Here is a 57,671-nt window from a genome sequence, read left to right as displayed (position 1 = left end):
ACTTTTCACGCGCTCATCAATGTGAATCAATCGGGCTTTACCGCCTTGCACACCGGGCTTCGGCGTGGTCGTCCAGTTTTCCCGCTTGATCCATTTATTCACCGTTTGCCGACTGTAACCCGTCTCTGCAGCCAGCTCTTCGGGGGTAAGCCATTCCTTTTTCACGATGCAGTCCCTGATTAATACATTAGCAGGACATATTACAGCAAAACGTAACGGGTGAAAGTAACTGAAGCTGAAATTGCCTTTTGTCTCTCGACAAAAGGCAAAACATCATTACTGAGGATTACTGGCGGGTTCAGCGGCAGGGCGGAATGCAAGGAAATAGGCCAGACCAACGAACACGGCACCACCCACGGCATTGCCTGAGAAGACGGCAATAAAATTAGGGAAGTACTCTGCCCAGCTCATCTGACCGGCAAAAATGGCGGCCGGAATAATAAACATGTTAGCGACAACGTGCTGGAAGCCAATGGCCACAAATGCCATCACCGGGAACCACATGCCGAAGATCTTGCCGACCACATCTTTACTGGCAAAGGCCAGCCATACCGCCAGGCAAACCAGCCAGTTACAGCCGATGCCGGAAATAAAGGCGTGCAGGAAATCAGCGTGGACTTTTGCAGAAGCGATAGCAACGGTCTTCTTCAGGTAATCGCCCTCGGTCATACCCAGCATGTGACCAAAGAACCAGGCGACAGCCACGCTGCCGAGAAAGTTAGCCAGGGTAACCCAGAACCAGTTGCGCGCCACGCTCATAAAGCTGATGCGACGGGCGAACCAGGCCACCGGTAAGGTCATCATATTACCGGTCAGCAGTTCACCACCCGCCAGCACGGTCATGATGATCCCCACCGGGAAGACTGCGGCACCTAACAGGCCACCAAAAGAGCCCCATTCAGCGGGAAGGGTGTTGATCACGTGAAGATCCAGCAGGAAGCCGGTCGCAATAAATGCGCCCGCCATAAAGCCGAGAATCAGAAGGATGCTGACAGGTGCACGGCTTTTAGCCACGCCTGACTGGATCGCCAGTTGTGCGATTTCTTTAGGTGTATGCAGCGACATAGTATCTCAGTAGTTTTTTTATGATTAATGGGACGATAACGCCTGGTGGACGCGTGGTGCGCGGGAGAGGGTCCCGGGTACCACTAAATTAGCGGGCTAAGTTTTGCATGCGAAAAAGCCGAAGACAAGAAAATTCCTATAACATATTTAACCGTGAATTAACCTGACGGCAGACTGAATAACAGTTAAAAAACGGTCCTGTGTGAACAGACACGATTTTCCCCTGCAGCATGCTGCTGAAACTTCGCAGGTTGCCGCCTTTTTCAGCGATCAAACAGAGAATGTCATTTTGCCGTTGACACCCCGGAGGGGGTTTCATATTATGCCGTCCGTCGCTTAACGCGACAGTTTTTCGGTTCGGGGCTATAGCTCAGCTGGGAGAGCGCCTGCATGGCATGCAGGAGGTCAGCGGTTCGATCCCGCTTAGCTCCACCAAACTTCTTCCCAAAAGTTTGGCACTGAAAAACGATTCCAGATGTGGGGGTATAGCTCAGCTGGGAGAGCGCTTGCATGGCATGCAAGAGGTCAGCGGTTCGATCCCGCTTATCTCCACCATTTTCTGACACTCCGTTGTCAAAATCCTTTCTGATTAATCTCTTATTCGCCAGTTGCTGCGAATCCCAACGCTATTGCTTTGCCATTCACGCTGCTGCGCACGCTTAATTGCGTTATTAACCGGCATAACCTGTCATGACATCCGATGCTGTTTGCAGGACGTTGTGCCGCCTCTCGTGCACGATCTGAATGCAGATGTGACATGTGCAATGAAAGAGGTAACGCGGGAAAGGGGAATCAGCGGGAAGCAGAGCAAGGATAGAGCAGAAAGAGAAGGGCGAGACCTGCTCGCCCTTTGATGCTTAGAGTAGAGCGCAGAACCGTGCTTAGAACGCCAGAACCAGACCGGCGATAGCAGCGGAAAGCACGCTGACCAGCGTAGAGCCGTACAGCAGCTTCAGACCAAAGCGGGAAACCACGTTGCCCTGTTCTTCGTTCAGACCTTTAATCGCACCGGCCACGATGCCGATAGAAGAGAAGTTGGCGAACGAGACCAGGAACACAGAAAGAATACCTTCTGAATGTGGCGACAGCTGACCCGCGATTTTCTGCAGATCCATCATGGCAACAAACTCATTCGACACCAGCTTGGTCGCCATAATACTGCCGACCTGCAACGCTTCGCCAGCAGGCACGCCCATCACCCAGGCAAACGGATAGAAGACAAAGCCGAGAACGCCCTGGAAGGAGATGCCGAAGATCAGATCAAACAGCGCATTCAGACCTGAAATCAGCGCGATAAAACCAATCAGCATGGCGGCAACGATAATCGCGACGCGGAAACCGGCCAGGATATACTCGCCCAGCATCTCAAAGAAGCTCTGGCCTTTGTGCAGATCCTGCAACTGCAGATCTTCTTCGTTCTCAACGCGATAAGGGTTGATCAGCGACAGCACGATAAAGGTGCTGAACATGTTGAGCACCAGCGCGGCGACCACATACTTCGGCTGCAGCATGGTCATGTAGGCGCCGACGATCGACATCGATACGGTCGACATCGCGGTCGCGGCCATGGTGTACATGCGGCGCTGTGACATTTGGCCCAGGATATCTTTATAGGCGATGAAGTTTTCTGATTGTCCCAGTATCAGAGAACTTACGGCGTTGAAAGATTCCAGTTTTCCCATGCCATTCACTTTCGACAGTACGGTACCAATACCGCGAATCACCCATGGCAGGATACGGAAATGCTGCAGAATACCGATCAGCGCAGAGATAAAGACGATAGGGCACAATACGTTAAGGAAGAAGAAGGCCAGACCTTTGTCGCTCATGTTGCCAAAGACGAAGTTAGTACCCTCAGCGGCATACTTCAGCAGATGGTCAAAGAAGCCCGCGAATCCTTTGACGAAACCGAGTCCCGCTTCTGAGTTCAGGAAGAACCAGGCGAGCACAATTTCAATCACCAGTAGCTGTATAATGTAGCGAATGCGAATGCTTTTACGATCGTGACTAACCAGCAAGGCGAGTATCCCGACCACCACCAGTGCTAAAAGAAATTGCAAAATATGGGACATGGTTGCTCCAAATTTGAGGAGGGTTGTATTTTGTTGCGTATTCTATGTAACGCGTTACTTAAAAACGAGATCTGAACCACAATATAAGTATTCGCTATCGTTATATTTTCCAGAAAAGTTCCAGAGATCACGTCCTGTTTACAAATACTTCACTTCAGATAACCACATAATTATTGTCTGAATTTTACACCGGGCGTAAAGTGACACTATTGCTCACATTTTTAGCAATCACATCCTTTACTGTAATGTATAGCAATGGCTATACTTTATAGCAGCATCTATTACACCGATAACAACAAACGAATTTCACTTGCACCTGCTAACCCCTAAGCTGCCGGGGCAGGCAAATGTTCAGACAGGGTACCGGATATGTTTGAAAGTCGTACCGCCGAGCGCGCCGCTCGCGGAGTCAGAAAAGTCAAACTCGCACTACTGGGGCCCGCTTTTATCGCCGCTATCGGCTATATCGATCCGGGCAACTTTGCGACCAACATTCAGGCGGGCGCTGCTTACGGCTACAAATTGCTGTGGGTGGTGGTATGGGCCAACATCATGGCCATGCTTATTCAGCTGATGTCAGCCAAGCTGGGTATCGCTACCGGCAAAAACCTCGCTGAACACATCCGCGATCGTTTTCCCCGGCCTGCCGTCTGGTTTTACTGGGTGCAGGCGGAAATTATCGCCATGGCCACTGACCTGGCGGAATTTATCGGTGCCGCGCTGGGGTTCAAACTGCTGCTCGGCATTTCTTTGATGCAGGGCGCGGTGCTGACCGGCATCGCCACGTTCCTGATATTAATGTTACAGAGCCGGGGGCAAAAGCCGCTGGAGCTGGTGATTGGCGGACTGCTGCTGTTTGTGGCGGCGGCCTATATCGTCGAACTCTTCTTCTCTCAGCCCAGTGTCAAAGAGCTGGTGATCGGTATGGCGCTGCCCGCGTTACCAACGTCGGATGCCGTATTCCTGGCGGCGGGTGTGCTGGGTGCGACCATTATGCCGCACGTGATTTACCTGCACTCCGCGCTGACGCAGGGCAAAAGTGAGGACAGCAAAGGTCAGCGGTACTCCTCAACTAAACTGGATGTGGCGATTGCCATGACCATCGCCGGATTTGTTAACCTGGCAATGATGGCGACTGCCGCAGCGGCGTTTCACTTCAGCGGCCACAGTAAAATCGCTGAACTCGATCAGGCCTATCTGACGCTGCAACCGCTGTTAGGTCAGGCGGCGGCGACGGTGTTTGGTCTGAGCCTGGTGGCCGCCGGATTATCTTCAACGGTGGTCGGTACGCTGGCGGGGCAGGTGGTGATGCAGGGCTTTATCCACTTCCATATTCCCCTGTGGGTGCGCCGAACCGTCACCATGCTGCCCTCCTTTATTGTCATCTGGGCAGGCTGGGACCCGACAAGGGTGCTGGTGATGAGTCAGGTGCTGCTGAGTTTCGGTATTGCGCTGGCGTTGATTCCGCTGCTCTCCTTTACCGGCAACCGCGAGCTGATGGGCGATGATATGGTTAACTCGCGTCTGATGCAGAATACCGGGCGACTGATCGTGCTGCTGGTGATTACGCTGAATCTTTACCTGCTGGTGGGTGAAGCGCTGGGGCTGTAGCGGTTATGGTAAACAAGAAAACGCCCGGCTATGCCGGGCATTTTCTTGTTGGCAACGTCTGGCCAGGTTCGCAGTGATACCGAGCCAGCGCAGGAAACACGGTCAGATCGGAAAGACGCAAAATCCGTCATCCATGACATGCTCGGCCCGCGCGATTACGCACCTCATCCTTGAGGTGCGCCCGTAGCCGGGCCAACGCGTTGCGTTGTTCAAAAACGCTCCCGGCGTTTTTGTCCATGGCGCGGGACGCTTTCCTCTTCTGACCGTGTTCCCTGCGCGTTGAGTTTATGCGTTGCGGCCAGAATCACACTGATTGAAGTCTTTGTGTTGTCTGAAACGCCCGGTTCTGCCGGGCGTTTTTATTAATGGCGATCGTGTCCGTGATGGTCTGGACCGCGATGGTCAGGACCACGACGGTCATGACGATCCCAGCCACGATCACGATCGCGGCGGTACTGATGTTCCCAGCGACGCTCACGGTCGCGCTCATGCCAGCGGCGTTCGCGCTCCCACTGCTGCTGACGACGCCACTCTTCGTGTCGCCACCAGCGGCGTTCGTTGTAAGAATAGCGGTCGTTCCACCAGCGCGGTTCACGCCAGCGGCCACCATCCCAGTAATAGCCACGGCGATCGCGATCGCCAAGATTCAGGGTGACGCCGGGGGCCAGAGTAATAGAGGCACTGGAGGCCTGGGCTGTGTGGTGTGCCAGCGGCGACAACAGGGCCAGCAGGGCAGCAAAAATAAGGGCTCTTTTCATTTTCTTCTCCTCATCAACAGTCTGACGCTGTTGCGGCGCAGCGATTATGCCTGCGTATTGCTGTTGTTACCGCATCATTGTGTCGGAAGATTGTGAGGAAATTGGGGAGAGAAAGGGGTTTGAGACTATTCTGGCGCAGAAAACGCCCGGCGTCAGCCGGGCGCTAAAACCGTTACAGTAGTGCCGCGTCAATCGCAGCTAACTCGCTGTCGCTGAACTGACGGCGAGCGAGCATCGCCACCGCGTCATCGATCTGGGCTGTTTTGCTGGCTCCGATCAGTACTGAAGTCACACGCTCATCGCGCAGCACCCACGCCAGCGCCATCTGCGCCAGCTTCTGTTCGCGCTGCTGCGCAATAGCATTAAGCTTGCGGACCTTCTCCATCTTCTCATCCGTCAGCTGGTTCTCATTCAGGAACTTGCTGCCGCTGGCCGCGCGCGAATCTTCCGGAATGCCCTGCAGATAGCGATCGGTGAGCACGCCGCCTGCCAGCGGAGAGAAGGCGATACAGCCGACGCCCGCATCGCCCAGCGTCTGAATCAATCCTTGCTCAGGTGTGCGTTCAAACATCGAATAGCGCGGCTGGTGAATCAGACAAGGGGTGCCTAGATCGCGCAGGATAGCTATCGCTTCGGCGGCGAGATCGGCCGGATAGTTTGAAAGGGCAGCGTAAAGCGCTTTGCCCTGGCGCACCACATGATCCAGCGCGCGCATCGTCTCTTCCAGCGGGGTTTCCGGATCGGGACGGTGATGATAGAAAATATCCACATACTCCAGCCCCATTCGCTTCAGGCTCTGATCCAGACTGGCGACCAGATATTTACGCGAACCCCAATCCCCATAAGGCCCCTGCCACATGGTATAGCCCGCTTTAGTGGAGATGATCAGCTCATCACGATGGGCACGAAAATCTTCCCGCAGAATACGCCCGAAGTTCTCTTCTGCTGAGCCAGGGGGTGGACCGTAATTGTTGGCTAAGTCGAAGTGCGTGATGCCAAGGTCAAACGCATGACGCAGCAGCTCACGGCTGTTATCGACCCGGGTACTGTCACCAAAGTTATGCCACAGTCCCAGCGAAATGGCGGGCAGTTTGATTCCGCTGCGGCCGCTGCGGCGATATTCCATCTGTTGATAGCGATCGGGATGAGGGAAAAGGGACATTCAGCGCTCCTGGGTAAAAACGGGGATATGTGCCAAAAGTCTATCAGTGTATACGGTTACACTCAGTGACAGCGCGCTGCAATTCGCATTTTTACAGAATATTCCGCCAGCGTAACGTCGCCTTTCCAGCCATTGCGGCTGGCTAAAATAGCGGCACGCCTCGCTAATTTCATCCTCTGTCAGATACTTAACCCGACTCATCCCTGAAAGGAATGCGCAATGTCCACTTTTACTGTTGGAGATTACCTGCTGACCCGTCTGCAGGAGATTGGTGTAAAGCATCTGTTTGGCGTGCCGGGCGACTATAACCTGCAATTTCTTGACCACGTCATCGCCCATCCGGCCATCAGCTGGGTAGGCTGCGCTAATGAGCTTAACGCAGCCTATGCGGCAGACGGTTATGCACGCTGCAACGGCGCGGGAGCGCTATTGACCACGTTTGGTGTGGGCGAGCTCAGCGCGATTAATGGCATTGCGGGCAGTTATGCCGAGTATCTGCCGGTGATCCATATCGTTGGCGCGCCTGCGACGCAGGCCCAGTTGCAGGGGGATTGTGTTCATCATTCGCTGGGCGATGGCGATTTCCAGCATTTTATTCGCATGGCCGCAGAAGTCAGTGCGGCAACGGCACAGCTTACCGCCGACAACGCCACGGCTGAGATTGATCGGGTGATCGTCTGTGCGCTGCAGGCCCGCCGTCCCGGCTATTTATCGCTGGCCGTCGACGTGGCGGCCATGGAGGTGCAGCCACCCGCGCAGCCCCTGAACAGTCATCAATCCTCTTCGCCCGCTGCGCGTCGCGCTTTCAGCGACGCGGCGGAACGTTTGCTGGCACCGGCGCAGCGGGTTTCACTCCTGGCCGATTTTCTTGCGCTGCGCTGGCAGCAGCAGTCCGCACTGGCCGCGCTGCGTGAACAGTGTGCGATTCCCTGTGCCAGCCTGCTGATGGGCAAGGGGGTTCTGGATGAACAGCAGCCGGGTTACGTCGGTACCTATGCCGGTGAGGCCAGCGCAGGTCAGGTGTGCGAACAGATCGAGCAGGTGGATGTGGCGATCTGCGTCGGGGTGCGATTTACCGACACCATTACTGCAGGCTTCACGCAGCAGTTTAACCCTGAGCGGCTGATTGATCTGCAGCCCCTCAGCGCCAGCGTGGGCGGTGAACGTTTTGCGCCACTGTCGATGGCGGATGCGCTGAGCGAACTGCTGCCGCTGTTTGAACGCTATGGCCAGCAGTGGCAACCCGGTGCCACGCCGCCCGCCGCGCAGCCTGCAGAACCGGCGGCGGTGATCAGCCAGCAGGCGTTCTGGCAGGCGATGCAGGCATTCCTGCAACCCGGCGACCTTATTCTGGCCGAGCAGGGGACAGCCGCCTTTGGGGCCGCCGCGTTAAGATTGCCCTCGCAGGCGCAGCTGGTGGTTCAGCCATTATGGGGATCAATCGGCTATACTCTTCCGGCAGCATTTGGCGCGCAGACTGCCGATCCTGATCGCCGGGTTATCCTGATCATCGGGGACGGTTCGGCGCAGCTGACAATTCAGGAACTGGGTTCGATGCTGCGTGACCAGCAGCGACTGATACTCTTTTTGCTGAATAATGAAGGCTATACCGTCGAACGGGCGATTCATGGCGCAACACAACGTTACAATGATATTGCCCAGTGGAACTGGACGGCCTTACCGCACGCCCTTAGCCTGCAGGGCCAGGCGCAGAGCTGGCGTATCAGTGAAACGGTGCAGTTAGAGGAAGTGATGGCGCGACTCTCAGAGCCGAAGTGGCTCTCTCTGGTTGAAGTCGTCATGCAGAAAGAGGATTTGCCGCCACTGCTACGAAAAGTCACCGCCTGCCTGAATCAACGCAACGGCGGCTAAGATTCAGATAGTTGCCGCTGTGCAGGGTGGACTATCGCGGTTAGGCTGTAGCACACCTGAGTAAGACGCTCACCAATCGCACCGGTGAGCGTTGTTGTTTTATGGGCAGAATTTTATAGTGTCCTCCAACTCTTAAGACCCCAAGCGGAGCAACAGAAGAATGACAACCTATGCCTTGGTCGGCGATGTCGGCGGTACTAACGCACGCCTCGCCCTGTGTGAGGTGGAAAGCGGCAGCATCACCCAGGCCAAAACATTCTCAACATCAGAATACGACAGCCTCGAAGCCGTCATCCGCCACTATCTTGATGAACAACAGCAGGACGTTAAAGATGGCTGTATTGCCATTGCCTGCCCGATTACCGATGACTGGGTTGAAATGACCAACCATGACTGGGCGTTTTCCACGCGCAAGCTCAAAGAGAACATCGGTTTTGAACACCTGGAAATCATTAACGACTTCACTGCGGTATCTATGGCGATCCCGATGCTGACCGCCGAAAACGTGATTCAGTTTGGCGGTACAGAGCCAGTCAAAGATAAACCTATCGCGATTTATGGTGCCGGCACCGGATTAGGCGTCAGCCATCTGGTGCATGTGGACAAGCGCTGGGTCAGCCTGCCAGGTGAGGGCGGTCATGTCGACTTCGCTGCCAACAGCGAAGAAGAAGATCAGATCCTGGAAGTGCTGCGCGAAGAGCTGGGCCATGTTTCAGCGGAACGTGTGCTGTCAGGTGCCGGTCTGGTTAACCTCTATCGTGCGATTGTTAAAGTGGATAATCGCGTGCCGGAAAACCTGAAGCCGAAAGATGTCAGCCAGCGTGCGCTGGATGACAGCTGCACCGACTGCCGTCGCGCGCTGTCAATGTTCTGCGTCATCATGGGCCGTTTCGGCGGCAACCTGGCGCTGAATCTTGGCACCTTTGGTGGTGTCTATATTGCCGGTGGCATCGTGCCACGCTTCCTGGAGTTCTTTAAGTCGTCGGGTTTCCGTGCGGCGTTTGAAGATAAAGGCCGCTTCCGCGACTATGTTGCCAGCATCCCGGTTTATATGATTACGCACGACCAGCCTGGCCTGCTGGGCGCGGGCGCGCATCTGCGCCAGACGCTGGGTCGCGAAATCTGATTCTGCTTTACCTCGCGCGCGTACTGCCATTCTGCGCGCGAGCGATTTTCCCGATCGGCCTGCTTCAGCGGGGCAGGATCGGGAAAACCCCCCGGATTTTTTGCTGCTGCTCTCCTGCTTCGCCACCCCCCTTTCTGAACAGGCCTTTAACCCTCCTGCGCTACAGGCGCATCAGCTGTCGAAACTGCTTCACCTTACTGCGGCTGACCGGCACCTGAAACTCCAGATCGCGCAGCTTCAGCAGATAGGTATTGTTAAACCACGGCTCGATTTCACGAATCTTGCTGAGGCTGACGCAGTAAGAGCGGTGGCAGCGGAAAAATTGCTGTTCCGGCAGGCGTGAACAGAACTCGGTAATATTCATCGACATCACGTAGGATTCGCGCCGGGTATAAACAAAGGTCAGCTTCTCATGCGCCTCAACGTAGTAAATATCATTCACGTCAGTGACAATAATGCGCTCATCTTTGATCAGGTTGACCGTCTGCGGCGCGGGCGTGGCGCTGAGATGGCTGACCGCCTGCTGCGCCTGCGCTGTGGCTTCGAGCTTGTTCAGCATGGTGACAATCCTCGACTCCTGATAGGGCTTGAGAATGTAGTCAAACGCCTCCAGCTCAAACGCTTCCACCGCATGCTCTTTCCACGCGGTAATAAAGACAATCAGTGGCTTGTGGGCAAACTGATGGATATTCTGTGCCAGCAGCATGCCATCCAGTGAGGGGATGTTGATATCGAGGAAAATCACATCAACCCGATGCTGTTGCAGGTACTTCAGCACGTCCAGACCATCGTCAAAACAGGCTTCAATCTCGATTTTGCTGTGATGCTGAATCATCCAGCTCAGCTCCTGCTGCGCCAGGAATTCATCTTCCACAATAATGGCTTTCATAACAGATTCTCCGCCAGGCGCTGGCCATTCTTACTCAGCGTAAAGGAAATCTCGGTGCCCGGCTGATGCCGCACGATATTCAATCCCTGACCCGACAAAAGTTTTACCCGATGATGCACATTGAGCAGGCCGATTTTATTACCGGGCATTTCGTTACGCGCCACCCGTGCTATCACTTCGTCACTGATGCCCTGACCGGTGTCCCGCACCGAGATCCGTACCTGATCGCCCAGATCACGGACGCTCAGCGTCACCACGCCTTTGCCTTTACAGGGCTGGATGCCATGGACAATGGCATTCTCCACCAGAGGCTGGATCAGCAGACTCGGCAGCAGAAAATGGAGATCCTCATCGACGTCATAGATCATCGTCAGCTTATCGCCAAACCGGGCCTGCTCGATGGCGATGTAATCTTTCACCTGCCACAGCTCTTTACGGATGTCGATTAGCTCATCGTCGTTCAGTTCCAGGTTGTAGCGCAGATAGCGTGACAGGTTTATCACCAGCTGACGGGCGGTATCGGGATTGAGCCGGATAGAAGAGGAGATAGCATTCAGGGCGTTGAACAGGAAATGAGGATTTATTTTACTTTGCAGCGCACGCAGTTCCGCTTTATTAGCCATCTCGCGCAACTGCTCGGCACGCGATACTTCAAGCTGGGTTGAGATGATTTGTGACAGGCCAATCGCCATCTCCTTCAGCGAGCCGGTAATACGGTGTGCGCGGCGATAGTAGATTTTCAGCGTGCCGGTGACTTTGCCTTTCTCCCACAGCGGGATCACGATCATGGAGTGAATATCTTTGGTGCGATGCGCTTCATCGTTGTTCTTAATGATAATTTTACCGCTGGCGATCGACTGCGCCGTGGTGGGGCTGATGCCATCATCCCCATGTTTATAATTGTGTTCGCCATAGCCGACGTAGGCCAGAATCTGTTTTTTATCGGTCATCGCCACCGCATCGGCTTTGATCTCCCGTCGGATAATGTCACAGATGTTGCGCAGCGAGTCGCTGTTCACCTGACGGAACAGCGGCAGGGTTTTATTGGCGATCTCCAGCGCCAGCTTGGCCTGGCGGGCGGCAATCGCCTCTTTTTCCCCCTCGACGCTCTGCACCAGCAGTACAATGATGCCGATACTGGAGGCACCGAGGATCATCGGCAGGGCAATTTCCGACACAATCGCCAGCCCGAGTGAGGTGGGGCGCGCCCACACAACAATCAACAACATCGTCAGGGCTTCACAGAGCATGCCGCCGACGATACCGGCACGCCAGCGGTGCTCTTTCAGTACCCGGCGATTAATACCGCCCGCGACGATACCGGCAATGATGCTGGTAATCAGGCAGGGCACGGAGGTCACGCCGTGAATATCGATCAGAAAACGGTGCAGACCGGCGATAACCCCGGTGGCGATCCCGACCCAGGGACCAAACAGAATGCCACCCGCCATAACGGCGATGACCCGCACATTCAGCAGTGAACCATCGACATCGACACCCGACCAGGTACTGAACAGCGCAAACAGGGAAAAGATGGCAGTAACCGCCACTTTCTCCGCACGGGTGTGTTCATCTTTTTGCAGCAGCTGACGAAACGGGCGGGTGCGTGTCAGGAAGAACAGGCAGATCAGCATCAGGGCGGCGCGGTCAAATACTGCCAGTAACATCGTGAAGTGGGAGGACACAGGCGACTCGTCGGCAATGGAAAGTGCCTCTATGATAAAAAATGTGATCGCGAACCGCTAGCGTCCCGATCAATCACGGTGGGAGTTAGTGCTTCAGATCAATTTTTACGGCATATGGGCAAAAAGAGGAAAGGTTGAGTGCATTAAAGGGGAACAGTTTTTCGCCCTGCAGAGGCTGGTCGCTAAGGTGCCGTTTTGCTATGTTGCGCGATGAGGTGCGCCAGTGACCGCTGGAAAACCGCGCCCATCGGGAGCAGCAGATGCAACTAGTCACCGCCAGATTAACCCTGAGTAAATTACAGCCAGAAGACTGGCAACTATTTCGTGCCGTCCATGAAGATCGCGACACCATGACCTGGGTGAGCGAAATCCCCGATGAAGCGGATATCCGCCAGCGCTTCACCGAGCGTCTGGCCCCCTGGCAGGCGAGCAGTTTTCATATGCTCTGCCTGGTTGCGCGACGTCGTGACAACGGTGAGCCGATTGGCCTGTTTGGCTGCAGCCCCGAATGGGAGCCATACCGTCAGGCGGAGGTGGGCTATATGCTGCTGCATCGCCACTGCGGTCAGGGATATGGCAGCGAAGCCCTGGCGGCGCTGTGTCAGTTTTTGCTTGAAGCCGATTTCCACAAACTCAAAGCGATGGTGATTGAAGGGAACTGGGCGTCACGCCGTATTCTGGAGAAAAACGGCTTTCAGCTGGAGGGCACGCTACGGGATAATTATCTGCTGAACGGCTGCTGGGTGAACGATTGGCTGCTGGGGCGGCTGAATCCGCAAAAATAAAAATATTTTCCGCCACCCTCGACAAAATGATCCTCGCCACGTTATGTTCGTAACGGGTCACCACAGTGACCCGCGTCGCTCGGACGGTCCGGGCGCTTACGTAATCCAGAGGACATCATGGCTGATAACAGCACACCCCGTCGTTTCTCGCGTATCGAACGTTTACCCCCTTACGTTTTCAACATCACCGCTGAACTGAAGATGGCTGCGCGTCGGCGCGGCGAAGATATCATCGACTTTTCAATGGGCAACCCGGATGGTCCGACTCCGCCACACATCGTCGAAAAGTTATGCCAGGTGGCGCAGCGTGACGATACCCACGGTTATTCCACTTCTCGCGGTATTCCGCGCCTGCGCCGGGCGATCTCGCGCTGGTACGCCGATCGCTATCAGGTTGAGATCGATCCTGAATCAGAGGCGATTGTCACCATCGGTTCCAAAGAGGGGCTGGCGCACCTGATGCTGGCGACGCTGGATCACGGTGATACCGTGCTGGTGCCCAATCCCAGCTATCCGATCCATATCTACGGTGCGGTGATTGCCGGGGCGCAGGTACGCTCGGTGCCGCTGGTGGCGGGTGTCGACTTCTTCAATGAGCTGGAACGCGCCATTCGCGAGAGCTATCCCAAGCCAAAAATGATGATCCTCGGCTTCCCGTCCAACCCCACCGCACAGTGTGTGGAGCTCGACTTTTTCGAACGGGTGATTGCGCTGGCGAAGCAGTACAACGTGCTGGTGATCCACGATCTGGCCTATGCCGATATCGTCTACGATGGCTGGAAAGCACCATCGATTATGCAGGTGCCGGGCGCGCGTGATGTCGCCGTCGAATTCTTTACCCTGTCAAAAAGCTACAACATGGCGGGCTGGCGTATCGGTTTCATGGTGGGCAACAAAGAGCTGGTAGCCGCGCTGGCGCGAATCAAAAGTTATCATGACTACGGCACCTTTACGCCACTGCAGGTGGCGGCGATTGCGGCGCTGGAAGGGGATCAACAGTGCGTGCGCGACATCGCAGAGCAGTACAAACGCCGCCGTGATGTGCTGGTCAAAGGATTGCATGAAGCGGGCTGGATGGTGGATAACCCGAAAGCCTCAATGTACGTCTGGGCAAAAATACCGGACCATTACGCACATCTGGGGTCGCTGGAGTTTGCCAAGAGACTGCTGCAGGAGGCGAAAGTCTGTGTCTCGCCCGGTATCGGGTTTGGCGACTATGGCGACACGCACGTGCGTTTTGCGCTGATAGAGAACAGCGATCGTATTCGTCAGGCGGTACGGGGAATTAAAGCGATGTTTCGTGCCGATGGCATATTGCCAGGCAGCATAAAAATGGAAGAAGAACGCTGACAGCCAGCAGGGGCGACTCAAGGGTCGCCCCGTGGCGGCACTGTCACGCCATTACTTCAGCAGCAGAACAAAGGTTCCGAACCAAAGTAACGCGAAAAAAGATATTCCCATCAAGGCATATTTCACAAAGCAACTCCTCTGAGCGGTTACGATGATGGCGATCCCAAACCAGTGCAACGCGAACAGATGTGGAAAAGAGATCGCCATTTACAGTCATGGTCTGCTCTCTTCCGGGTTGATCTGAATAACTCAGAACAGGATCGAGCGCTAATTTACGCGTAATCCTCCCCAAATGAAATAGGTCCGTTCTGAGATATTGCTCACAATTTTACGGCACTTCGATTTCAGGGATCGCCGACATGCCTACACGTAACTGAGCCAGATGCTGTTGGTCGACATCCAGCACAATTTTCACCGGCAGACGTTGAACGACTTTAGTGTAGTTGCCGGTGGCGTTATCGGGAGAGATCGCCGAAAAAGTTGCGCCGGTGGCCGGTGCGATGCTGTCCACATGACCGGTAAAGGTCTCGCCCGGCAGGGCGTCCACCCGGATCCGCACCCGCTGGCCGGGACGCACATCGCTTAACTGCGTCTCAAGATAGTTAGCGGTTATGTAGGTTTGCTGCAGTGGCACCACCGCCAGCAGACGGGTGCCGGCTGATACGTACGCGCCGGTCCGCACCGAGCGCTGACCTACCATGCCGTCAACGGGCGCAGTAATGCGGGTGTAGGAGAGATTCAGTCTGGCCTGATCGACGCTGGCCTTCGCCGCTGCAACGTCCGCTTCCGCAGAACGCACCGCCGCCTGTAACACCCCCACCTGTTTTACTGCTGACGCCAGCGCGGCCTGACTCTGATGCACGGCTGCCAGCGCCGAGCGCTGGTTTGAGCTGGCTTTCTGCTGATCGTCGGCTGCCACGGTACCGCTTTTATAGAGGCGGTTATAACGATCGGCGCTCTGACCGGCATACTGCGCAGAGGCTTCGCTGGCCGCGACGCTGGCTTTCTGCTGGTCAATAACCGACTGCTGCTGCTCCAGCTGTGCCTGGCTGCTCAGCAGTTTCGCCTGGCTCACCTGCAGGTCAGCCTCCGCACTCTCCAGCGCCACACGATAGTCACGATCGTCCAGCGTCGCCAGCAGCTGACCCGCTTTGACCTGCTGATTATCCTGCACCTGCACGTGGCTGATGTAGCCCGAGACTTTCGGTGCCACCAGGGTGTAGTCCGCATTGACGTAAGCGTCGTTGGTGCGGTGATCGTTGCCGGTCATCAGTGACCAGACCACAAAAGCGATGGCCAGTAACACCAGCAGCAACAGACTCAGCAGCAGGGTTCTTTTCATTTCGAAAGCACGCATATTCAGTTATTCCGGGAAGGGTTTTGAATCAAAGTTTGAGGCGGCCACACCCGTTTTGGCAGGATGGCGGTAAGCAATAACAGGCAGGCGGCAAAGCCGGTCAGCATCAGCCAGCTGTCGCTCAGACTAAGGATCGTGGCCTGATGCCTGACAAGGGTGGCGAATCCGCTGAGATTATCGGCGGCGCTGATGCTGCCATCCGGCAACAGCGGCAAGCTGCTGCTGGCCTGACTGGCCGTCGGCGCTGTCATCAGCCAGCTGCGACTGGCCGCCTGATTAATCAGCACACTGGAGTGAAACTGCTCACGATGCGAAAGGAAAACCTCAACCAGCGTAGAGGCAGCGATGCTGGAAAAGCCGCGCACCGTATTAAACATTGCCGAGGCAAACGGGCCTTCTGGCGGGGCCACAACGCTGGTGGCGCTCATCAGTATCGGCAAAATGATCATCGGTTGTCCGAACGCCTGCAGGATCTGCAGCAGCCAGAAATTCTGTCTTGCCCAGTCACTGGTGATCTGTGTGCCCAGCAGACAGGAGGTCACCAGCAAGCCGACGCCCGCCGTCAGCATCCAGCGGCAGTCGATCCAGCGGATATTCAGCAGGGCTGCAATCAGCGGTGCGATCAGCAGTTGCGGCAGACCCACCGCCAGCGCCAGCGGGGCAAACTCAAGGGTGCGAAAGCCGCTGACCTGAGCAAAATAGGCCGAAGGCAGCGCGGAGCCAGAAAGCCCAAGGATGAGCACGCAGGCCAGCCCCAGCAAGCCATGCGCCAGATTTGGCCGTCGGAGCATCTGCAATTTAAACAGCGGCAGCGGGTGAAACCACTCATTAATCAGGAAAACCAGCAGCAGCGGCAGCGCGGTGAGCAACATACCGGTAATCAGTGGCGAGTTCAGCCAGTCGAGGCGCTCACCCTGGGTCAGCACCAGAATCAGCAGCGCAACACCACTGCAGCCGGTCACCATGCCGAACAGATCGATCTGCTGAAAACGTTCCGGCCGCAGCGGATCCTGGGGCAATCCCCATCCTGTCAGCAGCATAGCGATCAGCATCAACGGCACGACCTGCCAGAACACCATCATCCAGCTGACGTGATCGGTCCACAACGAGGCCAGCGAGGCCGCCATATTGGGGCCAAACGTCGCGGTCAGGGCATAGCCCGCCAGGCCAAAAAGTTTAAAGGGCGGCGGCAGAAAGCGCAGGGCGACCGTCATCAGCATTGGCGGTAAGGCGCCGCCAAACAGGCCCTGCAATACGCGCAGGCTGATAAATAGCGTCGGATCCCGCACCAGCGGCAGCAGAATGCCAGTCAGCATAAATCCCGCCGACACGCCTAACGTAAAACGCCGCAGCGACAGGGTGACGGCAAACCAGGGCGCAATCATCATGGCGGCCACTTCTGCCGCCTGATAGCCAGAGATAATCCAGCTACCCTGATCGTAACTGATGCCGATCGCGGCACGGATATCGGCCAGCGCGATATCACTGACGCGATCGTTCAGCCCGGAGGTCAGGGCGGCGATGAGCACGCCGACTAATCCCAGTGCCAGTTGCAGTGTAAAAGGATGAGGGGCCGGCGCGGTGGCAGGCTTAGCGTTCATTGCAGGCGATCTCGTTATTATGATGCAGTGTACTGCGATGTGATACAGATCGTAATATTACATCCCGGTATACTGTATTGCAATGTGGTACAGGCTGTAAAAAGTGCGGCATTCGCGCTACAGTAAGGCAGCTCAAACAGGACGACGCTATGGCACATCAACCCTCCAGCCGCGAGGATGAAAAAACGGGCGGTATACAGGTCATCGCCCGTGCGGCAAAAATACTTAATGCGCTTGGTGAACAGCCCGGCGGCATGAGCCTCGGTGAGATCGCTCAGGCGGTCGAACTGCCGCGCTCAACGGTGCAGCGTATTGTTGCCGCGCTCGACAGCGCAGAGCTGGTGCGCAGCAGCGGGGCGGGCGGACTGCGTCTGGGGCCGGCGCTGTTAAAACTGATCTCCAGCGTACATACCGATGTGGTTGATCTGGTCAGTCCGCTGCTGGAAAAACTCTCTTCCGACACCAATGAAACCGTCTCGCTGGCGCGCGCCAGCGGCAGTCAGCTGGCGATAATTCACCACGTGGTGGCGTCGCGTGAGCTTCGGGTGGTTCCGCATATGGGACTCAATCTGCCGCTCTACAGCACCTCCGGTGGACGGGCGTTGCTGGCGCTGGAGTGTGAAAAAGATGTACGGACGATCGTTGGCGACGCCTGGCAGGAGTTAACCGATATGACGGTAAAAACGCTGCCTCAGTTGCTGCAACTTATCAGGGAAGTGCGCGAAACCGGTATCGCCGTGGATCGCGGTGAAACGCTGGAAGGTATCTCTACCATGGCGTTTGCGCTGGATACGCTGTTTGGTCGCTTTTCTGTCTCTTTGCTGGTGCCTTCTGCACGTTTTCTGCGACACGAAGCCCGTTTTCGTGACGAGATGCTGAAGTGTAAAGAGGCACTGGTGCGTGAAATCGGCAAAGTCGCCGCGATAGAAGGATAAGCATTCGATGAAAACCCTGCTGATGGCCATTGATCACTCTCCGGTAGCGGAAAAAGTGGTCGCCTTAACCATTGAAGAAGCGCTGGCGCATCGCGCCGATGTGGTCGTGCTGTGCTGCGTCGATCCCGCTTACTCCTCCTGTAATCAGCCAATGGAAATTGATGCGGGTGAAGATCCGGCCGATTTTGTGGCTGCGCAGGATGAGCAGAATACGGCAGAAATGGTGGTGCGCCATGCACTGGCTCCGTTACTGCGTGCGGGCATTAATGCGCGGGGCATGATTCTGGCGGGTGACGCGGCAGATACTATCGTTGCCCAGTCGCAACAGCTCAAGGCCAGCATGATTATCATGGGACGTCGCCATCTCTCCTCTTTGAATCGGCTGTTAAAAGGCTCAGTCAGCGCATCGGTTATTGAGCGCGCTCACTGTCCTGTGCTGATCGATGTGCGTAAGGATTAATCCCGCCGCATGAATGCTCTGCTTTTTATTACGCTGGCCGCGTTTGCGCTGCTGGCGCTGATTGTTATTGTGTTGATCAAAACCACCCGGCTGCGTTTGTGGCAGGGGCTGATCATCTTTCTGCTGCCCCTGATACTGGCGAATCTGCTCTGGTTCAGCTGGGTAGCGCCGCATCAGTTGCAGGCCAGTCAGCGAGAGCAGGCGGTAAATCAACTGGCAAAGATGCCCGGTTATCGGGTGCTGCAGACTCAGGAACCGGCGTTATGGCTGTTGCTGACCCAGGAGCTGACCCGGCGCATCCGGGCGGGGGAGCCAGCTGAGAAGGCGACGGGCGAGCTACGTGGCTGGCTGATTGAGGTGATTAATCAGCGGCTGATGCGCGGAACTGACGCGGCGGTCGTCAACTATATCAGCGTCTCGGTTGAAGAGATGCGGGCGCTGAACCAAATCGATCCGGGCCTCTGCTTCCGTTATCTCTATCCGCAGGTGAGTGGTGGCATCAATCTGCTGACCACGCTGCCGCCGTCGCTGAATCGCAAAGAGGCGGATGCCATGGAGCAGCTGCTGCTGAACAGTCCACTTCCCGAGCAACCGCTGGATAAGACGCAGGCGCAGGATGATCTGCAAAAAATTGTCGCCCGGCTCTATCAGCAGTGGGGGGATAAGCTGCAGCAGCTGAATATGCCTGCCGACACGGCGGTTGATCGCTCATCGCTGTGTGCCATGTCGATTGATCTCTACAGCGCGATTCTGGCATTACCTGACAAGCGCGCCGCTAACCTGTTACGTAGAATGATTGCACTGACTGGCCAGTAAGCGGCAGCGGAGCAGCGGAATGGCGGGCGAAAAAAAGCCCGCTAAGCGCGGGCAGGGAAGAGAGGAACAGATTTTTATTTTTGGCATTTCCTGGTGTGGTGCAGTCTTCGTTTTGTCTGAATGCATCTTGTCACGCCGTGCATGATAGTGATAGCCGTTTAATCGTATTACATTAATCGGTAAAAGCTTCTCAAGTTTTGAACTTTCGCGCATTAATCCTATGGATGCGCGGCATGCTGCGTCATAAACTGCGCGGCAACGTGAGGATAACTTAATGAAAAAACTAATAACCGGCGCACTGGCGCTGATTTTGCTGAGTGGATGTACTGCCAGCAAACCCGGGGCATTTGAACGTGTAGATGAAGATCCAGGCTCAAATACCGTGCAGTACCGTTTTGACCCGGTAAAGGTCAATCGTGATGCAATGAATATTGATCTGGCGAATTACTGCAGTAATAAAGGCTTTGATAAAGTCGAGGCTTTACCTGCGCAGGAGAGTCATATTCCGGGACTGCAGAAAGCGTGGTTCCAGTGTAATTATGCTGTGAAAAGCTAAATAAAACGGGCGGGATAATTATCCCGCCCTTAAAGTTTAATGCTTTTATTTTATGCTGTGTGACATCTTTGCCCGTTAGCGGCGATGGTGACCGCCATGATACCCACCGTGATAACCTCCATAGTAGCCTCCATGATATCCGCCGCCACCCCCGCGGTGCCAGCCATTGTCGTGTCTGGGGCTGATGATACAACCACTTAATAAGGTCATCAGCGCAACCACCGAAGCGACTTTAATTAATCTCTTCATCGGAAGCTTCTCCTCTTTTCCAATGACTATGACACTACGCTGGAAAAGTGGAGTGAAGATGCAGGCTTTGTAGAGTTATTTAAGAAGGTATGACGGAATATTTCAGAGTGCTGCCTTTTGCAGCGGAGAATAATAAAGAAATAAGAATGAACTGAATAGTAAATACTATCAAAGAGAATAGTCTCAAAATCAAGCGAAAATAATTCTCATTTGAAAGTTTTTACAACTACATTATTAGCATGTCAGTTCAATGGGAGAGAAACATGGCGCATGACGTTAAAAATATTCTGGCTTTACAGGCTGAACTGGGCGAATGCCCGCTCTGGTCAGTGGAAGAACAGGTGCTGTACTGTGTCGATATTCTGGCACCCGCCATTCACCGTTTTGATCCGGTCAGCGGTGAACTGCAAACCTTCCCGCAGGCGGAAGAGGTGGGATGCATCGGTCTGCGTGAGCAGGGCGGTCTGATAGCTGCATTACGTGGCGGTGTCTGGCTGCTGGATGCGCAGGGCAAGCCAGAGAAAAAGATCGCAGAAAATCCCGGTGAGGCTGCGCAAAGCCGATTTAATGATGGTCGCGTTGATCCCTGGGGAAATTTCTGGTGCGGCAGCCTGTGGGAACCGCAGGACAAAAATGGCGGGCTGCTGTGCCGCGTGACGCCTGACCTGAAGCTGGAAGTCAAAGCGCGTGACATTAAAATTTCCAACGGGCTGGCCTTCTCTCCCGACCGGCGCTGGATGTATCACAGTGACACGCCGAATGAAGCGCTCTATCGCTATCCATTAAATGCGCAGGGCGAACCGGGCGAACGCACTCTGTTCCGCCGTTTCGACGCGAAAGGTGGATTGCCGGATGGTGCCGCAGTGGATAGCGAAGGATTTTACTGGTCCGCACAGTTTGATGGCGGACGCGTAGTACGCATCGATCCCCAGAGCAGCGAAATCGTCGATGAGATCCTGCTGCCGGTGAAGTGGCCAACCATGGTGGCCTTTGGTGGCGCCGATCTTAAAACTCTGTTTATTACCAGTTCACGGGAAGATCGCACCGAAGAGGAGCTGGCACGCTATCCGCAGTCAGGCGATATCTTTGCGGTGGACGTCTCGGTGGCGGGCATGGCAGAGCCGCGATTCCGCGGCTAAACGTGAACGGGCCGCTCTGGCGCGGCCCGTCGTGATGGTTAATGACGTTGCAATACAGGTGTTGCTGTAACAGAACTCTGTGGTAAGCGGATGGTGAGTGACAGGAACAGGGAGATGACCAGCAGCGTCATAATCAGGCTGAAGGTGACGGTGAACCCGCCAAACAGTGAGGCGACCAGTGAGCCCAGCACGCTTCCGATACCAAATCCGAGATAGAGCAGACCATAGTTTTTTGTCAGGTTGTTAAGGCCGAAAAAGTCACTGACCAGCGACGGGAATACCGTGATGGTACCGCCAAAGCTGAAGGCTACACAGGCGAGTGACAGGAAGAAGGTGATTTCATTCATTCGGGTAAACAGCAGCACGCTCATCCCGATCAGCGACACGATTTGCGCCAGTGAAATAACCCGGATGCGCATCATTTTGTCAGACAGTATGCCCAGCACCAGACGGCCACTCAGGTTGGCAATCGCAATCACCGTTACCGCACTGGCAGCGGTCTGCGTAGTCAGATGCACCAGCCCTTCGCCGATATCTTTGGCAACGCCTATCACATAGAGACCGCTCATGCAGGCTGTCAGGAACATCAGTGCCAGCATCCAATACTGTGGCAGACGCACCGACTGTGCCAGCGTGTAATCCCGCGCATGTTGCTGACCATTCGTGCTGCTCCCGGTATCCTGAAGGGGGGCATCACGCATCAGCAGTGCACCGAGGATAATCATCGACATCGCGAGCACGCCCCAGATCATAAAGGTCTGCTCCAGACCCACCGTTGCCAGCAGCGCCCCGCAGATAAATTTGAATCCCAGACTACCCAGACCGTAAGCGCCAATCGCACAGGCAGAGATCATCCCTTTGCGCTCCGGAAACCACTTCACGCAGTTTGAGAGCGTCATCAGGTAACCTGCGCCATCCGCCAGACCCACCAGCAGTCCGGCGCTGAAATAGAGCATCATCAGGTTATTAGCATGCGCGGTAAGCCAGAAACCCAGCGCCATCAGCACACCCGCCCCGATAGTGACGCGGCGTACGCCAAAACGTTCCTGTAATTTACCGGCCAGCGAGGAGGCAATAGCCAGCCCCAGACTCAGCAGACCAAACGAAAAAGCAACCTGACTGACCGTCGCATCCAGCTTCTGTGACAGCTGGCCGTTGAACAAACTCCATGTGTAGACTGACCCCAGTGCGAACTGAGTGATTACCGTTCCGAACAATGTAAGCCAGCGAGCACGCTGGTAAGAAGCCTGTTGAGTCTGGTTCATAATTTTTCTCTCCCATCCGGGAATCTGGAAACTGCGGTCAGAATAAAGCAGTGATTCGCGCGCGTGAGCAGTAAAGGCATGAACGGAACGGATCGGGGAATGAAATGCCATTCAGGCGGTATGAATGGCATCGGGAGAGATTAGCGACGTCGCGTCAAAAGTAAGCAAAACGGCAGCTTAATGATTAAGCGTAATTAGCCGTAAGATAATGTTTCATTAAGATGATTCTGTGAGCAGGTTTACAGATTATTTGCCAGGCTAACAGTTCACTTATCAGGAGGAAATATGAAAGACCGGACATATGAATCCAGCACCAGTGAGGATGAAGTTTGCTGCATCATCGGTCAGGCGGTGATTGAACTCAGTACAGAACAACAGCCTGTGACCAAATCGACGCTGGCATTAAAACTGCTGTCGATGGCCGATCGTGATAGTGACGATGAGCGTGTTCTGCTCTACTGGATTGCGCGTAAAGCGATCAATAAACCACAGAAACTCCTTCAGCAGCAGTGGGCATAACGCCCATCCGGACGCGGGCCTCAGCCCGCCTCCGCGTCAGATGATTATCCGGCGACGACTTGCCGGCCAACGGGCAAACATCACGATATTGCCCAGTAAAATCATGACAAGGCCAGGGATGGCGCTGGCATGCCACTCATATCCTTCGTAACGGGTAGAGAGTGCCAGCGCCACCAGCGGAAACAGCACCGTTGTATAGGCAGCCCGACTGGCTCCGATACGTCCCACCAGCGTAAAATAGGCCCCGAATCCCATCACCGATCCCACGATAGCCAGATAGATCAATGCCCCAAACCACTGTGTATTCCATGTCGGCTGTAGCGAAACACCCTGCAGCAGCGAGACCAGTGCCATGATCAGCGCACCGTATAACATGCCGTAACTGTTGGTTGTCAGCACGTCACGTTGCAGACGCTGATGCCGCTGACTGATCATATTGCCGAATGAAAATCCCAGGGTGCCCAGCGCACTTAACCCAATGCCCCACATCAAGCCGGTCGAGGCCTGAGTGCTGCGCAGATCGTGCCAGAACAACGCAACAATACCCGCCATGCCGAGCACTATCGCCGGAATCAGACGTGCGGAAGGGCGCTGACGGAAAAATATCCAGCTGTTAATGGCGTTATACATCACAGCCATAGAGAAAATGACCGACTCCAGTCCGCTGCTGATATAGCCAGAGGCGTAATAAAAGCAGACAAAGTTAAAGCCAAAAACGCAACAGCCCTGCAGCACACAGAAGAGGTGATCCTGCAGCGTCAGCCTGTGCAGACGCTTTATCAGCTTAAGCAGCAATAACATGACCAGCGAGGCCAGCAAAAAACGCCAGAAGACAGCGACAGTTACGGCGCTGATGCCTGCAGACTGTTGCGCATAAATCGCAATCCAGGTCGTGCCCCAGATCAGCACGACTGAGAGATACAAAAACAGGTTCATTACCAGATTCTCCACCGAAAAAAACGCCGAGTCTGCACCCGCAACGCTCCCTGGTCTTGCAGCGGATTGCGCAGGGTTTGCAAAATCTTGCGCATTTTTACTCTCTGTCCCGATGTGCTCTGTTTTCTGTCCCGCGCAATCCGTAAACTGGCACTCTGTTTATCTGAACTGATACCCCGATGAGTCGCTTCCAGACCTTTGACATGCTGCAACGACACAAAGCACAACTGCGCGATCAGGTGCAGCTTCACAGCGGCATTCAGCTGGCAGCCTGGTTTAATAGTGGCGATCGCGTGACAAACCTCAGCGATCATCACACGCTGAGCCTTTACGTGGCGGGCGGCTACGATACCTGGCATAAAACCCCGCATGGCTGGCGTAACGGTGGCGCACCGGACCGCTTCTGTCTGATGCCGGCAGGCATGGAATCAACCTGGGATCTGCGTGCCGATCTCGCCTTTGTTCATCTCTATTGCAGCGAGAACCAGCTGCGGCAACTGGCCGAACGGGTCTGGGACCGCAGTCCGGTGCAGTTAAACCTGCATGAGAAAATCTTTTCTGTTGATGACCGCATTACCCAGCTCTATCGACACTTTCTGCTGAGCAGCGACTGGCAACAGCCCGCCAGCCAGCTGACGCTGAGCAGCGCATCAACACTCTTGCTGACCCATCTGCTGCAGCACTACAGCGAAGTTAAGTGGCAACTGCCCCAGGTACGGGGCGGCCTGGCTCCAGCGGTATTACGTCGGGTTCTCGACTTCATTGAGGCTCACATTGACCAGCCTTTAACCCTGGCTGTGCTGGCGCAGGAAGCGGCATTGAGTGAGTTTCACTTTGCCCGTATGTTCCGTCACACCACTGGCGAAGCGCCGCACCAGTTCGTGATGCGCCGTCGTATGGATCGTGCAAGGATGTTGCTTGAGCGGCCCGATCTTACACTGACCGATATTGCCCTTCAGTGTGGTTACCACTCTTCAGCCCACTTCAGCCATCGTTTCCGGCAGGTTTATGGCATGACGCCCTCGGCATGTCGGCGGGGGAGTCGATGAACTTCTTAGCGGCAACAGGCACATTAGCAGCGTATAACAGTGCCACAAATCATTAACATAACTTATTATAAAAACTAACCCGTTTGGGCTGGTTCTCGTTTTCACTTTCTGCCGCTATCCTGTAAAAAAAGCATGAACCGCACTTTTTAGCATTGGGTAATTTCTCTGCTCAATCCCGCAATGAACTATTCAATGAAACATTTTTTAGTCCCAGCTATCATGCGCCCCACAGCCGAAATCTCAAGAAAAATCTTATATATCAGATCAGTATAAGATATTTTCTGGCAAGCTTACTATGTTACATATGGTTACATATTATCATTTCCTTTAGCTGACCCACTATTTCTAAACTCGCGCCATGGGTGTTTATCTGAAAAATAAATTCAGGGTTTACGCTCTTTCATCGCGTCATATCGCCAGTAAATGGAATGTACTCGCTTCTGACCGCAGGTCCTGCTTTTCATTGAATGTTTAATAGCAGGAATGTTTTATGGCAGGGTAAGCCATTCTTAATATTTGACACTGGCTGTGGCGGTTTCTATCACTCCATAGAACAGGGACAGCCATGTCTAACTCTTCCTTTCAGTCCGAAATACCCAAGGCACGTATCAATTTAAAACTTGATTTGCATACGGGCGGGGCGAGCAAGAAAACCGAACTCCCCCTGAAATTACTGGTGGCGGGCGACTTCAGTAATGGTCAGGAGTCCGCGCCACTCTCTGAACGCAAAAAAGTTAATCTGAACAAAAATAACTTTGACTCAGTACTTTCCGAATATTCCCCAAAAGTAAATCTCACCGTTAAAAACACGCTTGCCGGTGACGGTAGCGAAGACAATATCAATCTGACATTCCAGAGCATGAAGGATTTCACCCCTGAGCAGGTTTCCCGGCAGATCCCTCAGCTGAAGGCGATGCTTTCCATGCGTAATCTGCTTCGCGATTTAAAAGCTAACCTGCTGGACAATCAGGCTTTCCGGAAAGAGCTTGAAAAAATTCTGCTCGACCCGGCATTAAGCGCAGAACTCAGATCTGAGTTGTCTGCTCTGGCCCCTAAACAGCCATAACGGTCAGGATGTTTTAACGGATTAATAAGGAAGATGTTGATGTCTGTAAAAAATGAGAATGCCGCGGGTGGCGAGAGTGTGGTGCTGGAACGTCCGGCCGCTGGTGGGGTTTATGCGTCTCTGTTTAAAAAAATCAATCTGAACCCGGTCTCCGAACTCAGTGCACTGGATATCTGGCAGGATGCGCAGGCGATGTCGGATGCGACTGCGGATGAACGTTTAACGGCCGGGATGCAGGTGTTCCTGGAGTGCCTGACAAAAGCGGGCTCAAAAGTTGAAAAACTCGACAAAAACCTGATTGACCATCATATCGCTGAGCTGGACTACCAGATTAGTCGTCAGCTTGATGCTGTCATGCACCATGAGGACTTCCAGGCGGTAGAAAGTCTATGGCGCGGCGTGAAATCCCTGGTCGATAAAACCGATTTCCGTCAGAACGTGAAGGTTGAACTGCTGGATATGTCCAAAGAAGACCTGCGACAGGACTTCGAAGACTGCCCGGAAATTATCCAGAGCGGACTGTATAAACATACCTATATTGATGAGTATGACACCCCGGGTGGAGAGCCGATTGCCGCGCTGATTTCCGCCTACGAGTTTGATGCTTCCGCTCAGGATGTAACGCTTCTGCGCAACATCTCTAAAGTGTCTGCTGCTGCGCATATGCCGTTTATCGGCTCCGCCGGCCCCAAATTTTTCCTCAAGGATTCGATGGAGGAAGTGGCGGCTATAAAAGACATCGGTAACTACTTTGACCGTGCCGAGTACATCAAGTGGAAATCGTTTCGTGAGACGGATGATTCCCGCTATATCGGTCTGGTGATGCCGCGTGTGCTGGGCCGCCTGCCGTATGGCCCGGATAAGCGGTCTGTACCAGGAGATGCTCGGGCGCATTGCCCGTAACTGGCCGGATTTAACCCTGTCTGACATGACCGGCGATACGGATGCGTCAACCCTGTTCTCCTCGGAAGAGGTGGTGCCGGGGATGTTCACCCGTCAGGCGTGGGAAGAGCAGGTTGAAGATGCGATTGATCAGGTAGTGAAGACCCGCCGTGATGAAATTGACTGGGTGCTCACCGACAAAACCCATCAGCCGGGCAGTGATGTGTCACCGGAAGCGCTGAAACAGCGCCTGACCGAGCGTTACTTCACTGACTTTGGCAACGCCTGGCTCAACATGGCCAACAGCATTCAGTGGCACGAAGCGTCATCGCTTTCGGAGGCCATTGCGCAGCTGAACCTGCTGGCAGATGTGCGTCAGTCCCCTCTGGTGGCGCTGATGAATACACTTGCCTGGCAGGGACAGACCGGGACAAAAGGAGAGGCTCTGGCTGACACCCTGGTGGACTCGGCTAAAAAACTGGTGGGGCGTCAGAAGAGTGCAAAACAGTTTATTAAACAGGCGCAGGGGCCGAAAGGGCCGCTGGATGGCGTCTTTGGTCCGCTCACGGGGCTGATGGCCGGCAAGGACGGTATACGTGTGGCAAAAGGGCTGCTGGTCACCGCCGATGGCAAAGTGCAGGGTGAAGGCGATGTGCTGGATATGGATGTGGCACTCCGGGAGATTGAGGCTGTCCGCGCACAAATCGAGGGGCTTGCCAGCGCCACCCGCCAGGCGAAAGCCCTGGAAGCTGACATTGCCAGCCAGCAGGCGATGTTCGCCACACGGCTGAAAACCCTCAATGAGATGATCCATTTCTCCGCACCCGAGGGGATCGCTTTTACCAGTGCAGAGCATCTGCACCTGGCGGCCACGAAGAATGTCGCCCTGAATGCCGGTGGTGACATCAGCATGGGGGCTGAAGGGCATATCACCGGACTGGCAGGCGACAGCGTGGGAATGTTTGCCCAACACGGCAAGCTGAGACTGATTTCGGCACAAGGTCCGGTACAGTTTCAGGCGCAGAATGGGGCGATGCATTTGAGCGCGGAGCACAAGCTCACGCTTATCTCCGCAACGGAGATGCTGCTGGCCGGTAAGCCTATCTTATCGAACGTCCTTTAAGGGAAGCGCCAAAGCAGGGAACGCGATTTCCGAGTCTTCATGCTGAAAAAGACCATATAAATATTCTTAGGCGCAAATATTCAAAAGCAGATTATCCGGATTTGTTTTCCAGAGAACCCGAATTGAGCCCGGCGTTTGGGGTCACTCCTGCTTACACCAATATCGCTTCTTTCAGCGGTGAAATTACTGCTAAAAGTGCTAGAGATATGGCAGGCAGTACAATTTACAGGGCTTTTGGCAACTCAACAGAATTAGCGCCAAGCGGCTCCTGGGCTGCCGGGGGATTTTGGGGCTATCAGAAAGTGCCTGGTAACGCGGAAGAGTGGCGTCAGCTATCGGCGGTACTGGATGAGTGGAACGGCAACGGTTTTCTGGTGGTGCTGCATCTGCCGGAAGATCTTACCACGCGGATGCCGGGCACTAATGCCTGGCACGGCAAAATAGCTGAACAGTTCGGACAAAAGAGAACCAAACAGTACCTTGAAGGCGGCGGCGAGCAGGTGATAATTAATCTGGATGAAATGCTGAAAACAGAGCTTAATCGCATCGGAGAGCAGGTCAAGGCCACCGGGCAGCCTGCCAGCGTGGAGATTAACGGGGTAAAAGCTGAGTTTTATCCTTCTGGCTGGAAAGATGTGGAAGGCGTGCACGGTTACAACAAACCTGAGGGAATTGATCCGCCCTATGCCACCTATACCCGAGAACTGCATGACGATGAACTGCGCAGTAAGGTGAAAGACAGAACGATAATTAATGCAGCCCGGATTGAGCGGCAGGCCACGACAGGAAGCGAACAATGATGACACTTAAAAAGAAATACCCGATGAGTGATGAGCAGGTGCGTCGCAAATTGTTCTGGCTGTTACAGCGGCTGAGCAGCTATACCCTGTGGCAGCGCAAACGGGATGCCTGGGCGTATTTTACACAACAATATGAGCAAGCATTAAAAACCTGGCCGGAAAAGCTAACAAAAGGGTTTGATGGGGAGGTGATAATTTGGGCGTATGATGCCCTGCGTCTCTATGACGAAGGACTACCAGAACTGGCTGTCGGCAACCGGCAGGTGTGGCAAATTAAAACCGGTGAGTTTTATCAGCTTGTTCGGCCTGTTGATTTAGTCCAGAAGTTTTTTTATCCCCTCTGCCATGAACGCTGGACGCAGGTAGAAGCCTATCCCCCTGAGGTGGAAAAGCTCAATAAATTGCGCATTGCAGCAAAATTCCAAGGAGAATACCTGCTGTATCCACCACAAAATAATGTCTGTAATTTTTTTGACGCAGAATCTCTTCTTGCGCCTGAACATTATCAGTGGGAATTTTCATATTACCCTTATCCGGTATTCCCGAAAAATCTCCCACCCGTTCCTGAACGCAGCGATATCATTATTAAAACCAATGATCCGGTGCCCTGTGACGGTATCTGGGAGCCGGTAAAAATTTTGTACAACCATAAGTTTCTGGTGGTTAAAGACGGCATCAGCGGGTTTAAAAATCTCGGGGCTTACAACTATTTTATTCGTGGAATGAATGCGCCCCGCCAGGTTTATTATGATGTACTGATGGAGAGCGATAAGGAAATGCTTATCACTGACGATCCCATTCGCTACCGCGATGTTCACTGGCGTCTTGTCTGGGAAGACACTCGCTACTGTGACGGTGTTATTCCGGATGAATCAGAGTATTTTCTGAATGATGCACCGGGTGAGCGTATTACCTGCCAAAGCGGTGAGCCGTGCCCGTATTCCGGGCGCTGGGCAACCATTGCCGGGAGTCATCAGCAGTTTATTGAAGTTCAGGCTGGTACGCAGATGCCGGAAGCCACGAAATATCAGCGTGATATGTATGCACCTGAAATACGCACCCCGGCGGAGTGGAGTCTTATTAGCAGGGATGACGGTGGGAGTATTTATTTAAAACCTGAATAAAATTAAATCGTAGCCACCTTTCTGAATACTGCCGGCACGCTGATGGCCCGCGTCGAGAGCGAAGAGAAGAATGACCCTTATGCGCATCTGGACAGCCTCGGGCGCTACCGGGTGAAGCTGGATTTCAGCCGTGAAGAGTCAGAGCCCGGTCACAGCTACCTGTGGATACGCCAGGCGAAGCCGTATGCCGGGGATATATGCGACCAGCACGCGTAAGCTGCATGATGATGAACTCAGAAGCAAAGTGACGCAGCGTAGTATGGTGAATGCCGTCCGCGTTGACCGCCAGACCAGCGAAGAGGACAGTAAGTAATGACTAATTTTCCAATGACCGACGAGCATGTTCGCCGTCCCCTTTTTTGGCTGATACAGCGCCTCAGCAGCTACACCCTCTGGCAGCGTAAACGGAATGTCTGGGCGCTGTTCGCAGACAAATACGAGGAGGCGCTAAAAACCTGGCCGGAAGAAAAAACCAGGGGATTTCATCCGAAAGGGATCATCTATATCTATGATGCATTGCGATTGTTCGATGAGGGGCTGGCAGAACTGGCAACAGGTAACCGACAGGTCTGGCAGCGCAAAACGGGAGCATTTCATCAGTTGGCTCGGCCTGTTGATCTTGTTGGCTCATTCCTGTACGGGCCTTGCCATGAACGTGGAATGCAGGTTGAACACTACCCTGATTTTATTGAATCCTTAAACAAACTCCGGCTGGCGGCTGAATACTGGGGGGATAATTTACTTTATCCGCCATATAACAATGTCTGTAATACCTTTGATGCAGGGTATTTACTGGATTCCAAAAATTACAGTTCCACCTTTGCTGTCTATCCATACCCTGTTTTCCCAAAAAATTTACCTTCGGTACCAGACGGAACAGAAATCATTATCAAAACAGGAGAGCCTGTACCCTGTGATGGCATCTGGGAACCGGTAAAACTCACCCATAATCATAAGTTTTTGGTGTTCCCGACAGCTATCAGCGGATTTAAAACTTTGGGAGCGTTTAATTATTTCATACGTGGAATGAATGCGCCTTTGCAGGTTTATGAAGACATGTTACGGGCTGACGGCTGGGGATATCGTGAGGTTCAATGGCGTCTGGTCTGGGAGGATACCCGTTATTGTGATGGCATTATCCCGGATGAGTCAGCGTATTTTCTGAATGAAGCCTAGGGAAAACGTATCCAGTGTCGTACCGGTGAGCAATGCCCACATTCCGGACAGTGGGCCACGCTGGCAGGGGGGCATCAGCAATTTACTTATGCGCGTGCGGGGCAAAAAATGTCGGAAGCGGAGGTCTTTAAGGGCATGATGACGACGGCAGCGTTTTTGTCGTCAGCCCTGACGAGACACACTGATACTGGGAGCTGTCGGCGCTGTATGACGGCGTAATTGAAGCCGTGTGGGATGCGCGGGTGTGGCACCACACGGTGACCGGCAGCGTCACCACGCGCGATTATAACTACCGCACCGCCAGCACACCGATGGATGCAAAGGTCAGCGTCAGAAACGGGGCGGCCACCACCGGCGAGCACTACCGCTACCTGGCTCTTTACCGCAACGCCGGGGATGACACCACCGCTGAGCTGGTCACAGCCGATGGCAAAGTGCACGGCGAAGGCGATGTGCTGAATATGTACGTGGCACTGCAGGAGATTGAGGCCGTCCGCACGCAAATCGAGGGACTGGCCAGCGCCACCCGGCAGGCAAAAGCCCTGGAAGCTGACATTGCCAGTCAGCAGGCGATGTTCGCCACACGGCTGAAAACCCTCAATGAGATGATCCATTTCTCCGCACCCGAGGGGATCGCTTTTACCAGTGCTGAGCATCTGCAACTGGCGGCCACGAAGAATGTCGCCCTGAATGCCGGTGGTGACATCAGCATGGGTGCTGAAGGGCATATCACCGGACTGGCAGGCGACAGCGTGGGAATGTTTGCCCAACACGGCAAGCTGAGACTGATTTCGGCACAAGGTCCGGTACAGTTTCAGGCGCAGAATGGGGCGATGCATTTGAGCGCGGAGCACAAGCTCACGCTTATCTCCGCAACGGAGATGCTGCTGGCCGGAAAGAAGCGAATACGACTTGTCGGAGGCGGGAGCTCCATCGTCATCGAGCAGGGACAAATCAAGTACGAGACTGCGGGAACGTACACCCGCAAGGCCAGACGACTGTACACGGAAGGTGGTGCTTCGCAGAGTATAGAAATGCCAGTCTTGTACCCGCCAATCGAAAATAAAATTTGTATTCCTTGTCTGCTTAAAGCGATACAGGCCAATGATGCGATAGTGCAGGGAGCATAACAATGGACAGTACAGAACTCATTACAGCGTTATCCTGCAGTCCAGACGAGAATATCTGCCTTCTGTTTGAAGCGGGTGCGCAGCCGGAGGCCGATTTTCTGGCATTTAAAGTGCAGCATGCTCTCAGGCTGCATTCTCTGTATATCCATCCTCAATTGACAGAATTTCAGAACTACGGTCCCTGGTTGCTGGAAATTGATAATGCAGAGCGGCTACCTGACTACCTGGCGTCTTTGCCGGGATGCGCCGCAGTCATTGTTTCAACGCGTTATCCATCAATGCTGGCAGTGCAGCTATCACGTGGATGCACCATTGTTCAACCAGATGGGTCTACAGAGTTGACGCGCTTCTATGCCAGTTATGTCATGGAAACGCTGGCGCAGCGTGCCGACTGTGACTGGCATACCTTTCTGTTCAATGGCATCACACGGTGGTGGTTACCTGGAGAAACGCAGTGGCAGGCACTTTCCATAAAGCCCTCTGAAGTAGATAAGCCCACTAATCATATTATCAGGCTTGATAAAGCGACCTGGCAGCAGATTACGGATAAGCCGGAAGTGACCAGTATTCTGAAAGAATGGCAGAAGATGCCGACTAGCAAAGTATTTCCACCATGCGCGCAGCGACTGATGGTGATCAAAGTGTTGAATAAAAGTAAAGAGTTGGGTTCGTTATCCCCTGCGGATCAGAAATTGTACGTGTTGTATTACCTTAATGGCGGGCGGCAGGAGCTGGAATCAGATGCACTGAAGGCTGCATTACCAAAGGTGCTGAATGGAACGCTATCGCTGGCAGATGTGCTGGTTAACCTTGCGGATACACAGTACTGAAAATCTAAACAGTTAATGGTGTTTGCTTCAATCAGGGAAATAACAAATGGGATTTTTTAAGACTTACGACAACATTGATAACGCCGTTAATCGTGGCTATGCCCGCTGTAAAAAATGGATCTGGGGCAGTTTATTGGCAGTGGTTCTGGCATACGGTGGCTGGCTAATCTGGGCATCAATCTGGGGGCCGCCGACGGGTCCAGTAACATTGATCATTCACAGTGAAATTGACAGGCCAATTCTGGGATTCAGTGTGAATGGTGTGGCGGGGCCAAATGCGTTTGCTCACGGTGGTGGAAAAGCAACATGTTGTGGCAGCATCAGTGGGAAAACAGCGGAAGTAATATGGACATTAAGCACCACGCGGGTGCAGTACGATGCGGGACTTCGCAAAGAAACTCGCCGTATTGTAATGCCTTTACCTGAACGAAAGTGGGGAGAGAATGATTTGCATGTTCACTTTTTGCCCGGGGATAAGGTGTTACTGGGCTGGAGTGATAATGCCTGGTCTCCCTATGAAAAGCGGCCAGAAAATATTAAATAGCTGGTGAGCTGGGGAAATAAAAATGGGATTTTTTAAGACTTACGACAACATTGATAACGCCATTAATCGTGGCTATGCCCGCTGTAAAAAATGGATCTGGGGCAGTTTATTGGCAGTGGTTCTGGCATACGGTGGCTGGCTAATCTGGGCCGCAGTCTGGGGACCGCCGACCGGGGGTGTGACGTTAATTATTCACAGTGAAATTGACAGACCCATTCTGGGATTCAGTGTCAACGGAGTGGCGGGCGGTAATTCTTCAGCATATGACAAAAATAATCCATATGCCAAAGGTGCAGGTAAGACAACCTGCTGTGGCAACATCAGTGGGAAAACGGCGGAAGTTATATGGACATTAAGCACTACGCGGGCGCAGTACGATGCGGGACTTCGCAAAGAAACTCGCCGTGTTGAAATGCCAATGCCAGAACGAAAGTGGGGAGAGAATGATTTGCATGTTCACTTTTTGCCCGGGGATAAGGTGTTACTGGGCTGGAGTGATAATGCCTGGTCGCCTTATGAAAAACGTTTTGATACTCAGGATAAGACTGCAAAGCGGGGGCAAAATTGATGAATATCGAAACTATTATTGCTGCCGCTAGTCGTGCTCAGCAGGTCGATAATGCTGGCTTGGGAAATTGCTCTCGGATCTGGCATGTCGGGTTTTTCTTTGATGGTATTCACCGTAATATTGATCAGGATGCTCCTGAACAGAGGCTTAGTAATATATCTCGGCTGTTCCGTGCTTTCCCTAGTATCCAACAAAATACAGCTAATGAAAGCTATGACGCATTTTACTTTTCTGGTCTTGGTACGCCATTTAAAGAAGATCTCACTGAGAAACTGCATACCATTATGGACAGTGCACAAGGTTCTGCACTGGATGATTTGAAAGATCAGCCAAAAGAAATGGCGAAAGATGCTGGCCTGGATTATTTGAAAGGTGGTAACTGGTGGGAGGTTTTAAAGGACTCAGGAAAAAAACTGATAAACCCTTCAGAGTGGAAATCGCTGGCGGGGGATGTAGCTAAAAATGCAGCAAAGAAATCAGGTATCGAGGCAACCCCCTGGTTGCGTGATAATCCTGCTATTGCAGATATGTTAGTTACCGGTGTCGATACGCGAATAAATTCGGCAAAATTACGTTTTGAGCGGTTTTTTGAACGAGCCAAAACTAATAGCCCTGTACCGATCAAACTAATCTCGATTTCACTCTTTGGATACGATGTTGGAGCAACTCTTGCACGTAAATTTATTGATACGCTGCTTGATGATATTTGTCAGAAGCAGGGTGATAAACATACTTACCAGGGGATCTCCGTAGAGATTGTTTTTACAGGCCTGTTTGACTGTGCTCGTCATACCCCTGCCAGTAATAATAATGGCATGGACTGGTTTATTTCTGCTTTCGGGGGGCCAATAAAAGGCATTAGCGTGCTGATGGGCGATAAGTCTGTTGATCAGGAATCGGCATTGCCGGATACGGTTAAAAATGCACTGCATCTGGTCGCAGCCCATGAAAACCGGCCATGGCGGAGCGTCTATTGTCTTGGTGGAAGTAATAATAAACATAAGGAAGAGTTGTTACCCGGTTGCGCGGAGGATATAGGGGGAGGCCTGAAGCCAAATGAACAAAAACCGAGTGCAGAACTTTGTCGGGTGGCACTTCACCAGATGTACCGGGCCGCAACGATGGCTGGTGTTCCATTTCCAGATTTACATACACTAGATCAGTCTGATACTGATGTTGCTGCCTATTTCATCATGCAGGACAAGGTTAAGAACAAGTCTGTCGCTCAATGGACAAAGCTGTATCAGCAAGCGGTGCCTTTTAACGCTGTCAGTATCGGAGCACAGAACCGTCATCTGGACTGCTATATTGAGTGGCTTGGGCGACAATATTATCAATACCGCTGTGAATGCATGAAGTATGAAAAACAACGTGGCGATATTTTAGCCTCCGCCGATGCTTCTGCCGGGTTATTGGGCATTTCACCACAGGCAAAAGAAACTTCAAGACACTACCAGAATGAACTTGATGTGTTGCACAAAAATTGGGGGTGGCTGGACGATGTCCATGATGCTGCAATAAGAATGAAGAACAGTATGGAAAACAATCCAAATGATAAGCGCATCCAAATCGTGCCTGATATCTACAGGCCTGCATTGAGGCGAGCGAGACGTTTTCTCGATTATGCGCATGCAGCTTATCTTGGTCAGCCCCAACCTTTTTCTGAAGATAACGCGCCTTCAGATATGTATGCCTGGTTTATTCATAACAGACAAGCAACGGGAAAAGATGTTGGCATCTCTCAGGATTTCCTGGTTATTCGTTCACTGGAAAAGCCTGATGTTTAACCTGTAACCGTCAGTGACTCTTGCTAAATAGTGACTCTTGGGTGTTTCATCTTTATTTATTCTATAACGCCGATTACTTGATATCCCGTCATTGCCAGGGTGCAGATGGTGTGTGGGATATGAAGAAAATAATGCTTCGCATGCGCAGTGGCCTCGGCAGATTATAACTACTATTCAATTATGGAAAAATAAAGGAACATGATTAGAGTTAAAAGGGTACGCGTTTTCCGAGTATTCATGCTGAAAAAGACCATATAAATATTCTTAGGCGCAAATATTCAAAAGCAGATTATCCGGATTTGTTTTCCAGAGAACCCGAATTGAGCCCGGCGTTTGGGGTCACTCCTGCTTACACCAATATCGCTTCTTTCAGCGGTGAAATTACTGCTAAAAGTGCTAGAGATATGGCAGGCAGTACAATTTACAGGGCTTTTGGCAACTCAACAGAATTAGCGCCAAGCGGCTCCTGGGCTGCCGGGGGATTTTGGGGCTATCAGAAAGTGCCTGGTAACGCGGAAGAGTGGCGGCAGCTCTCGGCGGTACTGGATGAGTGGAACGGCAATGGCTTTCTGGTGGTGCTGCATCTGCCGGAAGACCTGGCCACCCGTATGCCGGGGACCAACGCCTGGCATGGCAAGATCGCTGAACAATTCGGGAGCGATATTCCTTCTCAGTATCTGCAGGGTGGTGGTGAGCAGGTGATTATTAATCTGGATGAAATGTTAAAAAAAGAGCTTAACCGTATCGGTGAGCAGGTAAAGGCCACCGGGCAACCTGCCAGCATGGAGATTAACGGGGTAAAAGCTGAGTTTTATCCTTCTGGCTGGAAAGATGTGGAAGGTGTGCACGGCTACAGCAAACCGGAGGGGATTGACCCGCCCTATGCCACGTATACGCGAGAACTGCATGACGATGAACTGCGCAGTAAGGTGAAGGAGAGAGCGATAATTAACGCCGCCCGTGTGGAGCGTCAGACAACGACAGGAAGTGAACCATGATGAGCATCGAAAAAACAAAATACCCGATGAGTGATGAGCAGGTACGTCGCAGGCTGTTCTGGCTGTTACAGCGCCTGAGCAGCTACAGCCTGTGGCAGCGCAAACGGGATGCCTGGGCGTGCTTTACTGAAAAATATGAACAGTCGCTGAAAACCTGGCCGGAGGAAATCACGAAGGGGTTTGATAAAGAGGTTATTATCTGGGCTTATGACGCTCTGCGCCTCTATGATGAAGGGCTACCGGAACTGGCAGTAGGCAACCGGCAGGTATGGCAAATTAAAACCGGTGAGTTCGAGCAACTTTTTCGACCGACTAGCTTAATAAGGACTTATTTTTACTGGCCCTGTCATAGTGAACGTGGCGGGCAACGGGAACCTTACCCCCCGGAAATAGAAAAAATTAATAAGTGGCGGGTTGCGGCAGAATACAGGGGCGATAATCTGCTATATCCACCACAAAATAATGTGTGTAATTTTTTTGATGCTGCGACTTTGCTGGAACCCAGTAATTATATTTATAATTTAACCCAATTGGCCTATCCGGTATTCCCGAAAAGTCTTCCCCCCGTTCCTGAACGCAGCGATATCATTATTAAAACCAATGATCCGGTGCCCTGCGACGGCATCTGGGAGCCGGTCAAAATTATGTACAACCATAAACTGCTGGTGATAAAAGATGGCATCAGTGGTTTTAAAAACCCAGGTGCTTACAACTATTTTATTCGCGGTATGACTGCTCCCCGACAGGTTTATTACGACGTGTTGATGGAAAGTGACACGGAAATGCTCATCACTGACGACCCCATTCGATACCGTGAGGTTTACTGGCGTCTGGTCTGGGAAGATACCCGCTACTGTGATGGCGTCATTCCGGATGAGTCAGGGTATTTTCTGGATGATACTCAGGGTGAACGTATCCAGTGCAGGACGGGGGATAAATGCCCTCATTCCGGACAATGGGCCACGCTTGCTGGCGGACATCAGCAGTTTGTTTATGTTCGTGAAGGAGACAGCATGCCAGAGGCGAAGGTTTACACGAGCGGCAGTTTCAGTCCGGATAGATTTACATCCGCAAGCTGGAGTCTGATGGTTCACGATGACGACGGTAGTGTGTTTTTGGGCGCTACAGGTGAGAACCACTGACGATGCCGAGAAATAGCCCTTCTTTATGCGAGATGCTTTACGGTAATTTTGTCGGTGATCTCGACCTTCAGCAGGTTAGTGAAGAGAATCAGGTCATCCTTTCGGTGCTGGATAACATGCAACGCATCCTCAACTGTCGCGCCGGCACGCTGGCGCATCTGCCGGACTATGGCCTGCCCGATATGACCAAAATCCTGCAGGGCATGCCGGGGACTGCTCATGAACTGATGGGTGCTCTGTCGGCTGTTCTGCTCAAATACGAGCCGCGTCTGAAAAATATCAACGTCATCCTGCTCGACCAGCATATCCCCGGCGAGCTGCGCTATGCCATTGATGCAGAACTTAACGGTGTTGGCCTCGTACGCTATGGCACCGAGTTTATGCCAGAAGGGCGGGTTCTCCTGCGACACCTGAAGCAACAGCAGTATCTCGACACAGCAACCCGTCTGTAAGGCCAGTTAATACCATGTCAGTAAAATCACAGTTCCTCGAAAAACTGCAGGCCAGAGAGCCAGCCCCGATCTTATCTACCAGCAAGACTCAGGCCGATATTGCAGCGTTTCGCCTGCGAATGGTGCAGCTTCAGGAGCAGATGGATGCGTGGCTGGTGGGTACCGGATTGAATGTGGAAACATTTACTGTCTCTGTTACGGACCTGCTGGTGGAGGGCGGGACTTTTGAGATTGCCGATATCACCCTGCGTTACGACGACCGGTCTGTAAAGTTTATACCAGTATTTTTGTACGGTCAGGGCGTGACAGGATGCGTGGAAGTGACCCTTCATGCAGAGGCTAGTGTGACGTCTGTGGGGCGCCTTTTCATGCGGGCAGGTCATTTCAGTGACTGGTCCTTTACTCCGCCGGGAGCATTATCCCGTCCCGGACAGAGTTTTGATGAAAGCACCTTTTTTAGTCTGATTCTGGCGCTTCTGCCATAACTGCTGGTATTGCAGTACCCGTTCCTCTGAATATGCCCGCATAAGCGTTAATCCTCAATTTTTCCGTACGCGTCAAAATGGACAACTGGTCATGGATCACATCCCCCTACATAAAATCAAAACCGGTGGTGACCCGCGCACGCTACCGGATTATGCTGCCCTGCGTGATGAACTGAGTAAGCTGACACATCCGGCTCGCCCGGATGTGAACTGGCGTTATGCCGAAAAACGCTGTCTCTCACTGTTTGAACAAAATGGTGTGGAGCTTCAGACGCTGTCCTGGTACACGCTGGCCCGTACGCAACAGGCTGGTTTATTGGGGCTCAATGAAGGGCTGGCGATACTCGAGGCAATGATAAGCCATCAATGGGGCGCACTCTGGCCGCAGCCTGTCCATGCCCGCATGAAAATCCTCAGCAGTCTGAGTCAGCGTTTACAGCAACTGATTCGCTCGCTCCCGCTAAATCACAGCGACCTCAGCCAGCTGTATCGGGCGGAGCAACTGCTTACCGCTCTGGGTGAGGTGCTGCAGGGCCTGGAGCTTAAGCATCTGAGCCAGCTCGATACGTTACGTACCCTGATGCACAACAGTGCTGCCAGGCTGGAACACAGCGATGGCATAACCAGCACCAGGCCGGACATTCAGCCAGGTATCAGGTTGCCTGCCACCGCGATGAATAGTGCCGCAGCATCCACGAGGGACCTTGCTGGTAGTCCGCCTGAAGATACGTCAGCAAGCGTAGTGAAGTGGGTTTATGCGGCGCTGCCGGAACACCAGGCGAATGCAGAAGCAATGGCGGCAATGCCCAATCAGGTAAAAAAATGGAAATTCTTCGCTGCCGGGATGTGTACCATGCTGGTGGTAAGCACAGTCACACTATGGAGCTGGCAGTTTCTTAATCGGCCAGTCCCGTTGCAGACTCAGCTTGCAGCCTCACTGGCTCCATTGCCTGCATCTCTCACGCCTGAACAACTGGATATGTGGCGTCAGCAAGCTCCGTTACCACAGGTTTTAATAACACAAACACAGCAGCAGCTTGCCCGGCTGGGTAAATTGCCTCCTGACTGGAATATTGAATACAGTCGACAGTTGCTGGAACAGATCCGGGTACTTTGGCCGGAGCAGGCTAAGCCACTAATCCAGCAGTGGCAGCAACAGCTTAATGCTGCCGCATTGCCAACAGAACAGCTGAATGGCTGGTCTCAGGGAATGGCGACACTACAAAAACTGAGTGACAGGCTGAACGAACTGGATGTGCAGAAAGGAAAATACCTGACGGTCAGTGAGCTGAAGTCAGTCGTTTTTTCCGCTATGCAGTCCTTTAATCAATCCATACCGGCTGAAGAGCAGCTAAGGGTATTGTCACAAAATCCAGCAGGCGAACCTTTGCCTGCTGCTGTCAGAGCTCAGCTGGAGATGCATCTGAAGCAACTGATTGCCCGTTATGCAGAAATAAAACAGGATTCATTAAAATAAAAAAGATATTTAAAGCACAGGTATCCAGCTAATAACCCAGACCTGGCAGGTCATAATTACAACTCATTCACTGGTGTTGATGGATTTGCCTAAAGAACATAGCCAGGGCCGGCAAATGATTATTGATTCTGAGAAGAAAAAGGGCAAAGGGGGATAGCCGTCAGTAATGGCTTGATATTGATTATTAAGAGTTTTAATTGATAGGGCGGGTTTAAGTACAGGGCAGGTCTGGTGTCCCCTGCAGAAATCGAACTAGTGGTTAGTTTACTGATTTAAAAGGTTTTTATTGAAGTTAAGCTTTTTATACCATCATAGATACCAACACTCAAAAATAACATTAAAAACTGTTGTGAGGCACTCAAAAATGCGTCTTAATTATACTCAATTTTATAAGCCGTTGTAACTGTTTCACAGCTTGTTGATTGAAGAGCAAGTTCAAGGTGATGATGAGCTGACTTCTACATTGAGCTATAAAAACACAAATGTAAGGCCTCGGTATGGATACGGTTCAGATCTACAAAGAGCTACAGGCTTGGTTTGACTACGACAACTATGTTGATGTTGAGTCTTGCACTTTGAAAGGTTTACATAAGGAGTTACAGGTCAGAAAGAACATCCTGGACTCAATTGAGTTTTTTGGAGAAGGGGATGTTTATTTTGACCAGATCCTTGCAGGTAAACCTCTATTCAGTAAAACAATTGACCTCAAAACACATCTGGCAGAAAGCCAAACGCACATACGACAAGTGACCTTTGGTCATATTGAAAGCCTCAAAAGATCTCTTGAAATGTTCTCGCAAGAATCGTTTGTCAAAGGTAGTGATCAACTTAAGAAAGAGGTCAGGGAGAAGCCACTTACTCAAAGTATGAGAACTGTTTTTCTGGGAACAAACGAAAGCCGTGTGTATACCTTTTTTGATCTCGAAAGCTCATCTGATGACGAAATCATAGGCTCGCTTCGTGCGCTACTCCCTGTGTGGAGGAAAGAGTATGGAATCAAAGGCAGGAAGCAAGAGGCTTTCGGGCTGGGAAAAATTCTAAAGTTGGCTGACTACCGTATCCTTCCAATGATGGATCTGCTTATGTGGGCTAAGTTAAAAGATGTCACTCTTTCAAACACTCTCCTTTCCAGAGTGCTTTATCCTAAGCTCACAGATGAAGTTCGAGGAGACGAGCAACTAAAGGACACAGATCGTCCAATAGCTGAAAAAGCATTGTCAGGTGAGACCTGTAAGAATATTGAGAGTTTTATAAACAAAAACCTGCATCTTATAAATGTGTCTTTATTACATTTAAGAAGCATATGATTTTATTGGTGGCAACATGCTGTAAAATTTAGTTTTATTAAGTAATCTTAGCATCTAATTTAAGTAAGCCTAATGTTACAGACTGGTCATTATAAATACAGGCTGCAATGAAAATCATAAATCAGGACTACCATTTTGAATGAATTTTAAATTTTGCTCAAGATGCATCAAATTTGTTGTACTTGGTATTGGGAAAAGATTTGGAGAGTAGTTCAGTAGCCATGATATTTCAGCAGAGACCAGTTGACTATTTTTTGACAAAATATCATTAGTCTTGGCTGCTTCTAAGCACTTTCCAATACCAAAAGGGGCATAAGGTACAAAAGCAATATTATTAGTTTCACACCATTTAATTATCTCATGCGATTCCGTTTGATATAATCTGTTGAATTTATTTTGGATGGCTGCAATTTTTTCTATTTTATTAGCCTCTTCAATCTGTTGTAAGGTAACCTTGGAAAGCCCAATGTTCTTTATTTTACCTTCTTTCTTCATATTAGACAGTTCATCTATCTGGACATAAAGTGGAATTTCCTCATCGATACGATGCAAATAGTATAAATCAATTGCTTCAAGTTTTAATCTAAGCAGACTGCCTTCAAGACACTTTCTAAGATATTTTGGATCTCCATTAGCCTGCCATTCTCCAGGCCCACCTCTTGTGAAACCACTTTTTGTAGCTATCAATAATTTTTCGCTATATGGATAAAAGGCTTTCTTAATTATTTCTTCTGAAACATTAGGTCCATAAGCATCAGCAGTATCAAAATGTTGTATTCCTAACTCTGAAGCTAATCTTAATAAGCTGATTAATTCTCTCTCATTTGAGGGTGGACCCCATATACCAGGACCTGTAATTCTCATAGCACCGTAACCTAACCTACAAACATTTTTACCTGCTATATTTCCGAAAAAATAGTTATTCATTCACTTTCCTAATTTTAGAGTTATTTCGCTGTGTAATTTGAAAATTGTTTCTTGATGCTGATTAGATTTGAGCGTTGAAAAAATAAAAGGCATTCTTGTTTTTAAATCATGTAAATGAAAATCTACACTTTTACGAAAATCAAGGTCGCAGTCACGGTCTGGCGCAAGTGGAATTAACGAATCTAATTTGGTTGCAAATAAATATGAATAACATTGTGAATGCTCGATAATGATTTTTTCAATACTTTCTTTTTCCTTGATAATGTGAGATTCTTTTCTAAAGTCCATTGCTGCATTCCAATACGCAAGTGCATCAAACTCAGGGCGGTCAACAATGATTACCTCAGAATTAATCATTGCTTTCTCCCTTTCCTCTGAGGTTTTATTAATAAACCAAAGTGTGGAACTGTAATCGTGTTTTTTTAATAAAGGCATTCCCAAATTATATGCTGTTTTACCAAATGATGGAACCAACGAAACTCTTATACCAATAGTTGTTAGTGTATCGCTTAAAGCTTTACAAAAAGAGCTTTTACCAGTTGAATGTGCGCCAGCTATACCGATCACTATTTGCATTACCAAAGTTCTCCTTGCTGTGGAAGTATAGGCTTATTTTTTTTTGAAATATTAACTTGGCATACTTCACAAACTTCACTCCAATTTCGAAAACCTGATTTTGATAGTAAATAACTAAATAATTTGGATGTCGCTTTTGCATCATAGCTTGCTCTATGAAAAGAGTTCGATTGATCTCTATAAAAAGATTTCGATTTATGAAAGTGTAATTTTGTAAAGTTTATAAGATTCTCAAGGGAATAGCTGGTAGCTTCCGGCAAAAAATGTTTAGCAAGTTTCATAGTATCAATGATACCCGCAGGTTCCCACTCAGGGATATGCATTTTGATGATGTTATAATCGACTTTAGCATTATGCGCAATAAGCCAGGCTCCATTGAGATGACTATGAACTTCATCTTTTATTTCATCCCAAACGGGGCAGTTTTCTACATCGGAATTTTTTAAACCATGTATCTTAGTTACTATTCTGTTAATAGGGTTAGGTGGTTTGATTAACCAATTGTATATATCTTCTTTTTTCTTAGCCTCTAAATTAGATTTTAGAATTGATATTTCAATTAAATCTGGAGGGCTATGGCCATTACCCTCTGTATCCACAAAAAGTATTGGTTCTGGAGGTAAACTTAATTTCTCATTTTTCATCACTAGTGATCCAGCCTGTCTCAGCTCTGCCATGACGTTTGTAAAAATGGGGTTTATCTATGTCATGAACTTGATATTCAAATGTATGTTGTAAAAAATACCTTTTCTGTTCATCAAGACCTTGAACAATTATAGCTTTATCAGTAATTATGGGGGGAGAAGTAGCACCAAGGTCTTTACACATATTTAATATAGTATCATTATCAGGTTTACGCCATTTTTGCTGGCAGCGAAGAACTTGCATTTTGGGACATATATCACAAATTTCATTAATGCCAAAATGACCATTATAATCAGCTTGTCTATGGACAAATGATATCCCACATGATGTTTTTCTAAAAATCGGAGTAGAATCTGAGTTATGTGAACGGAAAAAATTTAGAATCTTTTTTTCACTATACTCAGGTAGTATCTTTCTACGCATTGTTTTTTGATATAGTTCAGGCAGATTGTTCTTCTTATAATAATCAGAAATTTCATGCCTGTAAAATAGTCCGCTAAAAACTACCGCGTGTGCATGCATGGTTAAATTTTTTATTTTTAACAGATCTTCGTCAGTGTCATTAAGACCTGGGATAATAGGTCTCCAGTAAAGAATGACTTTATAGTTGACTGAGTTTTTAAATAACATAATTAATGAATCTGAAGCAATTTTGGAATTTACTGGTTCTATTTTTTCATCTTCAATTCCTGAATAAGTAATAAATATAGTTAGTTTGATGTTTTTTAATTCATTGAATCTTTTGCAATCATCTTCTGTTACTTTCCAGCGTGTAATTAATATAACATTGTTCTTTAGACCAAGATTATCTAAAAGATGTAATACATTATGAGTATGCTTTTTTACTTTAGGTAGCATAGGATCAGTCGCCCTATTAAACAACTGAATAGGCGTGATATCTTTCTGGAAATAGATATGATTAATAAGAGATCTAACAGCCATTTCATCACTACATAATGCTTTAGGAACTCTTTGCTCAAAATTTCCAAAAAGGTGTCTAACACAATAGCTACAGTCAAGTGGACAACCAACAATATGGTTCAAACTCAAACCGCTTTTCCTGTACTCGACAATTGATTTCAAGGATTGATTGATTTCTTTAAGTTGGTCGATACTGACTATATCTATGAATTGCTTCATTTTTTTCCTAAATGTTATTATTAAATTATTCTAATGTATATTAATGAGTTTTTTTTTAAATTCAACAAAAATTAGGACTAAGCCCTGTTTCGGTTGGTTAAAAGCCGTTGAGTTGGATAATTTTTTAATTGATATCTTTTGCGCTAATTTCACAATGAATCTCCTTAGTCAAGAGATGTTATAAAAAAAATAGATTCATGATAAATATGCTGCGTGAATGCCTTTAGAAAACAATGTCCACTACATCCCTTCAAAGCCTGTCCCCGTCTACTTAGTATCAACTCATCGACCAGACGAGGAGATACAATTATGAATACAACAACCCCAAGCGCTACACGACTCATCCGCTTACCTGAAGTGCTACATAAAACAGGTTACAAGAAAGCATGGATTTACCGATTGATTTCCGAAAATAGATTCCCTAAACCTATCAAATTAGGTTCGAGAGCTGTGGCCTTTATTGAGGCGGAGATCGATCAGTGGATTTCTGACGCCATTAGCAATTCGAGAACAGCTTCATAGTGAGGCTCCAGACGAACAACATCGACAAAGTGAGGACAATGTGGAAATTAAAGAATTCCTGAAAATTGGAAACCTTTCAAGGCTTGTGAGTCAAAAAACCTTCGATAAGATTTTCGATGCTGAAGCTATCAGGTTATTACCTGTGAATACATTGAGTAAGAGAGCCGTGGCCTGTTTAAGCTATTACCTCGAAGATAGCGAATACAATCCATTCCAAGTTTTACCCGAGTTAAATAAAGATAGTCGAAACTGTATCTATGAAACCATACTGTCAGTGATCAAATGTAATAGGCTACTCAGAAAGTTATCGAAGAAAATCACACAGAATGAAATTAATATTGCTGTAACAGAGACAGAAAAGGGCGAAAACCATGTATTGCTCTGTAGCTTAAGTGTGCAAAAAGGGATGTTAGACGATTATGTGAAAACAATGCCGGATCTTCTCCCAGATGAAGATTCATTCATGACAGATGACATAAATCTTCTCAAGCTAACGGTTGAAGATATAACAAAAATTTTGCTGGGTGACATGTTGGAAAGAGGAGCATTGGTAGTTCATATGGGAGATGAACTCCGCAGTAAAGCTAAAGTTATCCAAGAGGAATACTGGAATGAGGTAGAAGATATTTACCATGGGGAAACGGCAAGATGAATATTTTAAATCTCATGATTTTAAAAATTGTAAAGTATTAAGATCAAAAAACATCAAAACTTAACAGAATACTTTCCAAATTAGTTTTTGGCGCCGCTGTATTACTTATGCAATAAGGCTTTATTAGTTTTTCTTCTTAAATCGGGTATGACTACAATACACTAGCCGTACTGGTTTCTTTCACGTGAAAGAAATTTTTTTAACTATCTAAATGGATTATAAATAAACACAAAAATAACGAAATAAAATTGCAAAATTTAAATCGATAAAATAATGATAAGCCGTAGTGATTACTAAATGTAAAGTTTTCGGAGGGTTATTATAATGTCATTCAAAATAAAAAAATTTGTCATGAGTAATGGAGAGCGAGGCTGCTTGATTCTCAACAAAGAAACACTGCTACCAGTTTACTATCAGAACCTTTATCTCACAACTAATGTCAGGAACAGAAGTGCGACTGCATCAACGATGGAGATAGTCGCAACGAATCTACTTATCCTTAGCAATTTTATGAAAAGTAGGAAAATCAACATCGTTGATAGGATTGAAAGCAAGCGGTTCCTAAGTGTAGCCGAAGTAGATGACCTGATACGGTATGCAAAGCAAAGATTCGATCAACAAAAAATTCCGAATGTAAGATTACTCAAAGGAAAGCAGATTGCTACAAGAACTTTTAGTTACAGGATACACGTTTTTTCAAATTACCTAAAATGGTTGTGCGGATTGATTCATTCTATGAAGGGAATCCATGCCAGATATGAAATCGATACTTTCATAGAAAATTTGAGAGCACATCTCCCACGAAATAAATCACACAGCATGAACGACAGAAAAGACAAATCATTGAGTGAAGAACAAATAAAAACTCTGTTTAAGCTGTTGGAAGTTGAAGGGAGCCAAAACCCCTTTCAGAAGGAGGTTCAAGTGAGGAACAGGCTCATTTTTACCTTGCTACTGAATTGTGGGATGAGAGCAGGTGAATTACTAAATCTTAAAGTAAATGATCTAAATCTTAGAAATAACACACTGAGTATCTTCAGAAGACATGACTACATTGAAGACCGGAGGCTGAATCAGCCACTAGTCAAAACTGGCGAAAGGATAATCCCATTATCAGACGATTTAGTGATGGAGATCTTCGATTACATACATACTTGTAGAAGTAAAATTACTAAAAAGAAAAAACATGACTTCCTATTTGTAACTCATAGCGCAGGTAAAACTGTAGGAGAACCATTATCTGTTTCAGCATATGAGAAAATAATTTCAACTATTAAAAAAGCAAGCCCGGAATTAAAGGATTTATCAGGGCATAGATTGAGGCATTCATGGAACTATTTCTATTCAAATGAAATGGATAGTTCAAATTTGGAAATCAGTCGAAAATCAGGATTGAGATGCTATCTCATGGGGTGGTCAAAAGATTCTAAAATGTCTGAAAACTATAATTTCAAACATATATCAGAAAAAGAAAAGGAAGTTATTGGTAGAGTTTATGAATCTTTGAAAAAGATAACTGAGGGTCAATATAATGGAAACATGTAATCTAAGAAAAGAGAATCTGGTTTTTGCAACGATGCAGGGGTATAGCTTCAAGCTTTCTGATATCAAATGGCAATTAGATAAAGAGACTTGTATTTTCCCACATAAGATTGCCGACAAAATGCCAGAGTCGATGCGTATTGGTTACCTTACTACTTTGGCTTACTTTTCGGCTGAATACAGTGCAGGTTACACAAAAAACATAAACCAGATTTTTAGTCAATGGTTAGGGATGATAGACATTAAGACGATAGATGCTAATGCGGTTTATCAATTTAATGTTAGTTTAGGCCCTGAGAAAAACTACAAGCTCAATTCTATAAAGAAGTTTCTAACGAAGTGGAAAAAGCTCGGTTATGTAGGAGTTGAAACCTCAGCTTTAACAATGCTGGCAAAAATAAAGGTTAAAACTAATTTGACAGGAGAAGCCGTCAAACGAAGAGATCCAAATAGTGGACCGCTAACTGGAGAAGAACTGGAAATCGTTCTTGAGAGTATCAGCAATTTGTTGAAAGAAGAAAAAATTCCTATGTATCTTTATTGCTATGTGATTCTTTTAGCAACCACGGGAAGGAGGCCATTACAGTTAACGTCCTTAAAAGCGAAAGATCTGATCAGAACGGGAGAAGGTTGTTTTCTAAATATACCTAAAGTAAAACAAAGGAAGGACTTTAGAAGTGAGTTTAGCTTGGTAAGTATCGATGATTGCCTTTATGAGAAACTAACAACCTTGATTGATATGAATCAAAAACATATTGAAGATGGTGTTAGTCAGAGTATTGGTCATATAAAAAATGAATTACCTATATTCATGGATGTAAAAAAATCCGTATCAATTCAGTCTGGTCAGAGTTTAGATACCATTATGGCAACTGATTTTTTACATATGAAGAATTCGTTTATCTCAAGGAAACTAAATATCTTGACTACTAAATTTAACATTTGGTCATCAAGAAATAACGAGGCTATACGGCTTAATGCAAGACGATTCAGGTATACCCTTGGATCTCGTTTAGCAAAGGAAGGAGCCTCAGTTGAAGTGATCGCTAAAGCATTAGACCATAAATCTATTAACTCATCAGGGATATACGTAAAAAATAGCCCAGATAATGTTCACGATATTGATATGAAACTTCATTCATTTTTTGAACCTTTATCGAAGATATTTCAGGGTAGCGATAGGACACAGAACAAGAAGCTCTTTACAGAATATGTTTTAAATTCTTTTGGATTCACTGATTGTAATCACGAACACATAGAGTGTTTTACCTGCAAAAACTTTAGAGCATGGAGTTCTGAATGACCAATGTGATTTTATTCGAGCCAATAAATACAAATAATCCATCATTAAACGTTGAAGGTTTTATTGAGTTTTGTAAGAGCAATATATTCAACTCAAAGTTAGCGATTACATGGGAAAGCAATGTATGGAAGGGATGTTACAGATTCAACAAGTTTGACATGAAAAATAATCGAAATAGCAAAGATAGATTAAATGATAGCTTCATTGATTTTGCTAAAGCTTATATGTTTCATATTCATTCTTTTAACAAGTCAAAATCAAACCAGAATGCTTTGGCAATGTTGAAGATCGTTGATTTTGTATTATTGAAATCATACGGTGAAGCTAAGGTAGTCAAGTGTAATAATAACATTTTTGATGAGTGTGTAAGAATAGCATCTACTAAATACACAAAATCACAAGCAGTAGGAATTGGTAAAGAACTTGAGAAACTATGTTCATTCTTGAGTGAAAACAGAATGACAAGCTCATCATACTTTTTTTGGGTAAGTCCGTTAAGGCATAAAATAACTCAAAGTTGGCAAGGTTATGAACCTTCGCTGGAAGGGCACTCAAAATTACCAGATATAAAGTCCGTCATAGCCATTGCGGAGATTTTCTCAAAAGATGAAAGCCAACTGTCTGTGAGAGACATTTTCACAACGTCTGTTCTTGCACTCCTGATGTGTGCACCAGGACGAATTTCGGAAATATTAAGCCTTCCTGCGGATTGTGAGATTACAGAGCATGATGAGAACCGCATTGAACGATATGGTTTAAGGTTTTTTTCAGCGAAGGGGTATGCTGGAGACATCAAATGGATTCCTTCAGTAATGGTCCCTGTAGCTAAAAAGGCTATAGCCCGGTTGAGAAAGTTGTCCACCCATCCAAGGTTTGTTGCAAAAACGATGGAAGGGAAGGTCCCTGAGTCATACAGACATGAACTCTTTACTAAAAAGCCTCAAAATTTTCCCTGGTATGATGAAGAAAAGAAAATCAAATATTCGAATACTTTATGTCTGTTATTTGAAGGGCAATTATGTCAGAAAACAAACAAGCATTTGGCACCTTTGTTCAGACCCACTGCTCAGTTTTTTAGATTGGATATTGATGCTTTTGCAAGTATCAAAGGCACTACCAACCTGTTTAAAAGACACGGTTATATTAACGAAGATGGTAGCCCATATTCGCTAAGAACCCATCAGTTAAGACATCTACTCAATACGTTTTCTCAAATCAATGGCATGGACGAGTTTAGCATCGCCAGATGGTCTGGAAGGAAGTTGGTCTCACAAAATGTTTCCTATGATCACCGATCACACTTACAAATGATCAATCTCATGAAAGATAAAACTTCAATCGGAACCGGTAACAGTCATAGGAAAAAAGAAATAGCTGTAATGGACATAACTGATTTCGATTTATTGAATGATGGAGCTGTGCTCGTCACTAAGCATGGTTACTGCAAGCACTCATATGTTTTTGAGCCTTGTAGTTATTATCCCTTACAAGACTCTGGAAAGGATGATGAACGACTAATGGTAATGCATAGTAATATTATTGAAAAAACTCATCATGATAAAAATGATGGGAATATCAATGCTGAAAAATGGTATGCGTTTCAAACTAAAATAATAAAAGGAGAATAAATGGCTAAACATATTACTGGTTATGATGAAAAATTGATAATGAAAGTTATTAATACCTGGAATGACGATGAGAAGCTGACCTGGGAGTCTTTATGCGACGAGTTGATAAAGATCATCGGGAAGAGACCTTCGAGGCAATCTTTAAGTAGTCATATTAAAATTGCAGATTGTTTTAATTCAAAAAAGAAGCTTCTCAAGTCTGGAGTGAAAGAAATATGTGCGGTTAAACCTGCTAATTTAAAAATTGCTTGTCAGAGAATAAAAAGGCTCGAAACTGAAAACGAAGCTTTGATAGCATTAAATAACAGATATTTAGAGCAATTTAAGATATGGCTATATAATTCTCATTTAAAGCAAATGACAGCCGAAGAGCTTAACCGTCCTTTACCTAAAAAAGATATTCAAATATAAATTGATAGGTTTTAACTATTGACATGATTAAATGTTATGATATTTCTTTAAGTGTCAGGATGACATTCACAACAGCAAGGATGCTACTATGAATAAATTAAACAGATATTTGCCAGATCAGAAATTTTTGATACTCCTCAATCGCTTCATTCTTAGATACGATGAATCAGACTGCAATAAAGAAAAAATCGTAAAAGATGCCTACCTGTTCTGTGTAGGATACTTTTTGAAGTATCAGCAAGACTATGACAATCCTCATTTAACCGGATCAAGTAATATTATTGCTGTTCTCTCATCTGCATTACTTAGCCCTAATTTCAACAACATACCTAATACTATCAGCCTCGAAAGGGTTCTATATTTTTATAAGTTCATTGTCGAATATATTGTCTGGAATGAGTATGAAGTTGAGGCGGTATTTAGAACCCAAAACGTAAGTAGTATAAAAAATGTCACTCATGAACCCAAAAACTCTTCTTCATTAAAGATAGTAAAGATATAAGTATAATTTATTGCTTAATTTCGAGTTGCTAATTTTTTAAATGGCTTTTTACTTTCCTCAGGATTTTGTATAGGCCATTTTTATTTATGTGTTTACAGCCTCTTGTCTAGTTTTTATTGTTTTCTGCTGAACCCTGAACCCTGAACCCTGAACGTAGGTAGGATCGATGTTAGCTCCTTACCGTGAGGTTAACTCTCACAAGTAGAGGACTCGACCTAAGATTTTATGCTTTTTATGAATCATATCAAAGCCTAATTTATAAGAAATTTTTAAGTTTTTGTGAGTAAAATCGCAAATTTTCCTACGTGGTTGTTTATCTATTATGTCATAGTGTTTTTTATTTACTGACATTAAGGAAAAGAAAATGGCATTTAATCTCACTCGCATGTCTGTATATGCGCTCCTTTGTGCATTAGAAGAAGACCTGCGACTGATTGTGAAAAATTATATTTTAGACATTCAGGGCAGTGAAAATAAATTACCCGTAGATCTGTTAGAAAAAGCAAAAAGAAGATTGGATAAAGATTTTGGAACCGTTACTGATGATATGGATGTGACTGATCTAATTGAATATTTTGATTTAGGCGATACTTATCAAGTTATTAACTCCTATGGAAAAGAGATACCCGAACATTTATATAAATTTATAAAGTCGATTACTAAAGATTTAGATGCGCTAGTCTTAATAAGAAATAGGGTTATGCACATTAGACCATTAGATGTCGAAGATTACCCTAAGCTAATTTCAATTTGTGATAAAATAATTAATTCGAATACCAATGTTTGGGGTAACCTTATAGAGGTTAATGAAAAGATCAATAGTAATCCAAGCTTTTTACTTTCAATGGAAATTAAAAATTATGATGATGAAAAGCAAAATCATAATTTGCCTCTTCCCGATTTTGATGAGACAGGACTGATTGGTAGGCAAGATGTTGTTAATAAAGTTAAGCAACTTTGTTATGGCGCATTTCCAGTTATATCAATTGTAGGGGAAGGTGGTGTTGGAAAAACCGCTCTGGCTTTGAAGGTCGCTTATGAGATTTTGGAGGATAAGAGAAATCCGTTTGATGCTATCGTCTGGGTGTCTTCTAAGACTACACAAATTACAGTAAATGAAATTAAAGAAATTAAAGAGGCTATAACCGACTCTATAGGTGTTATTCAGGAAATTTCTAATCAAATAATTGGAGTCAATACTAATCAGTCCAATTTTGAAGAAATAGTTGATTACTTAACTACATTCAAAATTGCTCTTTTTATTGATAATCTTGAAACGATTTTAGATGATAATATCCGTGATTTTGTCGGTGCTTTACCACAGGGTAGTAAGATAATTATAACATCCAGGATTGGTCTTGGAGCATATGAATATCCTGTAAAATTGCAAGGTATAGATGAATCTTATGCATCTCAACTGATGCGTATACTTGCTAAGATTAGAGGTGTTGATTCTTTACAGAAGATTGAAGAAAAAGTAATGAGATCATATGTTAACCGTATGTCTCGTAATCCCAGTTATATTAAATGGTTTGTTAGTTCTGTTCAAACTGGTTTAAGTCCTGAAGCTGTATTACAGAACTCACACATGTTTTTAGATTTTTGCATGTCAAACGTTTATGAATATTTATCATCAAATGCGAGAACTTTAACAGCTGCTTTGCAGTGTGCACCAGGATTGAAAGATGTGCCTGAATTATCTTATTTAACTGGTTTTGATTCACTTCAAACACATCAATCTATTCAAGAGCTTATGTCTACAAATATGCTCTCTCAGTCTTCCAAAACTAAAGGGGCAAGTGTTAAAACAACTTATCAGCTTTCGGAGCTTGCCAGGCTGTATTTAGGGAAAAATCACAAGCCATCTCAGACATACCAAAAAAGTATTCATGACAAAAGAAACAAGCTAAATGCACTTTTTGAGCAACAACTTATGTCTAGAAGTGAAGATAAGTACAACCCTCTAAATATAAAATTTAGGGACAAATCGGACAGGGTTATTGTGAAAATGCTTAGGGATGCTCAATCCTTTATTAGAAATGGACACCATGATAAAGCTTACGAGCTATTGACCGAGGCTCATAAACTTTCACCAGATTATTTTGAAGTGGCACGAGTTATGGCTTATCTTCATCAGCAGAATGGTGCTGTTAGCGATGCTCGTGAGCAGTATGAATTATCTATAGTATTATCTCCTAACACTTCCCAGCTTCATTATTGGTTTGCCAAATTTTTACTTCATGAAGAAGATAATGTTGATGATGCATTGACTCAAGTTCAACTCGCACATGACTTAGATCCAACTTCCATCGAAGTGTCTCTAACCTTATCAAGGGTATTAATGTTTCAGCACAGATTTGATGAGGCCGAGATTATTCTTGCTTCAATTGAGCCTGTAATTGAAGATTCAAATGAACACAATATTAAGGTATTCAAAGATACTGAAATTCAAATTTCATACAGAAGAGCTGATAACTTATCTCAAAAAGGTGAGTATTCTGACGCTATGTTTTTCCTTGAAAAAATGTTGAGCCAATTTGATAATCTTCCTGATTTTTATAAGGATGCATATTTGAGGAAGAAGTTGTCGAAATGTGAATTTCTAATAAAAGTTATATCTCGTAGTGCAGATCAGTCTATTCAGCGAAGGGCTGAAGATTTTAGGCATTGGTTTCAGCGTGAATGTGCATGATTGTTAAAATTTTTTTAAATTAAAGCCAGTTTAATCGCTGGCTTTGAGTCTAATCTAAACGGTTATGAACTTTAATTTTTATTAATTAATTTATCAAAGATATGCATCCATCTCTTAAGCTGAAGCTCCGTGTCCCGGATGCCTTCTTGTGAGTTGAAGTCACCCTTTTGGGGAAAGAACATTACTCGCCATTCTGGATACTGAACATCATCCACAGCAATATAAAAACCTGACTCTTTGAAATCGTGGGTGCGATCCATTTCCTTATCGAGACCTGTTCTTTGTCTCGTAGTAGACAAGTTGTATCGCCATTCTTTGATATCTGAGAAGGGATAGGTCTTTTGCTTATCGCCTTCTTTGAGATGGACCAATTTTCGCTTCTCATCAAGCCTCATTGCGGTAGGACCGAACTCATGGCTCCACATGCCGTCCGACTCTCCGAAAACATCCCTGGTGCTGGCATTCCACTTTTTGATGCGGAATTTTTTATAAGCAAACATCAATAGCATGATGCTTACGAAAACCCAAATCATCGCAAGCTGAACTAAACCTTGCATACCCAAAAAGTAAAAAATGAGGATTGGTAAAGCGATGGCAATCCATACTCTTTTCATCATCAGGAAATTAGGTTGCTTAACTTCAGTCATTGTTGTCATAAGACCATCCAGTATCGTTTCGTTGGATTTGGAGCGCACTGATCCTTCAGCTTATTTTGCTGATAAATCAGTGGGCTATATCGCTTCGTTTGAAGTTACATTACGGCCTGGAATGAGTGTCTAGCAAATCATTTGTACCGATCGATCGCTTTCTTTTGATAGTTTATAGCTATCATGTGTTCGTGATTGATCAGCGAAAGCGATCGATCGTTTTTGTCTATCAATTTGAAATTGAATGAAAATATTTATTGAGTTTGACTTAGTGAGTGGTTTTAACTCACTGAAAACTAGATCTTTAAAGTCGTTTGAGGACGTTTTTTATCGCTGAATTTTGAAAATTTAGTTCTGAAATCTTTGGTGTTTCGGAGTTGCCGGTTCGTATTGCGGCATAGATGACATTTCTTTTGAGAGGATTGAGAATCGTTGAGCCAACAGCTTTTAAACTGGCAACAAGCTCTTCAAGGTAAGGTATCCACTGCAACCAGCGAGACCGGATATGTTCTCTGGAATTTGCCGTAAGGGGTGTAGCTGTGGGGTGAACTTCAATTGGATTCGAAACGTTTTCTTTGTCGGCAATCGATTCAGGAGCGACAGCCTCTATTGGTTGAGTCACGGTGATTCGCTTACTCATGTTTGACCAACTGTATGCCTTACCGAGCTGTGATGCCTTAAAAGCGACTCCCTGATGCTCAAATGAAAAACCGTTCATCTTGCCAGTAGATGCGATGTTTGCTTTCGCTGATATGTTTTGCTTTTGTAATTCATATATGAAGTCTTCGATAGTGATGGTATCGAAGAAGGTCAGGATCGCATCTATAGCTTCCTGTATCACTTTTTTAGAAGATTTCTCTCCGGTCCTCTCTTGCATCATCTTTTCGTTACGAGTGAGCTTACTTTGCTTCTGGGGCTGTTTAGTAGGAGAGGGACCTTTCGTTCTTGTGAGCTGATGATCCCGCTCAAGTCCTTGTATGATTCTTGTGCTGACGAGATTCTCGTTCCTACCCAAGTAGAGCTGGCCATCTACTAAAACGTTTATACGAGAAGCAATGATGTGTATGTGCTGACCAGGTTCATCATTGTGTAGGACATAACAACGGAGGTGAGTGTCACAGAATCCCATTCGCTTCATGTAATCGTCAGCAATGTTTCTCCATTGTTGATTTGTGATTGATTCACCGACTGGGAGACGAAGGGAGTTATGCCAAACTGGTTTAGTAACATCCTCTCTTAGCTTCTGAGTGTTTGCGAACTCAGCGGTCAGCTGGTCTACAGTCATGCCCACAAGATTGCCACCAATCACTACTGGTGTAGTCTTATGATGAGGAGCAGGGGCAAGCGCATAAGAGATGACACCTCGGAAGTTTTTACCCCTTTTGATTTTATTCATACCCTTCATCTTGGATGATCACTTTTCGAATGTCAGCAGAGCATCTCTCACATGCGACAGTTTCACTTTTAAAGCGCTTACTTCCTGCGATAGCGGCTGAGCATCTTTACCTCTGCGAAGCAGGAACGAAGTAAGATCATTCAGTTTCTGTAGCGAACCAGTAAGTTCTTGCCAGGCTTCTTTGTTGATTTCGGGAACAGAAGGGGGAAGTTGCTGAAGAGCTGAAGATCTCAGCCAACAGCTTTTGCTGAGCTTCCCTCTGGACTGGTTTACTTTGCTCAGCTCAATCTCATTTAATCTGACAGTCACTGAGTGTTTGCGAAGACGATTAGGGGGTAATTTTTTAACGGCAGGGTCATTGGTAAATGTAGAAGGGAACTCATCGTCAAAAATAATATTTTTTTCTTTCATATCAACTCCTTTTGATATTATTTCATTAATAGCATATCCATATGCTAACTATAATAAATACCACAAACATCAATCGCGTCAATGGGTTGGGTTTGGTGTTTTTTTGCTTTGATCTTTCTTTTTCAACCGAAGGGCGGAAAAAGCAAGGCAACTCAAAGATGCGGAGCATCTATGAGTTAGCCCTTGCTAAAATAGATAATTGACATTTTATTTTTTAGAGTTATATATAAAATAAAATATTTGAGGAAAGGCTATGTCAAAGAATGAAGTTTATATATTTATGATTTTACTAAATATTTTATCATACATTTTTCCTACTTTGATAGGGCTTGTAATTGTTATCGATATTTTTGTGGGGTTATCATTAATCACAAGCTTTATACTGGGAAAATGGTATTTTAAAGATTTCTAGAATCTTTCTTTTTTCTCAGGATCGTTAACAGTTTTAATTCTTTCACGATTTCTTCAATGAGGGTTTCTTTTGTCTTAACTACAGCTTCTTCAACTTCTTCAACTTCTTCAACTTCTT

At 48.1% G+C, this 57,671-nt stretch carries 55 protein-coding genes, 2 tRNA genes and 2 pseudogenes (1 of these 59 running past the window's edge); 40 read left to right on the top strand and 19 right to left on the bottom strand.

What is annotated here, in order from left to right; genetic code table 11:
• Positions 1 to 165, bottom strand: partial view of a YfeC-like transcriptional regulator gene (locus tag AFL22_RS22485; RefSeq protein ID WP_010257838.1) — the 5' portion only. 189 nt of this gene lie to the left of the window's left edge; 165 of the gene's 354 nt are visible here — the first part of the coding sequence; the start codon lies at positions 163 to 165; the stop codon falls past the left edge of the window.
• Positions 166 to 276: 111 nt separating this feature from the next.
• Positions 277 to 1,065 (bottom strand): formate/nitrite transporter family protein, encoded by a 789-nt coding sequence (locus tag AFL22_RS22480; protein ID WP_010257841.1) that lies wholly within the window; start codon positions 1,063 to 1,065, stop codon positions 277 to 279.
• Between the two features lie 359 nt (positions 1,066 to 1,424).
• Between AFL22_RS22480 and AFL22_RS22475 the strand changes: the two genes are divergently transcribed.
• Positions 1,425 to 1,500: transfer RNA gene (locus AFL22_RS22475), tRNA-Ala, on the top strand.
• Positions 1,501 to 1,544: 44 nt separating this feature from the next.
• Positions 1,545 to 1,620 (top strand) — tRNA-Ala (locus AFL22_RS22470).
• 326 nt (positions 1,621 to 1,946) lie between these two features.
• Here the strand turns inward: AFL22_RS22470 and AFL22_RS22465 are convergent.
• The gene (locus AFL22_RS22465) at positions 1,947 to 3,137 is read right to left on the bottom strand and encodes a NupC/NupG family nucleoside CNT transporter (protein ID WP_010671371.1); all 1,191 of its coding nucleotides are present in this window, start codon (positions 3,135 to 3,137) and stop codon (positions 1,947 to 1,949) included.
• A 369-nt stretch (positions 3,138 to 3,506) separates the two neighbouring features.
• On the opposite strand from AFL22_RS22465, the gene AFL22_RS22460 reads away from it, so the two are divergent.
• Positions 3,507 to 4,748 carry an Nramp family divalent metal transporter gene (locus tag AFL22_RS22460; protein WP_010257845.1) on the top strand — a complete coding sequence of 414 codons (1,242 nt, stop codon included), beginning with the start codon at positions 3,507 to 3,509 and terminating at the stop codon, positions 4,746 to 4,748.
• Between the two features lie 362 nt (positions 4,749 to 5,110).
• Here the strand turns inward: AFL22_RS22460 and AFL22_RS22455 are convergent, their stop codons facing one another.
• Together AFL22_RS22455 and mgrA are read right to left on the bottom strand one after the other, a co-directional pair.
• The gene (locus AFL22_RS22455; protein WP_052272204.1) at positions 5,111 to 5,506 is read right to left on the bottom strand and encodes a DUF2502 domain-containing protein; all 396 of its coding nucleotides are present in this window, start codon (positions 5,504 to 5,506) and stop codon (positions 5,111 to 5,113) included.
• 172 nt (positions 5,507 to 5,678) lie between these two features.
• Positions 5,679 to 6,668: an L-glyceraldehyde 3-phosphate reductase gene (gene mgrA / locus AFL22_RS22450; RefSeq protein ID WP_010257851.1), complete on the bottom strand. Its 990-nt coding sequence runs from the start codon at positions 6,666 to 6,668 to the stop codon at positions 5,679 to 5,681.
• 219 nt (positions 6,669 to 6,887) lie between these two features.
• On the opposite strand from mgrA, the gene ipdC reads away from it, so the two are divergent.
• Both ipdC and glk read left to right on the top strand, forming a co-directional pair.
• Positions 6,888 to 8,540, top strand: a complete 1,653-nt coding sequence (ipdC, locus tag AFL22_RS22445) for an indolepyruvate decarboxylase (RefSeq protein ID WP_052272203.1) — start codon at positions 6,888 to 6,890, stop codon at positions 8,538 to 8,540.
• Between the two features lie 160 nt (positions 8,541 to 8,700).
• On the top strand, positions 8,701 to 9,666 hold the full coding sequence (gene glk, locus AFL22_RS22440) for a glucokinase (RefSeq protein WP_010257856.1): 966 nt from the start codon (positions 8,701 to 8,703) through the stop codon (positions 9,664 to 9,666).
• Positions 9,667 to 9,826: 160 nt separating this feature from the next.
• Here glk and AFL22_RS22435 read toward each other — a convergent pair whose 3' ends face one another.
• Positions 9,827 to 10,555 (bottom strand): LytTR family DNA-binding domain-containing protein, encoded by a 729-nt coding sequence (locus AFL22_RS22435; RefSeq protein ID WP_003848909.1) that lies wholly within the window; start codon positions 10,553 to 10,555, stop codon positions 9,827 to 9,829.
• The gene (locus tag AFL22_RS22430; protein WP_010257859.1) at positions 10,552 to 12,222 is read right to left on the bottom strand and encodes a sensor histidine kinase; all 1,671 of its coding nucleotides are present in this window, start codon (positions 12,220 to 12,222) and stop codon (positions 10,552 to 10,554) included. The genes AFL22_RS22435 and AFL22_RS22430 overlap by 4 nt, the downstream gene beginning before the upstream one ends.
• Positions 12,223 to 12,500: 278 nt before the next feature.
• Here AFL22_RS22430 and AFL22_RS22425 point away from each other — a divergent pair, with 278 nt between their 5' ends.
• Entirely contained in the window at positions 12,501 to 13,025 is a 525-nt protein-coding gene (locus AFL22_RS22425; RefSeq protein ID WP_031292218.1) for a GNAT family N-acetyltransferase, read from the top strand.
• 117 nt (positions 13,026 to 13,142) lie between these two features.
• On the top strand, positions 13,143 to 14,375 hold the full coding sequence (alaC, locus tag AFL22_RS22420; protein ID WP_052272202.1) for an alanine transaminase: 1,233 nt from the start codon (positions 13,143 to 13,145) through the stop codon (positions 14,373 to 14,375).
• Between the two features lie 51 nt (positions 14,376 to 14,426).
• On the opposite strand, the gene ypdK is transcribed toward alaC, so the two are convergent.
• The 3 genes from ypdK to AFL22_RS22410 form a co-directional block, all read right to left on the bottom strand.
• Positions 14,427 to 14,501, bottom strand: coding sequence for a membrane protein YpdK (gene ypdK / locus AFL22_RS24170; RefSeq protein ID WP_099257831.1), 75 nt, complete (start codon positions 14,499 to 14,501; stop codon positions 14,427 to 14,429).
• A gap of 202 nt (positions 14,502 to 14,703) precedes the next feature.
• Entirely contained in the window at positions 14,704 to 15,732 is a 1,029-nt protein-coding gene (locus AFL22_RS22415; protein ID WP_052272201.1) for an HlyD family secretion protein, read from the bottom strand.
• 2 nt (positions 15,733 to 15,734) lie between these two features.
• Positions 15,735 to 17,333, bottom strand: a complete 1,599-nt coding sequence (locus AFL22_RS22410) for an MFS transporter (protein WP_052272200.1) — start codon at positions 17,331 to 17,333, stop codon at positions 15,735 to 15,737.
• 149 nt (positions 17,334 to 17,482) lie between these two features.
• Here AFL22_RS22410 and AFL22_RS22405 point away from each other — a divergent pair, with 149 nt between their 5' ends.
• The 5 genes from AFL22_RS22405 (at position 17,483) to AFL22_RS22385 (ending at position 21,488) form a co-directional block, all read left to right on the top strand.
• The gene (locus AFL22_RS22405; protein WP_010257875.1) at positions 17,483 to 18,268 is read left to right on the top strand and encodes an IclR family transcriptional regulator; all 786 of its coding nucleotides are present in this window, start codon (positions 17,483 to 17,485) and stop codon (positions 18,266 to 18,268) included.
• A gap of 7 nt (positions 18,269 to 18,275) precedes the next feature.
• On the top strand, positions 18,276 to 18,728 hold the full coding sequence (locus tag AFL22_RS22400) for a universal stress protein (protein ID WP_033769738.1): 453 nt from the start codon (positions 18,276 to 18,278) through the stop codon (positions 18,726 to 18,728).
• A gap of 9 nt (positions 18,729 to 18,737) precedes the next feature.
• A complete protein-coding gene (locus AFL22_RS22395) occupies positions 18,738 to 19,544 on the top strand; it encodes a hypothetical protein (RefSeq protein WP_052272199.1) in 807 nt (268 codons plus the stop codon).
• A gap of 274 nt (positions 19,545 to 19,818) precedes the next feature.
• Positions 19,819 to 20,100 (top strand): lipoprotein, encoded by a 282-nt coding sequence (locus AFL22_RS22390; RefSeq protein WP_033758553.1) that lies wholly within the window; start codon positions 19,819 to 19,821, stop codon positions 20,098 to 20,100.
• A gap of 512 nt (positions 20,101 to 20,612) precedes the next feature.
• On the top strand, positions 20,613 to 21,488 hold the full coding sequence (locus AFL22_RS22385; protein ID WP_022624175.1) for an SMP-30/gluconolactonase/LRE family protein: 876 nt from the start codon (positions 20,613 to 20,615) through the stop codon (positions 21,486 to 21,488).
• A 38-nt stretch (positions 21,489 to 21,526) separates the two neighbouring features.
• On the opposite strand, the gene AFL22_RS22380 is transcribed toward AFL22_RS22385, so the two are convergent.
• Positions 21,527 to 22,753: an OFA family MFS transporter gene (locus AFL22_RS22380; RefSeq protein ID WP_022624176.1), complete on the bottom strand. Its 1,227-nt coding sequence runs from the start codon at positions 22,751 to 22,753 to the stop codon at positions 21,527 to 21,529.
• Between the two features lie 285 nt (positions 22,754 to 23,038).
• Here AFL22_RS22380 and AFL22_RS22375 point away from each other — a divergent pair, with 285 nt between their 5' ends.
• Positions 23,039 to 23,272, top strand: a complete 234-nt coding sequence (locus AFL22_RS22375) for a hypothetical protein (protein WP_010257893.1) — start codon at positions 23,039 to 23,041, stop codon at positions 23,270 to 23,272.
• A gap of 36 nt (positions 23,273 to 23,308) precedes the next feature.
• Here AFL22_RS22375 and AFL22_RS22370 read toward each other — a convergent pair whose 3' ends face one another.
• Complete coding sequence (locus AFL22_RS22370) at positions 23,309 to 24,208, bottom strand: EamA family transporter (RefSeq protein ID WP_033779729.1); 900 nt, start codon at positions 24,206 to 24,208, stop codon at positions 23,309 to 23,311.
• A 179-nt stretch (positions 24,209 to 24,387) separates the two neighbouring features.
• On the opposite strand from AFL22_RS22370, the gene AFL22_RS22365 reads away from it, so the two are divergent.
• The 19 genes and pseudogenes from AFL22_RS22365 to AFL22_RS22285 all read left to right on the top strand — a co-directional run bounded on the left by AFL22_RS22365 (position 24,388) and on the right by AFL22_RS22285 (position 42,148).
• Complete coding sequence (locus AFL22_RS22365; RefSeq protein ID WP_052272198.1) at positions 24,388 to 25,257, top strand: AraC family transcriptional regulator; 870 nt, start codon at positions 24,388 to 24,390, stop codon at positions 25,255 to 25,257.
• Positions 25,258 to 25,822: 565 nt separating this feature from the next.
• The gene (tssB, locus tag AFL22_RS22360) at positions 25,823 to 26,323 is read left to right on the top strand and encodes a type VI secretion system contractile sheath small subunit (RefSeq protein ID WP_010671384.1); all 501 of its coding nucleotides are present in this window, start codon (positions 25,823 to 25,825) and stop codon (positions 26,321 to 26,323) included.
• 33 nt (positions 26,324 to 26,356) lie between these two features.
• Positions 26,357 to 27,199, top strand: a pseudogene (gene tssC / locus AFL22_RS22355) (type VI secretion system contractile sheath large subunit); the annotation flags it as partial.
• Between the two features lie 4 nt (positions 27,200 to 27,203).
• Positions 27,204 to 28,328 (top strand): ImcF-related family protein, encoded by a 1,125-nt coding sequence (locus tag AFL22_RS24740; RefSeq protein WP_052272197.1) that lies wholly within the window; start codon positions 27,204 to 27,206, stop codon positions 28,326 to 28,328.
• Between the two features lie 101 nt (positions 28,329 to 28,429).
• Positions 28,430 to 29,128, top strand: a complete 699-nt coding sequence (locus tag AFL22_RS23855) for a hypothetical protein (protein WP_241773207.1) — start codon at positions 28,430 to 28,432, stop codon at positions 29,126 to 29,128.
• Positions 29,125 to 30,252, top strand: coding sequence for an Imm72 family immunity protein (locus AFL22_RS22340; protein ID WP_052272196.1), 1,128 nt, complete (start codon positions 29,125 to 29,127; stop codon positions 30,250 to 30,252). Before AFL22_RS23855 ends, AFL22_RS22340 begins: the two co-directional genes overlap by 4 nt.
• Before the next feature lie 33 nt (positions 30,253 to 30,285).
• Positions 30,286 to 30,447 (top strand): annotated as a pseudogene (locus AFL22_RS24165) (type VI secretion system tip protein VgrG); the annotation flags it as partial.
• 117 nt (positions 30,448 to 30,564) lie between these two features.
• The gene (locus AFL22_RS22335; protein WP_052272195.1) at positions 30,565 to 31,428 is read left to right on the top strand and encodes an Imm72 family immunity protein; all 864 of its coding nucleotides are present in this window, start codon (positions 30,565 to 30,567) and stop codon (positions 31,426 to 31,428) included.
• Positions 31,429 to 31,670: 242 nt separating this feature from the next.
• Positions 31,671 to 32,558 carry a DUF2345 domain-containing protein gene (locus AFL22_RS22330; protein WP_241773206.1) on the top strand — a complete coding sequence of 296 codons (888 nt, stop codon included), beginning with the start codon at positions 31,671 to 31,673 and terminating at the stop codon, positions 32,556 to 32,558.
• A 2-nt stretch (positions 32,559 to 32,560) separates the two neighbouring features.
• Positions 32,561 to 33,388, top strand: a complete 828-nt coding sequence (locus AFL22_RS22325; protein ID WP_052272194.1) for a DUF4123 domain-containing protein — start codon at positions 32,561 to 32,563, stop codon at positions 33,386 to 33,388.
• A gap of 46 nt (positions 33,389 to 33,434) precedes the next feature.
• On the top strand, positions 33,435 to 33,932 hold the full coding sequence (locus AFL22_RS23710) for a DUF3304 domain-containing protein (RefSeq protein WP_072124000.1): 498 nt from the start codon (positions 33,435 to 33,437) through the stop codon (positions 33,930 to 33,932).
• Positions 33,933 to 33,954: 22 nt separating this feature from the next.
• Positions 33,955 to 34,500, top strand: a complete 546-nt coding sequence (locus tag AFL22_RS22320; RefSeq protein ID WP_052272193.1) for a DUF3304 domain-containing protein — start codon at positions 33,955 to 33,957, stop codon at positions 34,498 to 34,500.
• Positions 34,500 to 36,287 (top strand): DUF2235 domain-containing protein, encoded by a 1,788-nt coding sequence (locus tag AFL22_RS22315; RefSeq protein WP_052272192.1) that lies wholly within the window; start codon positions 34,500 to 34,502, stop codon positions 36,285 to 36,287. The genes AFL22_RS22320 and AFL22_RS22315 overlap by 1 nt, the downstream gene beginning before the upstream one ends.
• A 404-nt stretch (positions 36,288 to 36,691) precedes the next feature.
• Positions 36,692 to 37,285: a hypothetical protein gene (locus AFL22_RS22310; protein ID WP_241773205.1), complete on the top strand. Its 594-nt coding sequence runs from the start codon at positions 36,692 to 36,694 to the stop codon at positions 37,283 to 37,285.
• Positions 37,282 to 38,427, top strand: a complete 1,146-nt coding sequence (locus tag AFL22_RS22305; protein WP_052272191.1) for an Imm72 family immunity protein — start codon at positions 37,282 to 37,284, stop codon at positions 38,425 to 38,427. The genes AFL22_RS22310 and AFL22_RS22305 overlap by 4 nt, the downstream gene beginning before the upstream one ends.
• Positions 38,428 to 38,429: 2 nt before the next feature.
• Positions 38,430 to 38,879 (top strand): type VI secretion system baseplate subunit TssE, encoded by a 450-nt coding sequence (tssE, locus tag AFL22_RS22300; protein WP_052272190.1) that lies wholly within the window; start codon positions 38,430 to 38,432, stop codon positions 38,877 to 38,879.
• 14 nt (positions 38,880 to 38,893) lie between these two features.
• A complete protein-coding gene (locus AFL22_RS22295) occupies positions 38,894 to 39,364 on the top strand; it encodes a hypothetical protein (RefSeq protein WP_052272189.1) in 471 nt (156 codons plus the stop codon).
• A gap of 91 nt (positions 39,365 to 39,455) precedes the next feature.
• On the top strand, positions 39,456 to 40,841 hold the full coding sequence (locus AFL22_RS22290) for a VasL domain-containing protein (protein WP_052272188.1): 1,386 nt from the start codon (positions 39,456 to 39,458) through the stop codon (positions 40,839 to 40,841).
• 497 nt (positions 40,842 to 41,338) lie between these two features.
• Positions 41,339 to 42,148 (top strand): DUF6387 family protein, encoded by an 810-nt coding sequence (locus tag AFL22_RS22285; protein ID WP_052272187.1) that lies wholly within the window; start codon positions 41,339 to 41,341, stop codon positions 42,146 to 42,148.
• 114 nt (positions 42,149 to 42,262) lie between these two features.
• Here AFL22_RS22285 and AFL22_RS22280 read toward each other — a convergent pair whose 3' ends face one another.
• From AFL22_RS22280 to AFL22_RS22260, 4 genes are read right to left on the bottom strand one after another with little or no spacing between them, the layout of a single operon-like run.
• Positions 42,263 to 43,075 carry an aldo/keto reductase gene (locus tag AFL22_RS22280; RefSeq protein ID WP_052272186.1) on the bottom strand — a complete coding sequence of 271 codons (813 nt, stop codon included), beginning with the start codon at positions 43,073 to 43,075 and terminating at the stop codon, positions 42,263 to 42,265.
• The gene (locus tag AFL22_RS23705) at positions 43,076 to 43,651 is read right to left on the bottom strand and encodes an AAA family ATPase (protein ID WP_072123998.1); all 576 of its coding nucleotides are present in this window, start codon (positions 43,649 to 43,651) and stop codon (positions 43,076 to 43,078) included. It lies immediately after the preceding gene.
• Positions 43,651 to 44,295 (bottom strand): 3'-5' exonuclease, encoded by a 645-nt coding sequence (locus AFL22_RS23700; protein ID WP_072123997.1) that lies wholly within the window; start codon positions 44,293 to 44,295, stop codon positions 43,651 to 43,653. The genes AFL22_RS23705 and AFL22_RS23700 overlap by 1 nt, the downstream gene beginning before the upstream one ends.
• Positions 44,285 to 45,436: a radical SAM protein gene (locus AFL22_RS22260; RefSeq protein ID WP_052272182.1), complete on the bottom strand. Its 1,152-nt coding sequence runs from the start codon at positions 45,434 to 45,436 to the stop codon at positions 44,285 to 44,287. The genes AFL22_RS23700 and AFL22_RS22260 overlap by 11 nt, the downstream gene beginning before the upstream one ends.
• Before the next feature lie 309 nt (positions 45,437 to 45,745).
• On the opposite strand from AFL22_RS22260, the gene AFL22_RS23695 reads away from it, so the two are divergent.
• From AFL22_RS23695 to AFL22_RS22225, 8 genes are all read left to right on the top strand, one after another.
• A complete protein-coding gene (locus AFL22_RS23695; protein ID WP_072123995.1) occupies positions 45,746 to 45,958 on the top strand; it encodes an AlpA family transcriptional regulator in 213 nt (70 codons plus the stop codon).
• 40 nt (positions 45,959 to 45,998) lie between these two features.
• Positions 45,999 to 46,610, top strand: a complete 612-nt coding sequence (locus tag AFL22_RS22255) for a hypothetical protein (protein WP_052272181.1) — start codon at positions 45,999 to 46,001, stop codon at positions 46,608 to 46,610.
• A gap of 324 nt (positions 46,611 to 46,934) precedes the next feature.
• Positions 46,935 to 48,155 (top strand): site-specific integrase, encoded by a 1,221-nt coding sequence (locus tag AFL22_RS22250; RefSeq protein WP_052272180.1) that lies wholly within the window; start codon positions 46,935 to 46,937, stop codon positions 48,153 to 48,155.
• Positions 48,142 to 49,455, top strand: coding sequence for a tyrosine-type recombinase/integrase (locus AFL22_RS22245; protein WP_052272179.1), 1,314 nt, complete (start codon positions 48,142 to 48,144; stop codon positions 49,453 to 49,455). Before AFL22_RS22250 ends, AFL22_RS22245 begins: the two co-directional genes overlap by 14 nt.
• The gene (locus AFL22_RS22240) at positions 49,452 to 51,083 is read left to right on the top strand and encodes a DNA-binding protein (RefSeq protein WP_052272178.1); all 1,632 of its coding nucleotides are present in this window, start codon (positions 49,452 to 49,454) and stop codon (positions 51,081 to 51,083) included. The genes AFL22_RS22245 and AFL22_RS22240 overlap by 4 nt, the downstream gene beginning before the upstream one ends.
• Entirely contained in the window at positions 51,084 to 51,494 is a 411-nt protein-coding gene (locus tag AFL22_RS22235) for a hypothetical protein (RefSeq protein WP_052272177.1), read from the top strand.
• A gap of 88 nt (positions 51,495 to 51,582) precedes the next feature.
• On the top strand, positions 51,583 to 51,996 hold the full coding sequence (locus AFL22_RS22230) for a hypothetical protein (protein WP_052272176.1): 414 nt from the start codon (positions 51,583 to 51,585) through the stop codon (positions 51,994 to 51,996).
• A gap of 364 nt (positions 51,997 to 52,360) precedes the next feature.
• Positions 52,361 to 54,688, top strand: coding sequence for an NB-ARC domain-containing protein (locus tag AFL22_RS22225; RefSeq protein WP_052272175.1), 2,328 nt, complete (start codon positions 52,361 to 52,363; stop codon positions 54,686 to 54,688).
• 71 nt (positions 54,689 to 54,759) lie between these two features.
• On the opposite strand, the gene AFL22_RS23850 is transcribed toward AFL22_RS22225, so the two are convergent.
• The 3 genes from AFL22_RS23850 to AFL22_RS22210 form a co-directional block, all read right to left on the bottom strand.
• Positions 54,760 to 55,344 carry a DUF4755 domain-containing protein gene (locus tag AFL22_RS23850; RefSeq protein ID WP_052272174.1) on the bottom strand — a complete coding sequence of 195 codons (585 nt, stop codon included), beginning with the start codon at positions 55,342 to 55,344 and terminating at the stop codon, positions 54,760 to 54,762.
• Positions 55,345 to 55,639: 295 nt separating this feature from the next.
• Positions 55,640 to 56,731 carry a relaxase/mobilization nuclease domain-containing protein gene (locus tag AFL22_RS22215; protein ID WP_052272173.1) on the bottom strand — a complete coding sequence of 364 codons (1,092 nt, stop codon included), beginning with the start codon at positions 56,729 to 56,731 and terminating at the stop codon, positions 55,640 to 55,642.
• A gap of 18 nt (positions 56,732 to 56,749) precedes the next feature.
• The gene (locus AFL22_RS22210; RefSeq protein ID WP_052272172.1) at positions 56,750 to 57,142 is read right to left on the bottom strand and encodes a hypothetical protein; all 393 of its coding nucleotides are present in this window, start codon (positions 57,140 to 57,142) and stop codon (positions 56,750 to 56,752) included.
• Positions 57,143 to 57,671: the final 529 nt, after the last annotated feature.

The organism is Pantoea sp. CFSAN033090, from assembly GCF_001264395.1.
Taxonomy (GTDB): Bacteria; Pseudomonadota; Gammaproteobacteria; order Enterobacterales; family Enterobacteriaceae; genus Pantoea; species Pantoea agglomerans.
This window is presented reverse-complemented; position numbering and strand designations above follow the sequence as displayed.

Coding starts and splice junctions, on each gene's coding strand:
- AFL22_RS22480 (WP_010257841.1), bottom strand. CDS start 1,065: ATGTCGCTGCATACACCTAAAGAAATCGCACAACTGGCGATCCAGTCA.
- AFL22_RS22465 (WP_010671371.1), bottom strand. CDS start 3,137: ATGTCCCATATTTTGCAATTTCTTTTAGCACTGGTGGTGGTCGGGATA.
- AFL22_RS22460 (WP_010257845.1), top strand. CDS start 3,507: ATGTTTGAAAGTCGTACCGCCGAGCGCGCCGCTCGCGGAGTCAGAAAA.
- AFL22_RS22455 (WP_052272204.1), bottom strand. CDS start 5,506: ATGAAAAGAGCCCTTATTTTTGCTGCCCTGCTGGCCCTGTTGTCGCCG.
- mgrA (WP_010257851.1), bottom strand. CDS start 6,668: ATGTCCCTTTTCCCTCATCCCGATCGCTATCAACAGATGGAATATCGC.
- ipdC (WP_052272203.1), top strand. CDS start 6,888: ATGTCCACTTTTACTGTTGGAGATTACCTGCTGACCCGTCTGCAGGAG.
- glk (WP_010257856.1), top strand. CDS start 8,701: ATGACAACCTATGCCTTGGTCGGCGATGTCGGCGGTACTAACGCACGC.
- AFL22_RS22435 (WP_003848909.1), bottom strand. CDS start 10,555: ATGAAAGCCATTATTGTGGAAGATGAATTCCTGGCGCAGCAGGAGCTG.
- AFL22_RS22430 (WP_010257859.1), bottom strand. CDS start 12,222: ATGTTACTGGCAGTATTTGACCGCGCCGCCCTGATGCTGATCTGCCTG.
- AFL22_RS22425 (WP_031292218.1), top strand. CDS start 12,501: ATGCAACTAGTCACCGCCAGATTAACCCTGAGTAAATTACAGCCAGAA.
- alaC (WP_052272202.1), top strand. CDS start 13,143: ATGGCTGATAACAGCACACCCCGTCGTTTCTCGCGTATCGAACGTTTA.
- AFL22_RS22415 (WP_052272201.1), bottom strand. CDS start 15,732: ATGCGTGCTTTCGAAATGAAAAGAACCCTGCTGCTGAGTCTGTTGCTG.
- AFL22_RS22410 (WP_052272200.1), bottom strand. CDS start 17,333: ATGAACGCTAAGCCTGCCACCGCGCCGGCCCCTCATCCTTTTACACTG.
- AFL22_RS22405 (WP_010257875.1), top strand. CDS start 17,483: ATGGCACATCAACCCTCCAGCCGCGAGGATGAAAAAACGGGCGGTATA.
- AFL22_RS22400 (WP_033769738.1), top strand. CDS start 18,276: ATGAAAACCCTGCTGATGGCCATTGATCACTCTCCGGTAGCGGAAAAA.
- AFL22_RS22395 (WP_052272199.1), top strand. CDS start 18,738: ATGAATGCTCTGCTTTTTATTACGCTGGCCGCGTTTGCGCTGCTGGCG.
- AFL22_RS22390 (WP_033758553.1), top strand. CDS start 19,819: ATGAAAAAACTAATAACCGGCGCACTGGCGCTGATTTTGCTGAGTGGA.
- AFL22_RS22385 (WP_022624175.1), top strand. CDS start 20,613: ATGGCGCATGACGTTAAAAATATTCTGGCTTTACAGGCTGAACTGGGC.
- AFL22_RS22380 (WP_022624176.1), bottom strand. CDS start 22,753: ATGAACCAGACTCAACAGGCTTCTTACCAGCGTGCTCGCTGGCTTACA.
- AFL22_RS22375 (WP_010257893.1), top strand. CDS start 23,039: ATGAAAGACCGGACATATGAATCCAGCACCAGTGAGGATGAAGTTTGC.
- AFL22_RS22370 (WP_033779729.1), bottom strand. CDS start 24,208: ATGAACCTGTTTTTGTATCTCTCAGTCGTGCTGATCTGGGGCACGACC.
- AFL22_RS22365 (WP_052272198.1), top strand. CDS start 24,388: ATGAGTCGCTTCCAGACCTTTGACATGCTGCAACGACACAAAGCACAA.
- tssB (WP_010671384.1), top strand. CDS start 25,823: ATGTCTAACTCTTCCTTTCAGTCCGAAATACCCAAGGCACGTATCAAT.
- AFL22_RS24740 (WP_052272197.1), top strand. CDS start 27,204: ATGCTCGGGCGCATTGCCCGTAACTGGCCGGATTTAACCCTGTCTGAC.
- AFL22_RS22340 (WP_052272196.1), top strand. CDS start 29,125: ATGATGACACTTAAAAAGAAATACCCGATGAGTGATGAGCAGGTGCGT.
- AFL22_RS22335 (WP_052272195.1), top strand. CDS start 30,565: ATGACTAATTTTCCAATGACCGACGAGCATGTTCGCCGTCCCCTTTTT.
- AFL22_RS22325 (WP_052272194.1), top strand. CDS start 32,561: ATGGACAGTACAGAACTCATTACAGCGTTATCCTGCAGTCCAGACGAG.
- AFL22_RS23710 (WP_072124000.1), top strand. CDS start 33,435: ATGGGATTTTTTAAGACTTACGACAACATTGATAACGCCGTTAATCGT.
- AFL22_RS22320 (WP_052272193.1), top strand. CDS start 33,955: ATGGGATTTTTTAAGACTTACGACAACATTGATAACGCCATTAATCGT.
- AFL22_RS22315 (WP_052272192.1), top strand. CDS start 34,500: ATGAATATCGAAACTATTATTGCTGCCGCTAGTCGTGCTCAGCAGGTC.
- AFL22_RS22310 (WP_241773205.1), top strand. CDS start 36,692: ATGGCAGGCAGTACAATTTACAGGGCTTTTGGCAACTCAACAGAATTA.
- AFL22_RS22305 (WP_052272191.1), top strand. CDS start 37,282: ATGATGAGCATCGAAAAAACAAAATACCCGATGAGTGATGAGCAGGTA.
- tssE (WP_052272190.1), top strand. CDS start 38,430: ATGCCGAGAAATAGCCCTTCTTTATGCGAGATGCTTTACGGTAATTTT.
- AFL22_RS22295 (WP_052272189.1), top strand. CDS start 38,894: ATGTCAGTAAAATCACAGTTCCTCGAAAAACTGCAGGCCAGAGAGCCA.
- AFL22_RS22290 (WP_052272188.1), top strand. CDS start 39,456: ATGGATCACATCCCCCTACATAAAATCAAAACCGGTGGTGACCCGCGC.
- AFL22_RS22285 (WP_052272187.1), top strand. CDS start 41,339: ATGGATACGGTTCAGATCTACAAAGAGCTACAGGCTTGGTTTGACTAC.
- AFL22_RS22280 (WP_052272186.1), bottom strand. CDS start 43,075: ATGAATAACTATTTTTTCGGAAATATAGCAGGTAAAAATGTTTGTAGG.
- AFL22_RS23705 (WP_072123998.1), bottom strand. CDS start 43,651: ATGCAAATAGTGATCGGTATAGCTGGCGCACATTCAACTGGTAAAAGC.
- AFL22_RS23700 (WP_072123997.1), bottom strand. CDS start 44,295: ATGAAAAATGAGAAATTAAGTTTACCTCCAGAACCAATACTTTTTGTG.
- AFL22_RS22260 (WP_052272182.1), bottom strand. CDS start 45,436: ATGAAGCAATTCATAGATATAGTCAGTATCGACCAACTTAAAGAAATC.
- AFL22_RS23695 (WP_072123995.1), top strand. CDS start 45,746: ATGAATACAACAACCCCAAGCGCTACACGACTCATCCGCTTACCTGAA.
- AFL22_RS22250 (WP_052272180.1), top strand. CDS start 46,935: ATGTCATTCAAAATAAAAAAATTTGTCATGAGTAATGGAGAGCGAGGC.
- AFL22_RS22245 (WP_052272179.1), top strand. CDS start 48,142: ATGGAAACATGTAATCTAAGAAAAGAGAATCTGGTTTTTGCAACGATG.
- AFL22_RS22240 (WP_052272178.1), top strand. CDS start 49,452: ATGACCAATGTGATTTTATTCGAGCCAATAAATACAAATAATCCATCA.
- AFL22_RS22235 (WP_052272177.1), top strand. CDS start 51,084: ATGGCTAAACATATTACTGGTTATGATGAAAAATTGATAATGAAAGTT.
- AFL22_RS22230 (WP_052272176.1), top strand. CDS start 51,583: ATGAATAAATTAAACAGATATTTGCCAGATCAGAAATTTTTGATACTC.
- AFL22_RS22225 (WP_052272175.1), top strand. CDS start 52,361: ATGGCATTTAATCTCACTCGCATGTCTGTATATGCGCTCCTTTGTGCA.
- AFL22_RS23850 (WP_052272174.1), bottom strand. CDS start 55,344: ATGACAACAATGACTGAAGTTAAGCAACCTAATTTCCTGATGATGAAA.
- AFL22_RS22215 (WP_052272173.1), bottom strand. CDS start 56,731: ATGAATAAAATCAAAAGGGGTAAAAACTTCCGAGGTGTCATCTCTTAT.
- AFL22_RS22210 (WP_052272172.1), bottom strand. CDS start 57,142: ATGAAAGAAAAAAATATTATTTTTGACGATGAGTTCCCTTCTACATTT.